Consider the following 56,541-nt stretch of genomic DNA (forward strand, 5'->3'; position numbering starts at 1 on the left):
TGCGGTGCTGGCGGCGGCGGCGCGGGAGGCTGCGGTGCTGGCGGCGGCGGCAACTGCAGTGGCGCGACCGGCGGTGGCACCGGCGGCGCGGTTGATGGAGCGGGCGGCGGCGGTGTAGGTCACAGCGGTGGCGCGGGTGATGGAGCGGACGGAGGCGGCGGTGTAGGTGGCAGCGCGGGAGGCGGCTCTCGTTTCAGCGGTTGAAAGATTCGAGGCAACCGCCGAAACGACCAAGGCCCGGGCCAATGGCAAAATTATCTCCTGACCCCAACTCTCCCCTTGAAGGCGCCTATCCGTCGCGATCAGCGGCATAACCCGCAGCGCCGCCCTTACGGCAAGGTTAGGAGCCCAATCATGTGGCGTTCCCACAAGCCAGCGCTCCAGCTCTTCCTCGCTCCGAATCGTCACCATACCCCACGCCTCCAGCCACGCCTCATCATGGCGTTGCGCCTCTCCCCTTTCAATCCCTGCGCGCAGTCTTCACAAAATAGTCGCCGAGTCTACCCAGACACTCGGCAAACCCCTCTCTCCCACTCTCCCCCCCAAGGGGGGAGAGGGCGCGTTGAGCTGCTCATCGAGAGCTTTCAAGGCTCTGGCTGGAACCGATCGGGGCTCTCTCCCCCCTTGGGGGGGAGAGTGGGAGAGAGGGGTAGCCCCGGCCCCTCTTCTCAACGCAAGATCGCAGGCAGCAAAGAGAGCCGCACCGCAGCGGAAGCCCCCTCACCTCCGCCCCTTCTTTTTCATCGGCCAGGTCACCACGCGCTCTTCCCAGCGCTCCAGCGGCCAGTCCTTTTCGTCCACCACCTTGCCGCGCACCGAGATCCCGGCCGTGTGCACGCTGTCAGGGTCGCCGGATTTCAGCGGGTGCCAGTCGTAGAGGTCCTTGCGTTCTTCCACGAGGCGATAGGCGCAGGTCGGCGGCAGCCAGGACAAGGTGCGCACTTCGTCGGGCGTCAGGCGGATGCAGTCGGGCACGGTGGCGGCGCGGTTGGGGTAGTCGCGGCAGCGGCAGGTGTGGCCGTCGAGCAGTTCGCAGCCGATGTCGGTGTAGACGACGATGCCGGTCTCCTCGTCCTCCAGCTTGTTGAGGCAGCAGCGGGCGCAGCCGTCGCAGAGGCTTTCCCATTCGGCATCGGTCATCTCGTCGAGAGTCTTGGCCAGCCAGAAGGGAATGCCGACAGTTTTATCCTTTGCTTTAACCATTACTTCACATGCGCCTATGCCGGGGTGTATAAAAGCCGTATTGTTTTTGGCCGAGCAGGAGTCGCGTTAAGCGGGCGTTCTACTCGGGTTTCGAGGTCCAATTTCTTTCCAAACGCTTGGTCGCAAACGTGCCGGAGTTCAAGCAAAATCCGCGCTGGCGCCTCTGGCTGCTGGCTCTTGACGCGTGGATCGACAGTTCGGTCTGGGGCGCGGGGCGGCGCTTTGGCCTCGCCTGGACGGCACTCACCGACCATATGTCGGTGCTGCGGGTGCGTGGCTTCAAGCGGGCGATGTTCGAACTCCTGTCGGAAGGTGCGACGCTCGGCACCTTCGGCACCATCGTGCTCCTGGTGCTGGCCCAGCCGGCCTTCAAGTCGACGCAGGGCGACTGGAAGGCGCGCGGCGATTATGCGGTCACCTTCGAGGATCGCAACGGCAAGATCATCGGCCGGCGGGGCATGTTCCTCGATGATTCCGTGCCGCTCGAGGACATGCCGCCCTATCTGATCCAGGCGACGCTGGCCACCGAGGACCGGCGCTTCTTCGAGCATTTCGGCATCGATCCGCTCGGCCTCATGCGCGCCTTCGTCACCAATGCCAAGGCCGGCGGCGTGGTTCAGGGCGGTTCGACGCTGACCCAGCAGCTGGCCAAGAACCTGTTCCTCTCCAACGAGCGCACCCTGCAGCGCAAGGTCAACGAAGCCTTCCTGTCGCTGTGGCTGGAGGCCAATCTCACAAAGCGCGAGATCCTCAAGCTCTATCTCGACCGCGCCTACATGGGCGGCGGCACCCATGGCGTGACGGCGGCGGCGGAGTTCTATTTCGGCAAGTCGGTCAAGGACTTGACGCTGTCCGAGGCGGCCATGCTGTCGGGCCTCTACAAGGCGCCGACCAAATATTCGCCCAACGTCAATCTGGCCGCCGCGCGGGCGCGCGCCAACGAAGTGCTGTCCAACATGGTCGAGGCCGGCTTCATGACCGAAGCGCAGGTGGCGCCGGCCCGGCGCAACCCGGCGACGCCGGTCCCGACCGCCACGGCCACGGCGCCCGACTGGTATCTCGACTGGGCCTTCGAGGAGATCAAGCGCATCGCCCCGCCGGGCGACCGCACCATCACCGCCCGCACGACGCTCGACCCGGCGATCCAGACCTCGGCCGAGACGGCCATCGAGGAAAGCCTCCGGCAATATGGCCAGCAGTATCGCGTCAAGCAGGCGTCCACCGTGGTCGTCGGCCTCGACGGCGGCGTGCGGGCTATGGTCGGCGGTCGCGATTATGACGAGAGCCTGTTCAATCGGGCGGTGTCGGCGCTGAGGCAGCCCGGATCATCCTTCAAGCCCTTCGTCTACGCCACCGCCTTCATGAATGGCTGGCAGCCGGACAGCGTCATCACCGACGCGCCCATCACCATCGGCAACTGGACGCCGCGCAACTACGGCCGTTCCTACTCGGGCCGGGTGACGCTGCGGTCGGCCATCGCCCATTCGATCAACACCGTGCCGGTGCGCCTCGCCGAAGGCTTCGGGCGCGGCAAGATCGTCGAGACGGCGCATAATCTCGGCATCCGCTCCGAGCTCAAGATCACGCGCGCCCTGCCGCTCGGCGTTGCCGAGGTGACGGCGCTCGACATGGCCGGCGCCTATGCCGGCTTTGCCAATGCCGGCACAAAGGTCACGCCCTATGCCATCGAGACCGTGCGCACCCGCAAGGGCGAGGTCACCTATGACCATGCGCGCGACGAGCCCAAGCCGCCACGGGTGCTACCGGAGAGTGTCGCTTATGAAATGAACGACGTGCTGTCGTCGGTGGTCAACGCCGGCACCGGCGGCAAGGCGAAATTCCCCGGCCAGATGCAGGCCGGCAAGACGGGCACCACCCAGTCCTATCGCGACGCCTGGTTCGTCGGCTTCACCGGCTGGTATTCGGCGGCCGTCTGGTTCGGCAACGACGACTATACTTCCACCGCCAACATGACCGGCGGCAGCCTGCCGGCCCTGACTTGGCACAACATCATGGAGCCGATCCACGCCGGGCTGCCCTTCCGGCCGATCCCCGGAGCCCCGGTGCCGGCTGACCTCGTCAAGGAACCGATCGCGCCGATGGCAAGCGCCGAGCCGGCGCGTCCGGCGCCCGGTTCGACGCTGACGCCCGAGGCGCTGTCCAAGATCGCCGACATCGGCGCCCGCATGCGCGCGCGCCTCGACGTGACGGCTTCGACCACGCTTCATTCCAACCCGCTCACCGCCCTGCCCTCGCCGCTGCACCCGCTGGCATCGACCTCCGCTGCGGCGGCGTCCCTGCCCTCCGACGGTTCCTCGATCACGCTCAATGGTGTAACCATGATCGGCCCCGAGAGCACGGCGGAGATCCGCTGACACCCCGCGCAAGACGAGATAGGCCGCTCCGTGCTGTCCACGCTCCGCTTCATCATCGTGGTTATCGCCGGCAGTCTGCTGGGCCTTGCGTCTGCCTGGTGGGTGCTCAACGATCCCAGGCTCGACATTTCGCCGCGCCTTGGCGTGTGGTCGGTCGCCGGCAGCGAAGCCAACCCCTATGCCGCCGCGCGCCTCGCCCGCAGCACAGCCGGCCGTCTCACGCCGTCGCAGGGCATTGCCCTGATTGCCGAACGCGATGGCGACGGCGCCCGGCTCAATCCTGCCTGCACCTATCTGATCGAAGGCCCGATGCCCGTCGACGCCGTGTGGACGCTGACGATCGGCAATGAACGCGGCCGCCTCACGGTCAATCCGGCCGGCCGGGTTGCCTTCACGTCGGCGGATTCCTTTCGCTATGACCCCGGCAATCGGGTGCAGATCGGCGTCGGGCCGGAGATGGGCACCGGCGACTTCATCGTCACCGGCGGGCTCGACTCGCTGCGCGTCACGCTCAGGCTCTACAGTCCCACCTTTGCCAGCCACCCGCCCGATCCGGCGGAGTTGCCGACGATCACCCGGCGCACCTGCCCGGCGGGAGCGCCCGCATGATCGATCGCTTCATTCGCAGCCTCGTGGCGCTGCTGCTCCTGGCCGGCGTCGTGCACATCGTCGCCATCCTGCTGGTGCCGTTCAACGTGCCCTTCAACGCCTATGCGCAGCTGATCGCCGACAGCCCGAGCGCGCGCCTGACACTTCTGAACCGCACCTCGCTCGCCCTGCCCGATCTTGATCCGAGCTTCGTCACCGCCGTCTGTCCGGTGACGCCGGAAACGGGGCCGCAACTGATCACCGGCATGCTGCCGGACAGGCTCTGGTTCGTCTCGCTGATCGGTCCCAACGGCGATGTGGTCACCGCCCTCCGGTCCGATGCCGCCGAGAATGGCAAGCTCTCCGCCCTCGCCGGCACCCCCGCCGACGTCGACACCTATCTGTCAGCGCACAAGCTCGATGCGCCCTTGCCGGTGCCGCTCTCGCTCATGGGCGATCGCGGTCTCGTCGAGATCAAGATCTTCGCGCCGAATGAAGGCGACCGCCTGGCCGCGACGGCAGCCATCGAGGCCATGACCTGCCTCTCCGCCATGGCTCCACCGCCGGCCAAGTGACGGCGCCCTATCCTGCTATTTCTGCGGCACCGGCCCGTCGAAGGGGTCGGGCTCCTGCATCAGGCGCGAGCGCAGCGGATGATGCGTGTCCACGCTCTTGAGTGGCGCGGCGTCGTGGCATTCGGAGAATACCAGCGCGTTATAGGCCTGATTGGCGGCGAACAGATTGGCCGAGGGGATCTCGATCTCGAAGCGGTCGATGGCATAGCGGTAGGAGGCGGCCCGATAGCCGAGCGCGCGCCAGACCCAGGAGATCGTCGACTCGTTCTCGAGCACGCGCGCCTCGGCGTTGGCGCGGAAGGCGGCATCCGTCTCGCCCTGGCGGTAGAACACCTGCAGGCGTTCGATATCCGCCTTGCGGACCCGCGCCGCCACGGCGCAGAAGGGCGGGATCAGATCGGTATCGGCCGACGCGTCGGCGATCACCTTGTTCCAGCGCGTGTCCGAGCCGGCGTAGGCGTCCGACAGCAGGAAGTCGTGATAGCGGCGCGCGTCATAGGCGGGATTGAGCAGCGGCAGCGCGAATTTCGGGAACATGGCGGCCACCGACGCGTCCATCTGCCCGTTGCCGGTCAGCATCGGCAGGATGCGCGTGCGTTCGCCTTCCACCAGCGTGTCGAGCCACCAGTCGCGCACATGGGGCGCGCGCACGAAGTTCCAGGCGCGGTTGCGCAGTTCGACTTCGTCATCGGTATAGGGAAAGCTGGACACCGGCTCCCTGCGAGCCTGATGCGCCATGTAGTTGCCGGCGGCCGGCATCAGATCGTCATGCATGTAAGACGGCGCGGCGCGGCCAAAATCACCGGTGGGACGCCCACAAGCGGACAGGGACGCAACTGCGATGACAGCGGCGCCTGCGCCGACATGTCGCCAGAACCTGAAGCTGCGCAATTCCATATCGTCCGCTCCCTGAGCGGGACCATCACAGGATTCGCGCCGTGAACGCAAGCCGGGCCGATCCTGTCCCGGCGTCTCGATCCTACTTCGACGTCCTCTTCCTGGGCGGCGGCGTCTTCATGTCCGAAGACCGTGAGTCATCCGGGTCAGTCTTGTCGTCAGACTCTTCTTCACGGCGACTCACTTGCGCACCGGGAAAAATCGTCACCTCACAAAATCCGCCCATATTCCTGCGACGGGCTCGAACCATCGGCACGCCGAACTCAATCACAAGCCCCATGATCGCCTCCTGAGCCAGGGGTGAATGGTGGGTACAAAGCATGTCGACGCCAATTCTTGGGAAAACATGCTTCTCGTTCAGCAATTTCGATCCTCTGCCCCGTCGGTTAACAAACAGTTTACGAATTGCGAGGCATTCTATCGATGTGGGAGTTTTCAGCTAGAATTCAAACGTTCGCGTGAGCGAATCATTCAATCCGTCGGGCCGCTTCATGACGTCACATCCCTTTTCCAACGGGATTTTAGGCCTGGTCCGCAACACGGACGCAGAACGCGCTCGCACGGTCCTCAAGGACGCGACGGCGCTCTTCGTTTCCGAGCCTTTCCACTCCCGCCAGGAAATCGCGATGTACGAGGAACTGGCGCTGCAGTTGATGCGCGTCACCGCGTTGCGCGAACGCATCGAGATTGCCACCCTCCTCGCCGCCTATGAGAACGTGCCGCCGGCCGTGCTGCGGGTGTTGCTACAGGACATCTATCCGGTGGCCTCCGTCATTCTGGAAAAGGCCCCCTACCTGCCGGACGTCGAGCTGCTTTCGCTGGTGGCGACCGCGCCCTCCAGCCATGTGGAGCTGGTCGCCGCGCGCAAGCAGCTGTCGCGCCCCGTCGTCGAGGCGCTCCTGAACAAGCTGGCACCGGACGTGCTGCACGTGCTGCTGCTCAACCAGTCGATCACGCTGCCCGAGACGGCGATCCCCGCGCTGGTCGATCTCGGCTGCGACTATCCCGCCATTGCGCGAGCGCTCGCTGCCAGGTTTGACGACGTGCAGGATACCGATCTGATCGAGTTGTTCCTGCATCTTGATGGCCGTGGCCGCCGCCGTGTCATCCAGGCGCTGGAAATCGCCGCCCTGCGCGAGTTTGCCGCCCGGCGCCCCTTGCCCAAGGTGCCGATGCCGGACCCGGAGAAGGTCGCAGATCTTGCCGCTGCCTGCCTCACGCGCGACAGCAACGTCATGGCCGCCACGCTGGCCAATCTCATCGGTGTCGAGCAGATCTTTGCGCGCAGCCTGCTGGACGATCAGGGCGGTGAGCCGCTGGCGATCGCTCTCCGCGCCGCCGGCCTCGATGCGCCGCTTGCCACACGCGTGATCCTGTTCTCCGGTCAGGCCGACGTGCGCAATTACCAGGAAGTCAAGCGACTGGTCGAACTCTTCGAAATGGTGTCGCTGCGCTCCTCGCTGCTGCTGGCCGACCGCTGGCGCGGCATCCGCCGCGAAATCCCGGCCCGCCGCGGCTATGTCCCGCAGACCCAGACCGGAACCCCCATCCGCACCGGCACCGACCAGCGGACCGCGACCCCGCAGGCCGCCACGGAAACGCTGCGCCGCGACCGGGCCTGAGGCCGACGCCGGATCTCCACCCAACACGTCAGGAATGAGTTGAAGACACGAGCAGAATCCTCGTAGTCTTGTCATGCGTTCATCGGAGGATGGTGGCTGCGCATGTCCTGTTGAGTGGCCGTCGTGACGCCACATTGATCTCATCATCATTCCCAATGTCTTTGGAAAGGACGAGGTGTGACTGTCGGAGACTGGCCCCTGCTTGCGGTTGCCCTGCCTTTTGTTGCCGCAGCATTGACGCCCTTTGTCCTGCGTTATGCCGAAGCGGCCGCGCCCTACCTGCTTTGTCTGTTCCCTGCCGCCATCTTCGCGGCTTTTGCCGCTGCCATACCCGGGATAGCAGCCGGTCAGTCACTGAACTGCGGCATCGATTGGCTGCCGGCAGTGGGCATTCGCCTGTCGGTGCGGGTCGATGGCCTCTCCAGCCTGTTCGCGCTGCTGATCTCGGGCATCGGCACCTTCATCGTCCTCTATGCCGGCGCCTACATGAAGGGCCATCCCGGGATCGGGCGCTTCTTCTCAAGTCTCTTCCTGTTCATGGGTGCGATGCTCGGTCTGGTGCTGGCCGATGACCTGATCAGCCTGTTCGTCTTCTGGGAAGGCACCTCCATCGCCTCCTTCCTGCTGATCGGCTTCGACCACACACGGCAAGCGGCCCGTCGCGCCGCCTTCCAGGCGCTGGTGATCACGGGCCTTGGTGGCCTGTCGCTGCTCGCAGGCGTGCTGTTGGCCGGGCAGATCGCCGGCGTGCATTCGCTCACCGAACTCCTCGCCAGCGGCGAGGCCTTGCGTGGCTCGCCCCTCTATCCGCTGGTGCTGGCGCTGTTTCTCGGGGCCGCCTTCACCAAGTCTGCGCAGATGCCGCTGCATGTGTGGCTGCCCAATGCCATGGAAGCGCCGACGCCGGTGTCCGCCTATCTGCATTCGGCCACCATGGTGAAGGCCGGCGTCTATCTGTTGATGCGCCTCAACCCGGTGCTCGGCGGCACCCCCGCCTGGGAGAGCATCCTGCCCTTCGTCGGTGGCGTCACGCTGATCGGCGGCGCCCTTCTCGCCCTGCGCCAGACCGACCTCAAGCTGATGCTGGCGCAGACCACCGTCGCCTCGCTCGGTTTGCTGGTGATGCTGATCGGTCTCGACACCGACGCGGCGATCGCCGGCGCTGTCGCCTATCTGCTGGCGCATGCGCTGTTCAAGGGGGCGCTGTTCATGGTGGCGGGCGCCATCGATCATGAGAGCGGCACGCGCGACATTCGCCGTCTCGGCGGTCTGCGCCGCGCCATGCCGGTCACCTGTGCGGCGGCAGCGCTTGCGGGGCTTTCCATGGCCGGCATTCCCGGCTTCTTCGGTTTCGTCGCCAAGGAAACCCTCTATGGCGCGCTGGCCGATCTGCGGGTCTGGGCGGCGATCGCGCTGGCGGTCTGCGGCAACGCCCTGATGTTCGCCATCGCCGGCCAGGTGGCGCTGCGCCCCTTCCTCGGCGCGCCACGCGCCACGCCGCGTCACGCCCACGAGGGGCCGATCGGCCTCTGGGCCGGGCCGCTGGTCTTCGGCGCCAAGGGGCTGGCGATCGTGCTGGCGCTGCCGCTCGCCGTCAGCCTCACCCTTGGTCCCGCCGTCAATGCCGTCGCCGGGCACCCGGTCGATCTCACCCTGCATGCCCTGCCCGAGCACGTGGAACTGCCGCTACTGCTCTCGCTGCTTACCATGGCACTGGGCGTCGCCGCCTATCTGTCGGCCGACAGACTTCGCTCCTTGCTCGATACGCTGGCAGCGGTGCTGAAATGGGGGCCGGACCGTGGCTTCGATCAGGCGATTGCCGCGCTGTTGCGCCTTGCCACCCTCGTCACCCGCTCCCTGCAATCGGGGCGGCTCGAAGCCTATATCACCGCCACGATGGTGCTGACCGCGCTGGCCCTTCTGGTGCCGATGACCGTCCATGGGGAATGGCCGGCGCTGCCGGTCTGGCCGCATCTCCTGCTGCATGAATGGGCGATTGTTGCGATTGCCTTCGTCGGCCTCGTGGCGGTGCTGCGTGCCCGTACGCGGCTCACCGCCATCGTGTCGCTGGGCGCCCAGGGCTTTGCCGTCGCCACGCTGTTCATGCTGTTCGGCGCGCCGGATCTGGCCTTCACCCAGTTCATGGTGGAAACGCTGTCGGTGGTGATCCTCGCCCTGGTGATGACGCGCCTGAAACTTGCCGAGCGCGACCACCGTCCGCTCGGCCAGAAGGTCATCGACGGCTCAATCGCCGGTGCGGCCGGGCTCGGCTTCGGCGCGCTGCTCTTGCGCGTCACCCAGACGCCTTTCGACAGTCGCCTCAGCGATTTCTACGAGGCCAACAGCCGCCTGGTGGCGCATGGGCGCAACGTGGTCAACGTCATCATCGTCGACTTCCGCGGTCTCGACACCATGGGCGAAATCGCCGTGGTGATGATCACCGGCCTTGCCATCCTGGCGCTGGTGCGCGTGCGCGCCCGCATCGTCATTCACAAGGAGGACGACCGGTCATGATGGGAACCGTCATCTTCCGCACGCTTTCGCCCCTCATCTCGGCGCTGACGCTGATGCTGGCCGTCTTCGTCACGCTGCGCGGCCACAATGATCCGGGTGGCGGCTTCATCGGCGGCCTGATCGCCGCGTCGGCCTTCGCCCTGCTCGGCCTGTCGCATGGCGTGCCGGCGGTCCGGCAGGCGCTGCGTTTCCATCCCATGTCCTACGCCGGCTTCGGTCTATTGCTGGCCGTTTGCGCGGGGCTGCTGCCGATCTTCACCGGCCGCTCCTTCTTCACCGCGCTCTGGACCTTTCCTCAGGTGCTCGGCGTGGAGATCGCCTTGTCCACACCGATGTTCTTCGACATCGGCGTGTTCTTCGTGGTTTCCGGCGCCATGACGTCGATTGCCCTCAGCCTCGAGCAACGGGGAGGCGGCGTCTGATGGAAAGTGTGTTCGCCCTGCTGGTCACCGCCTTCATGGCCGTCAGCGTCTACCTGATGCTGTCGCGGCACATCATCCGCGTTCTCATCGGCCTTGCCTTGCTCGGCAATGGCGTCAATCTCCTGATCTTCACCGCTGGCCGCCTGACGCGCGAGACGCCGCCGCTGATCGCGCCCGACGCCGAAGCGATCACCGGCATCGTCGCCAATCCCCTGCCGCAGGCGCTGATCCTGACGGCCATCGTCATTTCCTTCTCCTTCTTCGCCCTGTTGCTGGTGCTTGGCTTCCGCGCCTATCAGGACCTCGGGACCGACGACACCGACGGCATGCGCGCCGCCGAACCGGTCGACGACCCCGGCCCGCCGGAGGGTTACTGATGGCCGCCGCCGACGTTTCCGCCGCCCTGATCACAGCGCCTGTCCCGCTGTCCGACTGGCTGGTCGCCCTGCCGCTGGCCATCCCCGTCCTTGCCGGCGCCGTTCTGGTGCTTCTGCGCCAGCAACTCAAGCAACCAATCATCGTCGCCGTGGCGGCGCTCCTCGCCATGCTGGTGACCGATATCGCCCTGCTCGCGCGCGTCCTGCAGCAAGGGCCTGTGGTCATGTACATGGGCGCCTGGAAGCCGCCCTTCGGCATCGTCTTTGCCGCTGATGTGTTCGGCACCTCGCTGGCAACACTCGCAACCTTTATCGCCCTCCTGGCCACGATCTATTCGGCCGCCGACGTCACCTGGGCGGAGCGGCGCTTCGGCTTCTATCCTTTCCTGATGCTGCTGATGGCCGGAGTCACCGGCGCCTTCCTCACCGGCGACATCTTCAATCTCTACGTCTGGTTCGAGGTGCTGCTGATCTCCTCGACCGGATTGCTGCTGGTCGGCTCCAAGAAGCCGCAGATCGATGGGGCGCTGAAATACGGGCTGCTCAATCTCCTCGCCACGACGCTGTTCCTGGTGGCGACCGCCTATCTCTACGGCGTGCTGGGCACGCTCAACATGGCCGACATCGCCCTCAAGGTGCGCGCCGCGCCGGCGGATACGCCGCTCGTCACCATTGCCGTGCTCTACCTTGTCGCCTTCGGCATGAAGGCTGCGGCCTTTCCGCTGAATTTCTGGCTGCCCGCCAGCTATCATGCGCCGGGCGCCGGTGTGTCGGCGCTGTTTGCGGCCATCCTGACCAAGGTCGGCATCTACGCGCTGATCAAGACGGAGGTGCTTCTGCTGGGTCCGGTGTCGGCGCATTTCGCGCCGGTGATCGCCGCTGTCGCCGGCGCCACCATGCTCACCGGCGCGCTGGGTGCGCTGGCGCAATCGGAGCTGCGGCGCCTGTTCGGCTGGCTGGTGATCAACGGCATCGGCAGCATGCTGATGGGCCTTGCCATCGGCGGCGAGGCCGGGTTGACGGCCGGCATCTTCTACGCCCTGCATTCCATGGTCACCATGGCGGCACTCTATTTCTGCGGCGGCCTGGTCGAGGCTCTGGCAGGTACAGATCGCCTGACCCAGCTGGGTGGGGTGCAGAAGCGCGCGCCTCTCCTTGGAGCGGTCCTGCTGATCCTGTCGCTGGCGGTCGCCGGCCTGCCGCCATTTTCCGGCTTCTGGCCGAAAGTGCTGCTGGTCAAGGCGGGCATCAGCGCCGGCAGCGGCGGCCTGGTCCTCGTGTTGCTCGCCAGCAGCCTCGTCACCACGATCGCCATGGGGCGGGTCTATCTGTTCGCCGTCTGGCGCGATGCCCCGGATGCAGCCGCCCAGACGGGTGCCAACGGGCCCCGGTCGCCCGGCGCATCCGTGCTGCTTCCGACCCTGGTGCTGACCGTGCTCGTGGTGGCCATCGGCCTCTATCCCATGCCCGTGCATGAGCTGGCGGCCCGATCGGCCGCGGGCCTGCTCAATGCCGATGCCTACAGCCACGCCGTTCTGGGAGGCGCGCCATGACCGCCCGTTTCCTCATTCCCGTGCTCATGGCGCTGACCTGGGCGGCGATCTCCGGCTCGTTCACTGTCGCCAATCTGTTGTTCGGCCTGCTTCTGGGCGCCGCAGCGCTCTGGCTCTTGCGCGGCGCCCGCAACGTCACGCCGATCCGGGTGCGCCCGCTGCCGCTCGTCCGCCTCATCGGGGTGTTTCTGGTCGAGCTGATCAAGTCTGGCCTCAAGGTGATGGCGCTCGTCCTCAAGCGCGACATGCAGCTTCAGCCCGGCATCGTCGCCGTACCGCTGCGGCTCACCGGCGACTTTCAGATCACCCTGCTCGCCAACCTGATCACATTGACGCCGGGGACGCTGACGGTGGACGTCGCTGCCAACCGCAGCTGTCTTTACGTCCACTGCGTCGACGCTTCCGACCCGCAAGCCGTCATCGCCGACATTCGCAACGGATTTGAGCGCCTTGTCGAGGAGGCCTTCGCATGAGCGCCGAAGCCATTTTGCTCCTGGCCGCCAATGTCACGCTCGGCGTGCTGTCGCTGGCGCTGATCATGACCGTGATCCGGCTGGTCCTCGGCCCGACGCTGCCGGACCGCATCGTGGCGCTGGATCTGCTGGTCGGCATCGTCATGGGCTTCATCGCTGCATTTTCGATTCGCACCGGGGTGCGCAGCTATCTCGACATCGCCATCGCACTCGGCCTCGTCGGCTTCCTGGCCACGGTCGCCTTTGCCCGTTACGTGCTCTGGCGCGGACAGGCAGGGGATGCGCCGGCCACCTTGCCGGATGGCGACGAATCACCCCTGACACAGGACAAGGACGCCGGCTCGCCCTGACGAAGGCCGACGCGGTGCCAAGCATCGTATCGGAACTTTTCACCTGGGCATTTCTAACAGGGGCTGTAGTGTCCGCAAGACAGACAGGATGAAGCCATGCAATTGCTACTCGCCATTGCCACCGCATCTCTACTTCTCGTCGGGTCCATCTTCGCCCTGACGGGCGCGCTCGGCCTCATCCGTTTTCCCGACGTGTATACACGCATGCACGCTGCATCAAAGGCGGGAACTCTCGGCTCCGGCTTCTGCCTTGCCGCTCTCGCCGTTCATGCGCCAACACTGGATGTTATGCCTCGTGCACTCGTTGCCATTGCCTTTTTCATGCTGACAGCGCCAATTTCCGCCCATCTTCTGGCTCGTGCCGCACTGCTGGCAGGTTACATGCCTCTCGGTGCAAACGATGCAATCAGTAAACAGTCTGTCAACCAAGACGACGTTCCGTAAAGGCCCTTATATCGGCAAGCCGGAAGGTCGTATTTTCACCTTCCTCAAAAATCGTCAGTTCATGATGGAATCATCCCAGACAGATTTTGCCTTGAGCACCGTGCGGTCATCTATTTTCATAGCGCACCGACCTAGCATTCATGGCCGTTTGAGTTTACCCGCACCGTATAAAACGTAATAATTTGTGGGATGCACTTGTTTTCCTTTTCTAGGCGCTGTAATGGATTTTGGAAGCTTGAATATCCAGTGTTTCCTGCGTCTGTCTGATGTAAACTCATGACGTCCGATTGTTTGCGCAGGGGTGAATGTACGGGACACAAGATGATCCCGCCTGAGATAGGAATGATGGAAAGATGAGTGACATGGACGACGATCTGACGATAATCGACCTCGCCGCGCACATTGTTGCTGCCTACGTGGGTAATAACACTGTTCCGGTCTCTGAACTGCCGAACCTGATCTATGACGTCGTCGGCGCGCTGAACCGTATTCAGGGCGGTGCTCCCGCCGAGGTCGAGGCCGAACCGGTGAAGCCGGCGGTTCCGGTCAAGAAGTCGGTTACCAACGACTACATCGTCTGCCTTGAAGACGGCAAGAAGTTCAAGTCGCTGAAGCGCCACCTGCGCACCCACTACAACATGTCGCCCGAGGAATACCGCGAGAAGTGGAACCTGCCGGCCGACTATCCGATGGTCGCCCCCAACTATGCCCAGGCCCGTTCGGACCTGGCCAAGAAGATGGGCCTCGGCCAGCAGCGCCGTCGCGGCCGCTGATCCAGTCCTTGAAGGTTATCCTTCCTGCAAGCCCGGCGGTTCATCCCGCCGGGTTTTTTGTTGTCTGCAGTTCCATGTCCGCCGGCCCGGTCGGCGATGCCGCATGGTCGGCCGAGACTTGACCGCCTCGCAGGGCCGCCAGGTTTCGCCTTTCCGCCTTGTAGGCCTGCACCAGACCCAGGTGCCGGTTGAGGTCATAGGTCCAGTGCCCGGAGCGCCCGCGCATGCGCTCCTGGCGGAGCGCTCGCGCCAGCAGCTTGCACAACCTATTGGTGTTTTCTAAAGTAGAAGACCGAAACTCGGTCGGGTCGACCGGCAGCAGTCTGGCAAGTCCGCGCTGCCGGTCATAGGCCTCGGCTCCCTGCTTGAGCATCACGGCCCGGCTTTGGGCAAAGCGTGCCCTCATCCGAAAATCGGTCAAAGTTTCAGTCATGTCGTGCCCCAGATGCGTCTGAGGCAAGCATCTCACACTTGTTCGGCGCGGGGATAAGTCTGCGACGACGACCGCTGCGGGGCGATTTTGCGGTCTCGGGGACTGCCCGATTTTGAAACAACCAAAAGTTATCCCCGCTGGGTATAAGTCATGCTTTCCTAGAAGGGCAACCAGCAAAACCGACGATAGCGTCGGCCCATCTTGGAGTGTGCTTCCGTGTATGTCTCAATCAAAGACACAAGTTCCGAAGCTCATCGCTATGAAGACCTTTCCTCCAGCGCAGCTTCCGAGTTGCCGGACGAGGCTGCAGTGATCGAACAGGCGGTCCTGAAGGCGTTCGACCTGCCGCTGCGGTCGCTGCGCAGCCGCCAGCGGGGACAGGCGCATGTCGCCTTCGCCCGACAGGTCGCCATCTATGTGGCGCATGTCTACATGGGCATGACGCTGACCAAGGCGGCGCGCCTGTTCGGTCGCGACCGGACGACCGCCGCATATGCCTGCCGCATCGTCGAGGACAAGCGCGATGATCGTCGGGTCGACCTCAAGGTCGAAGCCGTCGAGCGCGCCCTCGAGAACTGGATCTTCCCTGTCGAACCGCGCGCCCTGCGCAGCTCGCCGCGCCTCATGGAGAGCCTGCAATGACGGCCGCGTCCCGATCAACCTGCCGGAAGGCGCCGTCCGCACGGCCCGCGGAGACACCGCAGATCAACGCCGCCGAAAGCCCTCTCGCCTGGCTGTTCAGCCGTCGGGACAAGGACGGCGCGCCACTGATTGCGGCCCATGAGTTCGCCGCCGGTGAACGGTTTCGCAGCGACTATACTTTCGCCGCCCTGATGCCGCGCACCACCATGAACTGGTCCACCATCGGCGGCCGGGCCGAACGCCGTTCTGGTGCCGGAGGCGGTGCCGTGCTGTCGGATGCGGTGCTGGACGCACGCGCCCGCGTCGACGCGGCATTGACCGCTCTTGGACCGGACTTCGGCAATCTCCTGATCGACGTCTGCTGCCATCTGCGCGGACTTGTTGAGGTCGAACGCGACAAGGCCTGGCCACAGCGGTCCGGAAAGGTGGTGCTGCGCCTCGCTCTCGCGGCGCTCGCGCGGCATTACGGCCTCGATCCGGAGGCACGCGGTGGCGCCCGCAGCCTATCGCGCCAGTGGGGCAGCCCGGACTTCAGGCCGACGCTGACGCCGCCACCGCCGCTTCCTTCCTGATGCGCTCCACCATGGATCTCAGGCCGTTCGACCGCTGCGGCGTCAGGTGTTCCTTGAGATTGAGTTCCTCGAAGACCGCTTCGGGATTGATGCGGAGAACCTCCGAAACACGCTTTCCCGAGTAGGTGGCGTGCAGCACGGCGACCAGCCCCTTGACGATATGGGCATCGGAGTCGCCGTCGAATTCCAGAACGGGGTCGGCGCCCTGCCCCATGTGGATTGCCAGCCAGACCTGACTGGTGCAGCCCCGTACCTTGTTGGCGTCGGTCCGTTCGCTTTCGTCCAGCGGCGCCAACATCTTGCCGAGCTCGATGACATAGCGATAGCGGTCTTCCCAGTCGTCGAGGAATGAGAAATTTTCGCGAATCTCGTCAAGCGTGACAGTCACGGGGCAGATCTCCTGAGGCGCGCCCGCCGGCGGGCGCAGAGCGTGATTGCACTCTCCTACAACATCACGGCCCCGAATGTATGCGGTTTTTCTCCTACCGTTGCCGGGGCGCCCAAAAGAAAAGAGACCGCCGACGCACGGGGCGAAGGCGGTCTTTGAGTTCCCGGAACCATCGAGGTTCCAGGCAGGGAAACAGAGAGGAGTAACCCGGTTGGACGTCCGAGCCCGGGGGTCAGATGTCCTGCGGGGCCTTGGCCGGGCCATGCCATTCGGTGGCAAGGTCCGACGAATTGAGTGTGCCGTGGTTGACGCTGGCCGTGCCCGAAGCGTCACCGAGCTGCTTGTCGATGAAGTCGGAGACGATGCGGGCGCCGGTGCGGGCTTTCAGCATAAAGGTGGTGCCGACCCGTTCGCCGATGGAGCAGGCGGCCGGATTGCGACCGCAGAAACCGCTCACGTCATTGAGCGCTTCCTGGGCGGCGCTTGCAGCTTCGAGAGCACCGATGGGTTGTTCGTTGCCGGCGCGGGACTGTCGCGCGGCATCCTGATCAACCGGTATCAGCATGATCACCACCGACAGCCAGAAGGCTGTCCGGATCAGAAACATCATGGCATCTATCCCTGTCGATATCACCCTCTTTGAGGGCGTCTTGTTGGACTTTCCGCCTCACCCGCACCGGTTATGACCGGCTGGGGCAAAGGTCGTCGTCGTGATGACAACAGGTGTAGCAATGAGGTTTTAGGATCACATTAGGTGCTTCATTCAAATCGCAACGAGTTTTGAGGCAAATTTGATTCAAATTTTAGCAAAGATCTACGCAAATTACCGGAAATGGCGGAACTCCGCGCGAATGCAAGCTGTTGCACGAGCCCAAAACCAGCATTCACCCTCGCTTAACCCTGAAATCGATCTGTTGTCCGAGACACCCTTCCACCGGCTTTTCCGTTGCCCGCCGGACCATTTCGTCAAGACTCCATAAAGGCGTCCATGGCACCGTTCATGTCAGATAAGAGAAGCGGACCCGCCGCTCCGAGGTGTCCCGGCAACAGCCGGATCGCAAGCAGGTAAAGCAGGTCAGCCCCATTTTCCCGCCCAGGATCCCAAGTCCTGAAAACGGGAAATTGTAATGCGTAGACATGGGGATGCGTTTTGCGTAGCCGAGAAATCAGAGGCGCTCTGCAGCGATCGCTCGACCAGTTCGTGCATGCATCGGCTGCAGACGACAGCGCCGAAGCGCACAAGCATCGTGGCTTCATCGCCGCCCATCTCGCCAGTGGCTTTGCCGCCCTGGCGCTGGTGCCGCTGAGCCTTGTCTCCAATCTCGGCGTCGCAGGCTTTGCGCCCTCGGCGCTTGCCATTCTCGGTCTTGAAAGTCTCGCCGCTCTCTATGTGTCCCGCACCGGTCGCCTCGGTGAAGGCTATCTGCTCTCGTCCATCATCCTGACGGCCCTGGTCTGCTGGGTGGCGCTGCACACCGGCGGCCTCTCCTCCTTTGCCGTGGTCTGGTTTGCCATCGCGCCGATCGAAGCGGCCATGTCCGGTCGCCGTCGGGTGATCGGCTTTGCCTCGCTCGCCGGGGTGATCGGCTTTGCCATCGTGGCACTGCTGTCGCTGGCCGGCGTCGGCGCCGGACCGCTCGCCTTCCCCGGCAGCTCGGCCTTCCTCAACACGCTCGCCAGCATGCTCGGCCTTAGCTACGCCCTCGGCGTTGCCGTCAGCATCGAAAAGCGCGAACGCATGGCAGCCCGCATGGTCAGCCTGCAGGAGCGCCGCTATCGCCTGCTCGCCGACAGCATGAGCGATGTCGTCACCTGCCATGGCGTCGATGGCGACGTCACCTTTGTCTCGCCCGCCGCCAAGCGGATGATCGGCGTTCGTCCGTCCGACCTGCAGGGCGACGGCCTGTTCCGCCGCGTCAACGTGGCCGACCGGCCCGCCTATCTGACGGCCCTGTCCAATGCCCTGCACGAAGGTGAAGGCCTCGTGCGCTATCGCGTGCGCCGCGGCGATGATCCGGAAGCCGACGGCTGGCTCTGGGTCGAGTCCTCCATGCGTCGCGCCGACGACAAGAGCGTCGATGGCGCCGCCGTGATCACCGTGACGCGCGATATCTCCGATCGCAAGGCGCATGAAGACGCGCTTGAGGATCTGGGCCGCCAGGCGGAAGCCGCCTCCTTTGCCAAGACCCGCTTCCTTGCCAACATGAGCCATGAGCTGCGCACGCCGCTCAACGCCATCATCGGCTTCTCCGACATCCTGGCGCAGGAGCTGTTCGGCAAGTTCGAGTTTGATCGCCAGCGCGAATACTCCCGTCTGATCAAGGAGTCGGGTGAGCACCTGCTGCAGGTGGTCAACGACATTCTCGACATGTCCAAGATCGAGGCCGGCTCCTTCGACGTGACGCCCGAACCCTTCGATCTGAAGCCCGTCGTCGAACGCTGCACGCAGTTCGTCGCTCCCCAGGCCGAGAAGGCGCAGATCACCATCGGCGTCGACGTCGAGCCCAGTCTGCCCGAACTCACCGCCGATCCGCGCGCCTGCCGCCAGATCCTGCTGAACCTGTTGTCCAACGCCATCAAGTTCTCCAATGCCGGCGGTCAGGTCACCTGCGGCGCTCGCAAGGACGGCCGTCGCATCGTGATCTTCGTCCGCGACCAGGGCATCGGCATTTCCTCGACGGACCTTCCCAAGCTCGGCAATCCCTTCGTCCAGGCCGAGTCCGGTTATGACCGGCGGCACGAGGGCTCGGGCCTCGGCCTGTCGGTCGTCAAGGGCCTCGCCGCCCTGCACGGCGGGCAGATGTCCATCGCTTCCGAACTTGGCAAGGGCACCGAAGTCACCGTGTCCCTGCCGATCACCCCGTCCCGCGAACAGGTCACCCACCTGCCCAAGGTGCAGAAGCTCGATGAAGGTGTCCGTTTGACGAGGAGGGCCTGAGATCATGGCACGCTCCGCAGCCGTTCAGAAGCCCAGCGTCCTCCAGGGCGTCATGCGCCTGGCTCTCGGGAACCCGATGGCCACGGTCGGCGGCCTGGTCATGGCGACCATGGCCACGGCCATCATCACCAATGCCCTCGCGCTGCAGCGGGGCATGCACCCGGCGCCGCTCTTCTATGGCACCAGCCCCTTCGCCACGTCGTCCACGCCGCATCCTGCGGCCGCAGACTCGCAGCAGCAGACCCAGACGTCGATCGTGATCGGCATCCAGCAGGGGCTGGCCGAGTTCGGCTATTACAAGGGCAGCGTCGACGGCTTGCCCGGTCCGCAGACGTCGCAGGCCATTCTGGCCTTCGAGCGCGCCTTTGGTCTGGCACCAACGGGCGAAGCCAGCGACCGCGTGCTGTCGGCGATCCGCACGGTCCAGAGCAAGACCTCCGGGGCGACGCAGACACCCGTGGTCGCCGACCCGATCACCGTCGGTACCGTCTCCAACGTGGCGCCGGTCACCCTCTCCGTCCCGATCCCCTTGCCCAAGCCCGGTTCGGGCGCAGCCCAGCCATCCGCCCAGACGGCCGCAGCGCCGCAGGTAGCGACACCGACCGACAACGGTGACAGTGGTTCGATCGCCAACCTGATCGCCGCCACATTGCCTGGTGCCGATCCGGTTGTCGCCAAGCCGGTGCCGCATGTGAATGCCGTGGCGCCCGTCGCCCTGGCGGACACCGGCGCACCGGCCGCCGACGCCGGGATCACCCGCATCCAGCAGTCGCTGGCAGCGCAGGGCTTCGGTCCCCTGGCCGTCACCGGCCAGCTTACCGACGAGACGCGCGACGCAATCCGCCGCTTCCAGACCTATTACGGCCTGCCCGCCACCGGCGAAATCAACGAACAGTTCCTGTCGCAGATGGTGAAGGTCGGCGGTCTGCAGGTGCATTGACCCCCGTCCGGTTTGCCTCATGGCCTGCATGCCGCTATGGATGGCGGCATGCAGCGCATCACCTCCGATTTCTTCGTCTCCGCCTATGTTCGCCGTCGCAATGACGGCGGGCGCTTCACGGCCGTGGTCAAGCGCGGCGCAGCGGAGGCCGGGGCGATCTTCGTCAAGCTTGCAAGGCTCGATCGGACCGCCGATCTCTATGGCCCGGTGCCGCAGATGTTCCTCGATGAAACCGACCCCGCCGTGCGCGGTGGCCGCGTGTTCGAGCGCCTGATGACGGCCGCCGCGGAGTTCGAGGTGGACGAGCGCCTCTCCCGCGAGCGGGGCTTCGATCCGGACTGCTGGATCGTTGAGACCGAGGATCCCAGCGGCGACGTACAGCTCGATGTCATCCTGCTGTGAGTGCGCAAACGAGGTCTCGCGGCCCATGATCCCCTGACGGCTTTTCGCAAAGCGGTTGCTACTGGCGGCACATGAGACTATGTGTCCGCCCGTTTGCAGCATTTGCGGAGTCCCTCGATGACGACCTCCCAGTCTCCCCGCGCCGAAAAGCGCCCGCTCAGTGTGAGCCACCACGGTGTCGAACTCACCGACAATTACGGCTGGCTGCGCGCCGACAACTGGCAGGACGTGATCCGCGAGCCCTCCCTGCTGGCCGCCGACATCCGGGCCTATCTGGAGTCCGAGAACGCCTGGTGCGACGCCTATATGGCCGACACCGCCGATCTCAGGGACAAGCTGGTCGCCGAGATGCGCGGCCGCATCGTCGAGGATGACAGTTCCGTTCCCCTGCCCGACGGTCCCTATGCCTATGCCTCGCGCTATCTTGTCGGCGCGCAGTATCCGCGCATCATCCGCACGCTGCGCGACGGTGGGCCGGAGGAAGTCCTGCTGGACGCCGACGCGCTCGCCAAGGGCAAGCCCTATTTCAGCCTGGGCGGCGCCAACCACAGCCCCGATCACAAGCTGCTGGCCTGGAGCGTCGACGACAAGGGCTCGGAATTTCACACCATCCGCATCCGCGACCTCGAGACCGACAAGGAACTCGTCGACGAGATCCCCAACACGTCGGGAGAAGTGGCCTGGGCGGCGGATTCCAGGTCCTTCCTCTACACCTGGCTCAACGACAATCACCGCACCGAGAAGGTGTTCCGCCATGTGATTGGTACCCCGGTGTCCGAGGACACGCTGGTCTACCAGGAAGACGACGCCGGCTTCTTCAATGGCGTCGGCAAGACCCAGTCGGGCCGCTTCCTGGTCATCGACAGCCATGACCACGAAACCTCGGAAGTGCGCCTCATCGATGCCGCGACGCCCGACGCCGCCCCGCGCCTCGTCGCCCGCCGTGAAGCGCTCACCGAATACTCGGTGGAAGACGATGGCAACGGTCGCCTGTTCATCCTCACCAATGCCGACGGCGCCGAGGACTTCAAGATCGTCAGTGCACCGCTGGCCTCGCCCGGTCGCGACAACTGGGTCGACGTGGTGGCACACGAGCCGGGCCGGCTCATCCTGTCCATGTCGGTGTTCAAGGGCCGCATGGTACGCCTCGAACGCGTCGGCGGCCTGCCGCGCATCGTGATCCGCGAGCTGGTCAGCGGCCTTGAGCACGCGATCTCCTTCCCGGAGGAGGCCTATTCGCTCGGCCTCAGCGGCTCCTATGAGTTCGACACGTCTTTGATCCGCTTCACCTATTCCTCGCCGACGACGCCGGCGCAGATCTACGACTATGACATGGGCAGCCATGAGCGCTTCCTGCGCAAGACGCAGGAGGTCCCCTCGGGCCACGAGCCGTCCGACTATGTCACCCGCCGCATCCAGGCGCCGGCCGAAGATGGGCAGACCGTACCGGTCACCCTGCTCTATCGCGCCGACACGCCGCTCGACGGCTCGGCGCCCTGCTTCCTCTACGGCTATGGCGCCTATGGCATTGCCATTCCCGCGTCCTTTTCCACCAAGGTGCTGTCGCTGGTCGATCGCGGCTTCGTCTATGCCATCGCCCATATCCGCGGCGGCAACGACAAGGGCTATCGCTGGTACCTCGACGGCAAGCGCGAAAAGAAGACGAACACCTTCAAGGACTTCATCGCTGCCGGTCGGCATCTTGTCGCCGAAGGATATACGTCCGAAGGCCGCATCGTCGCCAACGGCGGTTCGGCCGGCGGCATGCTGATGGGCGCCATCGCCAACATGGCGCCGAGCCTGTGGGGCGCGGTGATCGCTGTCGTCCCCTTCGTCGACGTGCTCAACACCATGCTGGACGACAGCCTGCCGCTCACCCCGCCCGAATGGCCCGAATGGGGCAATCCGATCGACAGCGTCGAGGACTTCAAGCGCATCCGCGCTTACAGCCCCTACGACTGCGTCGAGGCCAAGGTCTATCCGCCCATCATGGCGATCGCCGGCCTCACCGACCCGCGCGTCACCTACTGGGAACCGGCCAAGTGGGTCGCGCGCCTGCGCGAACTCAAGACTGACGACAATCCGCTGGTCATGCACGTGAACATGGAAGCCGGTCACGGCGGCGCCTCGGGCCGCTTCGACGGCCTCAAGGACTTCGCCCTTGAATATGCCTTCGCCATCAAGGTGATGGGGAAGATGTAAGCAGGCCTCGCCGGAGGTCGTCTTGCGAAATGACCGACGGGCGAACGAGGTCTCCCACGTTCGCCCATTCGTCCGAGAGCAAGATGCTGCTGTTTGCAGATGGCTGGGACTGCCCGGCCCGGCGCATGCCGTCATTGCGACGGAAACGCGCCGATCACTGGATATCGACCGTCACAGTCCCCGTGCAACTGCTTGCGTCGCTGGTGGATCCCACCTCCTGGGCGCTCAACACCACCGTATAGGTCTTGCCTTGGGTGACACTGAACTCCTTCAGCGCGGTCCAGCTTCGGTTTGTCCAGTAATTGCCACCGGTGTCGTCCTTGGCATCACCCGTGGCAACTCCCCAATAGCGTGCATCGCTGGCAAATGGCGTATCGGCACTCTTGCGGAGCTCAAGATCAATTTCCTTGCGCTCGCTCGTCTTCCACATCAACTGGCTGCAGAAGCCTCGACCGTTGACCACCGCAAGTCCCGTCTTTTTGGGAAGGAACTTGAAGCTGTATATGGTCTTTGTACTGGCGTCGATCGGAAGCGCCACCTGAGTGAAACCGCCGAGGTGATGCAAAATGGTGGGGGTCGCCTGCGGTGCGGCACCCTCGCTGTTTGCTCCCGGCTGAGCCGAGGCATACAGCGGCCACATGATAGAAGAAACGGCAACGACTGTGGGGATCAACTTCATTTCAAACTCCTTCAAAATCTCAAGCTACAACTAAATTGCAGACCAAATTTTCGTACTGCCTCACGGCGGAAGAATGCATCTTCGGAAACAACGCTCAATCGGTCGTCCATCGATCACACACGCTCCGCTGAGCTACAGTAGCAAAAATATATTCATAAAGCCACATTCTTCCTCAAAAAAGCAGTTTTCGACACATCGCTGAGGGGTCGGGGATGAGAGGGGCAACTCGACTTGAAGCAAAAACTGCTTACGGTCTGAAAATCCTGGTGAGTGCCAGCGTTGTGGGGGGCCAATCAAGGCAAGATGTCGTCCGTCTGTCGGTGACGCCTCGGTTCCGAAGGCAATTGCAGTTCAAACCGCGAATGGCCGAAGTCCACAATATCCCACACGGAAACCCCACATACCCTGGTCCGCCGCGAGATGGCGATCGTCCGTCCGGCAACAGCACATCTCCCGGATAACAGATCCTTGCAAATTTGCAGTCATCTGCCTATATTCCGCATAAACGCAGGAACACCCGATGTCTGCTCTTGTCCAAACCCAGCCCTTACCCTCCTTCGACGGCGTCAGTCCGCGCGATGCCTTGCGTGGCGCCTTCCTGATCTTCGACGCGTGGAAGCTCTCCGGCGAAGATGCGCGCCTTCTGCTCGGCGCGCCGCCGGAACGAACCTTCTACGCCTGGAAGAAGGGTGAAGCGGCGCGACTGTCGCATGATACGCTGAGGCGCATCGGCTACATCGCCGGCATCTTCAAGGCCTTGCAGATCCTCTACACCAATCAGGCGCTCGCCGACGGCTGGCTTACGCGCCCCAACCGCGCCTTTGGCGACCGACCACCGCTCGACCGTCTGCGCGGTGGCGACGTCACCGACCTGGCCGCCGTCCGCGCCTATCTCGACGCCGCCCGCGCACCCTGGAGCTGACGGTGCCTGAAACCTTCGTCGACTGGCCGCGCGCCTATCGCATCATTGCGTCGCGCTATCCCCCCATCGATCTGTTCGAGCGCCTGACGCCCGACCCGGCCGTCTGGGACGCGCTGATCGCGCTGGAAATGCTCACCAACCCGCGGGTTCGCGACGAAGCCGGCCAGATCACCCTGGTGCCGGCCGACGAAAGGGTCAGCGGGCCCGGTGCCAGCTATGTCATGGCCTCCTTCACCCACCTCAACCCGAAGGGCTCGCGTTTCAGCGACGGCAGCTATGGCGTCTACTATGCCGCCGCCGACTTCGAGACGGCGCTGCGGGAGACCGTGTTTCACTTCGAAGCCTTTGCCCGCGACAGCGGCGATCCCATCCGCGACGAGGACATGCGCGTGCTGGTCGGCACCGTCGCCAACGCCTTCGAGGACGCGACCAGCCTCACCGATGCCGAGCAGGCGGCCATCCTTGCGCCGGACAGCTATGGCGCCTCGCAAGCCTATGCCCGAAAGCTTCGTGAGGCCGGCAGCAATGGCATCCTCTACCCGTCGGTCCGCAATGCCGGCGGCCTTTGCGTCGCCGCCTTCAAGCCGATTGCCGTGGGCATTCCCACGCAGGAGCGGCATATCCAGTATCATTGGGACGGCCAGCGGGTGACGCGCTATTTCGACTATGCCACCCAAGCTTCGGTGCCCGTTGCCACGCTCTGACGGCGCACAGCCTCAGCGGAAAACCTGACAAAAAATCAAGGTATTACACAAATCGGAAGAAGTTCCGATGACAGGTGGCTTCGGGAACGAATTTCTTTAGGATCCTTGTCGGAACACCAATATTTTCCCCGCGCCCTCATTGCCGATGTCCGGGTTAATGACTATGTTCCGCCATGCAGCGACGGGATGCCGTTTTGGCGTCCCGCGCGATCCCGATGTGTTGAAACGCACGGCGACGGCTCTCGGTGCCGTGTCTTTCAGCACATCAGGTCCTTTCATTCTCTTTCCTTGACGAGGAGAACACCATGGCTTTCGAACTTCCCGAACTCCCCTATTCCCACGACGCGCTCGGCCCCTACATGAGCCGCGAGACGCTGGAATACCACCACGACAAGCATCACCTTGCCTATGTCAACAACGGCAACAACCTCCTCAAGGGCACCGAGTGGGAAGCCGCTTCGCTCGAGGACGTGGTGAAGGGCTCGTTCGGCAAGAACGCCGGTCTGTTCAACAACGCCGCCCAGCATTACAACCACCTCCTGTTCTGGAAGTGGATGAAGCCCAATGGCGGCGGTGCCATCCCCGGTGAACTCCTCAAGAAGATCAACGAGGATCTCGGCGGTCTCGACAAGTTCCGCGCCGACTTCATCCAGGCCGGCCTCACCCAGTTCGGTTCGGGCTGGGCCTGGCTGTCGCTGAAGGACGGCAAGCTCGTCATCCAGAAGACCCCGAACGGCGAGAATCCGCTGGTGCTCGGCGCCACGCCGCTGCTCGGCGTCGACGTGTGGGAGCATTCCTACTACATCGACTACCGCAACCTGCGTCAGAAGTATCTCGAAGCCTTCTTCGACAATCTGGTGAACTGGGACTTCGTGGCTGAGCTCTACGCCAAGGCCGGCTAATCAATAGAAATATTTCAATAACAAACCTCCGCACCAACTGTGCGGAGGTTTTCTTTATCACTATGCATCAATTCCCAATTGTCATACTTTCTTTCTGCGGGTACCAAACCGCGCGAAGCATGGAATCATCGGATTCTGCGCATCAATCGTGAAAAATTTTTCTCGGAGCTATTTTCATCGTGTCGCAGCTGAGCGATCATCTGGACAAGGTTATTGTCATTGTCGACGATAACATCAAGTTCATCCAGTTGATCCGCGGGATGCTTCGTGATTTCGGCTTCACGCTCCTGCATGACTTCAGTGACGCGCGCGAAGCATTTCTCTTTGCCACACGAACGCATGTTGATCTGATCATCACCGATCTGATGATGACCCCGATGAACGGTTTCCAGCTTGCCGAGCGCTTGCGACATGCAGATGTGGTCGTCAACCGGGTGGTCCCGATCCTCTTGCTGACCGGTCACGCCGGGCGCAACAATATTCAGAGGGCCATATCCTCCGGCATTGATGAAGTGCTGGTGAAGCCGATCTCGGCCCGTCACCTGCATGATCGCCTGCTCAGCGTCTTCGACCGGCCGCGCGTCTACATCAAGACGCCCTCCGGCTATTTCGGCCCTGACCGGCGTCGGCGCAACGATCCCAACTACAAGGGCCCGGAGCGGCGCAAGGCCGACAGTGCCGACGTCATCACCACCAAGACCCTGGTGGAGATGCGAAATGACGCCCGGCGCAAATACGGCAACCTCGCACCGAGTCCGCTTGATCCGTCGGACGAGAAGCCACTCCTCGTCGGCCCGATCGTCACCATCCCGATCACCACGATCACGCCGAGGCGGGACGCGGAGAACCCGCCGCATCCGCGCAAAGCCGTCAGGGTCGATCTTGACGACATGGCGCCGCTCGATCTCGGACGCGTTGCTCTGCCCGGCGAGGGCGAACAGCCCTCAAGCCCACCGGCGACAAAGACCTCGCCGCCACGCGGGCGCTGAGGTCGCGTCATCGCCGGTTCGCATGGGCGATCGCCAGCAACTGCGGAACCAGCCGTGGAATTTCGCTGGCGACGGCGTGATCGAGCATCTTCAGCCAGCGTTGCGGAATGGCCTGCAGGCCGTAGGTGGCGCCCGCCAGCATGCCGGCAATGGCGCCGGTGGTATCGGCATCGCCCCCCTGATTGACGGTCCTGATCAGGCAGGCTTCGAAACTGTCCGTTGTGAACAGCCCGTGGAAGGCGGTTTGCAGGGTGTCGACCACATAGGCCGAGGACATGCCCTTGTAGGGATCGAAGGCGAAATTCGGGAAAGCTCCAACCAGCGCGTCGGCGCTCTTGCGGGCCAAGCCGATTCCGCCGCCTGATATCAGGCCCGACGCCATCTCCACCAGCGTGCGGCAGGCGGCATCCGAGAGCGGGTGATTGTGGGTGATATGCGCCTGTGATTCCACCCAGGCCGCGCCTTTTGCCGGATCTCCCAGCGTTGCCAGAACCACCGGCAGTACGCGCATGGCCGCACCGTTGCCGGCATCGCCCTCATTGAACGGCGTTTGCACGGTGCCCTGCGCCATGAAGCGGCGGATGCCACGCCGGCAGGTGTTGCCCACGTCCTTCGGCCCGGTGCGCAGCCAGGCGGCGAACTCTTCTGCCACGTCCTGCAAGTCGAGCGTGCCCTTGCGGGCCAGGGATCGGGCGAGCGCCAGCGACATGTCGGTGTCGTCGGTCACCTGCCCTGCCTTGAGATGCAGCCAGCCGCCGCCCTTGATATCCCTGAGCTCGCCGTGCTCGGCGGCAATCTCGCCGCGCGTCATGAACTCGACGCTGGCGCCCATGGCATCGCCGATGGCAAACCCGAGGAAGGCAGCCAATGCCCTGTCGGCCGTGTCGTCAGACGACTGCATGCGCACCTCCCTTATCTCGCCGTCACCACGCGATAGTCGCCGCCGATCACCAGATATTCGCCTTCGCCCTTCAGCGGGTGCGATGTCATCAGCGTGTTGAAGAACAGGATCTTTTCCCGCGGCACCTCGGCCGTCAGCACGATGTCGCCGAAGCAGTCGGCGATCTCTCGATCGGCAGTGAAGGAACTCAGACTGTTCATGCGCATCACCACCTGGCGGCGGTCGATGCGCTCGGAGATCGGATGTTCGTCGAAGCCGTTGATGCCGCGATAGAGCGTCAGATGCGTTTGGCCGACGGCGGCAAAGCGCGCCAGCGCCCATTGGCAGAACTCGTAGAGCAGGTCGAGCTGGGTATAGATCGAATTGTTGTGGAAGCGGCTCGACATCTTCTCCTGTACATAGACGAGCCAGTCTTCCGAATAGACCTTGTCCAGCACCGCCTTGTGATAGGTCGGAAAGATGCCGAAGCGGCTTTCGACCCAGCCCTTCAGCACCGCGCCTTCCGGACTGTTGCTGTCATAGCCCCAGCCCTTGATGAGGCGCAGGTAGGACGAGCGATAGCGCCGCCGCCCCGCCTCGCGCGGGCCTTCGCGCTGTTCGAGGTCGATGCCGAACATGGCCATCATGTATTTGGCGAAGGCTTCGCCCGCCTCGTCGAGATCGCCGGCAAGATCCAGCATCTCGAACAGCGGCCCATTCATCTCGCGGACGCCGGAGATATGCACCGGCTCGGGGCGTTCATTGAAGGCGCGATCGGCGAGATAGGCTGTCGACATCCCGACAAGGTTTGTCGAATGGCCGATCATCTGGTGTGGCTTCAGCGGAAGCGGCGCAAGCGCCCCTCCGCCCCCCGCATCAGGGTTGGCGCCCGTCATTGTCGATTTCGCCCCGTTTTGCCGGCTCATGCCTCGGGGCGATCACTGTGCCGCGCCGGATCCCCTGTGATCAGGTGATCCTGACAAGCCCGCACCGATCAACGCCCCAAACCTCTATTGCAAGAGGCGGACCAGACCATGTCCTTATACTCGCTCTGCATGTTGTAGAGCCAGTTGCGGCAGGACTTCTCGGTCTTGAAGCAGGGGTGCTCATTGGCGGTCTTGTAGCGGATGAAGCCGAGATCCACCTCCTTGCGCCCCCAGAAGGATCCCTGCCACAGCTTTTCCGGCCCCACCGCCGCCGCCAGCGAGCTGCATTCATAGGGTTCCGTCGGCCGGACGATGAAGTCGGCCGCATGGGCCGACGTCACCGCCGTCAGGCATCCCGTCACCAACACCAGTGCAAACGCGCGCATGTCCGCCTCCCTGAAGCTCTCACAGAGTGCCATTATCCTGTGCAAATGCGGCATTTATAGCGTCGTCGGCTCACAGCCGGCCGTGGGCAAAGTCCCAGTAGAGCTTGCGCGCCCTCTGCGCCACCGGGCCGATCGGCTTGTCGATGCCGTCGAAGCGGGTCACCGGCATCACCTTGGAATAGTTGCCCACGGCGAAGACCTCGTCGGCGGTCTCGATGTCTTTCAGCTTCAGCACCGCCTCGCGCGCCGCAATGCCGTCCTTGCCGAGCAGCCCCAGCACGCGGGCGCGGGTGATGCCGGCGAGGAACGTCCCGTTGGCCACCGGCGTCAGCGCCACACCATCCTTGACGATGAAGATGTTGGCCGTCGCAAACTCGGCCACATTGCCGAGCATGTCGCAGATCACCGCGTTGTCATAGCCCTTGGCCTTGGCTTCCAGGATGGCGCGGCCGTTGTTGGGATAGAGGCACCCGGCCTTGGCCTCCAGCACTGCCGTCTCCGGCAGCGGTCGACGGAAGCCGGTCGACGCGGCGGTGAAGCCCGTGGGTTCCGGCATGGCGGATTCATAGATCGTCAGGCAGAAGCGGGTGCTGTCGGCCATCGGCGGCACGCCCATGAAACCGCCCTCCTCGGCCCAATAGGTGGGGCGGATGTAGAGGGCCACGTCGCCCTTGAACTTGCCGCACCCTTCCCTGGCCAGCGCCTCGATCTCCTTGGCCGCCAGGGTCGGCTTCAGCCCCATGGCCGTGGCGCTGCGGTTGACCCGTTCGCAATGCTTGTCGAGGTCGGGCGTCACGCCTTCGAAGAAGCGCGCCCCGTCGAACACGGACGATCCCAGCCAGAAGGAGTGGGTGCGCGGCCCCCAGATCGGGGCATTGCCCTCGAACCACTTGCCGTCCATCCATGTCCAGGTTTGCGACCAGTCGACCATGTTGAATTTCCTTAAATGTTTGAATGTCCTGCTCGGAGTGATTATCCGAATGGGAGGTTGCGCCTGCCGTCCGATTCCCTATCATCGACCCGCCACGACGGGACTTCAACATGAACCACGCCATTTATCTGTTCGACGCCTACGGCACCCTGTTCGACGTTCATGCCGCCGTGCGCAAGCATGCCGCCGGCCTCGGACCGGACGCGCAACGCCTGTCGGATCTGTGGCGTGCCAAACAGCTCGAATATTCCTGGATCCGGTCGATGACCGGCACCTATCGCGACTTCTGGCAGTTGACCGAGGACGCGCTGGACACCGCCTTCGCCGCCTTCCCGAGTGCCGACAAGAGCTTTCGTGCCGAGCTTCTGGAGTCCTACCGCTCCTGCGATTGCTATACGGAAGTGCCCGAGGTGCTGCGCGAGTTGAAGCACGAGGGCGCCCGCATCGCCATTCTCTCCAACGGCAGCCCGCGCATGCTGAACCGGGTGGTGCGCGCCAACAAGCTCGATGAGCTGATCGACGAGATCCTCTCCGTCGACGCCGTCAAGATCTACAAGCCCGACGCCCGGGTCTACGATCTGGCTGCCACGCATTTCCGCGTCTATCCCAGCGCCATTTCCTTCCAGTCGTCCAACCGCTGGGACATCGCCGGCGCCTCCAAGTTCGGCTTCCGCACCGTCTGGCTCAACCGCTCCGGCGCCATCGACGAATACCCCGACATGCCACCGGCCGCCGAGCTCAAGGATCTCAAGGGGCTGATGAGTTTGCGGTGAGACGCAAAGCAGCTCAGGAAAACCCATTGATGCAGCGATCTTGTTATGATCTGTCCTGATGTGTATATTTCTTCTCATCCATACACATTTGGAAGCCCGTCATGCGCACCAATATCGAGATCGATGATGACCTTATTGCGGAAGCCATGACCGCAACCGGCCTCAAGACCAAGAAGGCCGCGATTGACTTTGCTCTCCGCGAGTTGGTGCTGGCCAATCGGCGGCGTGAAGCCATTCGGGCGCTGGACGGCCTGGGCTGGGACGGCGATCTTGACGAAATGCGAGCTGACATTCCAGAGGACGTAAGCGCCTAGCCATGATCGTGGTCGATAGTTCGGTCTGGATCGGGCTGCTACGTCAATCCAAAAGTCCGGCCACTGATCGCATTCGTCATTGCAAGGATCCTAACGAAATTCTTGTCGGGGACATCATCCTTCATGAAGTGCTCCGAGGCGCGCGAGACGAGGCGCATGCGCAAAGTATTTTGCGCTGGTTGCAAACCTTCCCCGTCGTCGAAATGATGGACAAACAGCGCGCCATCAACGCCGCCGCAAACTACCGCCGCCTGCGCGAAGTCGGCGTGACCGTCCGCAAGACCGCCGACATGATCATCGGCACCTATTGCCTCGACGAAGGCCACCTGCTGTTGCATGAAGACCGCGATTTCGAGCCCATGGCCGTCCATCTCGGTCTTCGCTTCGCATAGCCTCCACGAGCATGCCTCTGGCCCAGGCAGATATTTCGAAGCAAGGATTGCCAACGACCGGGGATTGGTTACTCTCGGTTCTAGCGGCCATTTGTCTCGATTAGCTGGCGCGCTCGATGCTGTTTTTCGACATCCATTTCAATGTTACCAAGGGGCAATCATGTCTTTCTTCGCACCGCTGGCCACGGCCTTTGCCGTCTCCTTGCTCGCGCTCCAGCCGGCTTCCGCCGGCGGCTTGGACGCCTTGACCCTCAAGAAGCTGGAAATGCTTGCCAAGGCCTCAAATGAGCAGGCGGCAAGCACCGGATCGCCCCAGGCGACCATCAACGGCAGTGGCTTCATTCAGGTTACCGCCACGGTCACCTTGAAGTCCCCCTCGCTCGCCACGTCCAAGGTCACCTGCACGCTCGAGACGTCGGTGATGGACAACTTCACATCGTCCTATCTGGACACCGCGACAGCAAATGCGACGGTCAAGAGTGGCAAAGCCACTTGCACCATCAAGATGGCCGTCAACTGGCCCGGCCTGACGTCCGGCTCCGCGCTGGCCGTCTCTCTCAGCGTCCTGACGCCGGACGTCTCGGCGACCACGATCGCCCGGACGCACACGCGGACTCTGTCGAGCAGCGCGACCATTCCGACCAACGGCAGCACGACTTCCTTCACCGCCGCCGTTACCCTCTGACGCTGCGGCAAGATCCGGGAAGGGGTTGCCGCCGTTGCTACTGCGGCAACCCCCATCGCATTCAGCCGATCACTTCAGCAGGCTGCCCAGCACGCCGCGAATGAGCGCGCGACCGATCTGGCTGCCCACCTGGCTCGACACCGAGCGAACCACCGATTTCACCGCAGCTTCCGCCACGCCCTGCCGTCCGCCCCAGGGCGAGCGGCTGGACTCGCGTTCCTCGCGCGCTTCGCGACGGGCGCGCTCGGCGGGGCTTTCATACTCGTCGAGGCGCGGGCTGTGCGCCGGTTGGTCGGTCTGCTCCGGCTGCGGCGCCGGCTGACGGCTCGCGCCGCCCCATCCGAAGTCGGGGATGTGAAAGCCGGTGTTGGTGCGCGTGGTGGGCGGCACGGCCGTCTCGCGAGCGGGACTGCGGCCGTTGGCACGGGCAGCCAGAACCTCGAAGGCGGACTCGCGGTCGACAGCCGCCTCGTAGACGCCGGCGAGCGGACTTGCCGCGATCACCTGGGCGCGTTCGTCATCGGTCAGCGGCCCGAGGCGCGAGGACGGCGGACGGATCAGCGTGCGGCCGACCATGGACGGCACCGCCTTGCCTTCCAGCATGGACACCAGCGCCTCGCCCTGGCCGAGCTGGGTGATCGCCTCGTAGGTGTCGAAGTCCGGGTTGGCGCGGAAGGTCTCCGCCGCCACCTTCACCGCCTTCTGCTCGCGCGGCGTATAGGCGCGCAGCGCGTGCTGCACGCGATTGCCGAGCTGGGCGAGCACGCTTTCGGGCACGTCGAGCGGGTTCTGCGTCACGAAATAGATGCCGACGCCCTTGGAGCGGATCAGCTTGACCACCTGGTCCACCTTGTCGAGCAGCGCCTTGGGCGCCTCATCGAACAGCAGATGCGCCTCGTCGAAGAAGAACACCATCTTCGGCTTGTCGGGGTCGCCCACTTCCGGCATCTGCTCGAAGAGTTCCGACAGCAGCCACAGAAGGAACGTGGCGTAGAGGCGCGGCGTCTGCATCAGCCGGTCGGCGGCGAGCACGTTGACGGCGCCCATGCCGTTGGCCGTCACCTTCATCATGTCGGAGAGTTCAAGCGCCGGCTCGCCGAAGAAATTCTCGCCGCCCTGCTGCTCCAGCACGAGAAGCTGGCGCTGGATGGCACCGACCGTCGCCTTGGCCACATTGCCGTAGCGGGAAGCCACCGCGTCGGCATTGTCGGCGAGATAGGTGAGCATGGACCGCAGATCCTTGAGGTCGAGCAGCAGCAGGCCTTCCTCGTCGGCGATCTTGAAGGCGATGTTCAGCACGCCTTCCTGCACGTCGTTGAGTTCCAGCATGCGCGACAGCAGGAGCGGCCCCATCTCCGACACCGTCGTGCGGATCGGATGGCCCTTCTGGCCGAACAGGTCCCAGAACACCGTCGGGGCGCCATTGAGCTGGTACTCATCGGAGAAGCCGATGTCATGGGCGCGCTTTTCCAGGAAGTCCTTCACCTCGCCCGGCGCGGCGATTCCGGAGAGGTCGCCCTTCACGTCGGCGCAGAACACCGGCACGCCGGCTTCGGACAGTCCTTGCGCCAGCACCTGCAGCGTCACGGTCTTGCCGGTGCCGGTGGCGCCGGTGATCAGTCCATGGCGATTGGCGAGCTTCAGCGTCAGATATTCGGGCCGTGTGCTCGACCCGATGTAAACCTTGCCTTCCTCCAGCATCTTCTCTCCTCTGCCGACCTTCAGCGGCTCTACCCTGTCTTTACCAAGGTTTAGCACAGGTCAGACGAAGCAGCCAACGCACCGGAGGGCCTATCGCTTGCCCGTCGGCATCAACTCGGGTAAGCCCGAAGCCGACACGCCACCCGCCCTACCAAACCCAGGAAGCGCCGCCATGCAGGATACCATCGACACCATCGCCTCGACTGTCGGCATCAGCCCTGAGCAGACCGACGGCGCCATCCGCATCGTTCTCAACTTCCTGCACAAGGCCGGCCCGACCGAGACGATCGAAAGCCTGGCGTCCGAACTCGGCGCCGCCGACTATCTCAGCGCCGCGCCCAAGGCCGGCTTGCTCGGCTCCATCGGTGGCATGTTCGGCGGCATGGGCGGGGCCATGGCGGCCTTCAGCGCCCTGCAGGGGCTCGGGCTCGACATGGATCAGATTCAGGGTGTGGTGAAGAACCTCATCGACATCGCCCGTCAGAAGATCGGCGACGAGAAGGTGGAAAACATTCTCGACTCCATCCCGGGCCTTGCCCAGCTCATCTGACGACCAGGATCGTCCTGAAGACAAACGGCCCGCCGCGGATGAACCGGGCGGGCCGTTTTCATGTCGTCACAGCGGATCGTCTCAGCTGTCGGTCAGGGTGATCTGGCCGTAGCGAAGGGCTTCCACAACCGCCTGCGTCTTGTTGCTGGCGTCCAGCTTTTCGCCGGCGTTCTGCAGGTGCGCGTGGACGGTGCGCTGGGAAATGTTCAGGTTCTCGGCGATTTCCTGCGCGGTCATGCCGTTGGCCGTCAGTTCCAGCACCCGGCGCTCGCGGGCCGACAGATCGCCCGGACGGGAGTCGATCAGATAGCCGAGGGCGCGCAGGCGGCGGAAGGCCTGATTGCACAGGAAATCGAAGGCCACGAGGTCGAGCTCGGTCAGCGACAGCGCCTCGCCAAGACCGATCACGGCCGCCTGATAGGGCGGGATCGAGGTTATGGGAACCGCGACGATGCGCGCCGACGCCTCGGGACCGGCCGCCGCCACCAGATCGGAATGGCCGGAAATGCTCACACCGTCGATCAGGCACGGCCGATGGGCAATGCGGCAGCGCTCCAGGACCGGATCACCACGATTGATTGTAATCAGCTGCCCGCGTTCCGAACGGATATCAGGCCACTTGATATGCAACACCAACGGCTCAACCGGCCGCCCCGGCATCGGGAGCCCAGAAATGAGGATATGGCTGGCGCCATGCCCAAGCAATCGCTTTTCAATGACATCGAAAATGCGGTTAGCGCTGGAACACGTCCGCAATCCGACTGCATCAGCAAGGATATCATCAGGTGTATTCATGTTTTTCTACCCGACTTTCTGAAACTGACAAGACGTCGCTTTCCATAACAGGCAGCGCCATCTGCGACCGACTTCCACCACACCGAACGCAACTATAAAACAACACAATGAGCCATATATATTACAAAAAAGAGATCATTCAAACCCCAAATGTCAAAGGACCTGTTCTTTATCCCGATTGAACTCGTTTCTTAGTTGCACATCTACCTCTATGAATCGACTGCCATTTCGCAGCGCCTTGCGCATCCTGCATACAAATCATACAAAATATCGCGGTTATAGGCACAAATACGAATGGCTGAAACATTGCTGCAATTTTCACCGCAGATAGCGTGCCGTCCTCCACTACCACCCCACACGCGGATTTCGAGCTCGTGCGTCACAGCCTCGCCTTTTGACTAGCTGGCGCTTGAATCCAAATCCAATATAACCACCACGCATATCTAGACTCTCAGCAACGCAGGACTTGTACGGCCATGAACATCGATCTTCGAGGCCTTCCGGACTTTGAAACCGGGGATCACAGTGCATGGCTCGCGGTTGCCCAAAAGGCACTTGGCGAGGGCAGCCTTGATCGATTGTCGCGCAAAACCATAGACGGCATTGCGTTTCCGACCCTCGCTCAGCCTTCGCCGAACAAGCACCCGCTAAGTCTTCGTCCTGTTGCTACGCCTTGGACAATTGCCCAGTCCGTAACGCTCGGCGATACCGCCGCAGCTAACCGGATCATCCTAGACCACCTTGCGCATGGTGTCGGAGCAATTGAACTCAGGTTGCCCGATTACGGTTGCGACGCCAATACTGGCAACCGGTTGCTGGCAAACCTCAAACACGCCTTCGAAGGTGTGTACACAGATCTTATACACACACATCTGACACTGTTTCCAGCCACCCACGATTTATTTTTGGGAATTACACCCTTATTAAGCGCATTGCGAGCATTTTCACCGAATGCAACTTTTCATTTCGGTATTGATCCAATCACCTTCAATCTGGCGCAAGGCCGGCCTGTTTCGGAAATGCAAGTTTCCGCAAGCACTTTTGCAAATTTGATCGGCGACCTTGACGAATTGGGCGCAGCGTCGACCGCTTTCAGCTCCCGTGGCCAATATTGGCATGCGGCCGGCGCGACCGAGGTTCAGCAGATTGCACTGGCGATCAGCACCGCCGTGGCCATCCTCGACATGGCGCCGGACGCTGATTCGCGTCGGGCGGCCGCATCGAGACTTGAGTTTCGACTGGTCGCAGACCCAAATCAGTTTGCTACCATCGCGAAATTCCGCGCATTCCGGCAACTCTGGGCCCTTGTGCTTGAAAGCTGGTCGTTGCCGCAGAGCCCCGCGTTTGTGCATGCCGAACCCGCCTGGCGTTCGATGACCCGCCGCGACCCTTGGGTCAACATTCTCCGCTCTACCATTTCGACCGCTGCCGCTGCACTGGGCGGCGCCAACACGATCACCACGGTCCCCCATACCGCCCTGCTCGGCACGGCCGATGATGATGCACGCCGCCTGTCGCGCAACATCCAGTCGGTCCTGCTCGAGGAGTCCAACCTGCATGTGGTCGGCGACGCCGCGGCAGGCTCAGGTGGCCTCGAAACGCTGACCGACCGCTTCGCCGAAGCGGCCTGGGCCGAAGTCCAGCTGATCGAGCGCGAGGGTGGCCTCATCCGCAGCCTGGCCGACGGCCGCATTCAGGCCCGCATTGCCGAGGCGGACGCCAAGGAGCGCAAGCTCATCGCCGCGCGCCGCCTGCCGATCACCGGCACCAGCACCTGGCCGCTGCTCGATGAAGCCGTGCCGGCGCTGTCGGGTGAACCGGACCTCGCCGCGCCCGGGCCGAACCTCACCCGTCTTGCCGAGCCGTGGGAAGCGCTGCGCGATCGTTCGGACGCCGCGCTCGCGTCAACCGGCAGCCGGCCCACCGTGTTCCTCGCCAACCTCGGACCGGTCGCCGCCTTCATCGCCCGCAACAACTGGACCAAGAACCTCTTGGAAGCCGGCGGCATTGAAGTGCGCCAACCCGATGGTGTCGTCGCGTCGGCCGAGGCCGCCGTCGCCGCCTTCCGCGCCTCCGGGGCTTCGGTCGTCTGCCTCTGTTCGAGCGACGCCATCTATGCCGATCTTGCCACCGCCGTCGCCACCGCCCTCAAGGCGGCCGGGGTGCGCCATGTGGCGATTGCCGGCAAGGGCGGCGAGCTCGAGGCTGCCTTGCGAGAAGCCGGCGCCGATCGCTTCATCCACGACGGTCTTGATATGGTCGCCCTGCTCGGCGACCTGCAAGCCGTCATCACCGCGCGCTGAAGGAGACTGATCCGATGGTTACCCGCCCCTCCTTCGCCGACATCGCCTATCGCCGCGTCGACCTTCCCACCGACGCCGGCGCCGCCTCCGCCTGGACCACGCCGGAAGGCATCGACGTCCAGCCGGTCTACACCGCCGCCGACACCGCCGGACTGCGCCACACCGAGACCTGGCCGGGCTTGGCGCCCTTCGTGCGCGGCCCCTATCCCACCATGTATGTGCAGCAGCCCTGGACGATCCGGCAATATGCCGGCTTCTCCACGGCGGAAGACTCCAACGCCTTCTATCGCCGCAATCTCGAACAAGGCCAGAAGGGCCTGTCGGTCGCCTTCGATCTGGCCACCCACCGCGGCTATGACTCCGACCATCCGCGTGTCGCCGGCGACGTCGGCATGGCGGGTGTCGCCATCGACTCCATCTACGACATGCGCACGCTGTTTTCCGGCATCCCGCTGGATCAGATGAGCGTTTCCATGACGATGAACGGCGCGGTGCTGCCGATCCTGTCGCTGTTCGTGGTTGCCGCCGAAGAACAGGGCGTGCCGCAGGACAAGCTCTCCGGGACCATCCAGAACGACATCCTCAAGGAGTTCATGGTCCGCAACACCTATATCTACCCGCCGGCGCCGTCGATGCGGATCATCTCCGACATCTTCTCGCACACCTCGGCACATATGCCGAAGTTCAACTCCATCTCGATTTCCGGCTATCACATGCAGGAAGCCGGGGCGACGGCCGATCTCGAACTCGCCTATACCATCGCCGACGGCATCGAATATGTGCGCGCCGGCATCAAGGCCGGCATGCCGGTCGATCGCTTCGCGCCGCGCCTCTCCTTCTTCTGGGCGATCGGCATGAACTATTTCATGGAGATCGCCAAGCTGCGCGCCGCGCGCCTGCTCTGGGCGATCCTGATGAAGCGCGAGTTCGATCCCAAGGACAGCCGCTCGCTGTCGCTGCGCACCCACAGCCAGACCTCCGGCTGGTCGCTCACCGCGCAGGACCCGTTCAACAACGTGGTCCGCACCATGATCGAGGCCATGGCGGCGACGCAGGGCCACACCCAGTCGCTGCACACCAACGCGCTCGACGAGGCGCTGGCACTGCCCACCGACTTCTCCGCCCGCATCGCCCGCAACACCCAGATCGTGCTGCAGGAGGAAAGCGCCACCACCAAGATCATCGATCCCTGGGGCGGCTCCTTCTATGTGGAGAAGCTCACCTATGATCTCGCCAGCCGCGCGCTCGAGCATATCAAGGAGGTCGAGGCGCTCGGCGGCATGGCCAAGGCCATCGAGGCGGGCATCCCCAAGCTGCGCATCGAGGAAGCCGCCGCCCGCACGCAGGCCCGCATCGACAGCGGTGCCCAGGCCGTGATCGGCGTCAACAAGTATCGCGTCGAGGGCGAGAAGCCGATCGACGTGCGGCAGGTGGACAATTCCGCCGTGCGTGCCGCCCAGATCGCCAAGCTCACCGCGCTGCGCGCCGAGCGCGATCCCAAGGCGGTCGAGGCCGCACTTGACGCGCTGACCCGCGCCGCCTCGGAAGGCTCGGGCAATCTCCTCGCCCTCTCCATCGACGCCGCCCGCGCAAAGGCCACCGTCGGCGAAATCTCGCTCGCCATGGAAAAGGTCTTCGGCCGGCACAAGGCGGAAATCCGTGCTATCTCCGGGGTCTACAAGCGCGAGGTTGCCGCCATGTCCGATGCCCTCAACACCATCGCCACCAAGGTCGCCGCCTTCGAGGAAGCCGACGGCCGCCGGCCGCGCATTCTCGTCGCCAAGATGGGCCAGGACGGTCACGACCGCGGCCAGAAGGTGATCGCCTCGGCCTTCGCCGATCTCGGCTTCGACGTGGACATCGGGCCGCTGTTCGCCACGCCGGAGGAAGCCGCCCGCCAGGCCGTCGAGAATGACGTGCACGTGGTCGGCGTCTCCTCGCTCGCCGCCGGTCACCTGACGCTGGTGCCGGCGCTGAAGGCGGCGCTGGCCGCCGAGGGCCGCCCCGACATCATGATCGTGGTGGGCGGCGTGGTGCCGCCGCAGGACTATGACGCGCTGACCGCCGCCGGCGCCGCCGCCATCTTCCCGCCCGGCACCGTCATCGCGGAGGCCGCCAGCGCCCTGCTGGACAAGCTGTCGGCCCAGCTCGGGCACTGACAGCGGACGTTTGGGCCTGAAAGGCAAAACCGGCGGCTCCCTTCCAGGAACCGCCGGTTTGTTGTCTTCAGGCTGGCAGTCCGTCAGTCGAGTTCGACAGCGATGCCACCAAAGCCCGGACTGCCGGTCCGCAACTTGTCCCAGCCGGGGAAGGTCTCCGGCTTGGGCGCGGCCTTGCTGTTCATCAGATCGGCGCTCTTGAAGGCCAGCACGCGGCCGACCCCGGACAGCTGGAACGGCTCCGACGCGCCGCAGTCGGTGCCCTTGACACCATATCCCTCGTCATTGACCCAGAGCTGCGGCGTCGCGCCGGTCTTGCTGGCGGTAAACAGACCGCCCGGGCAAGCGAAGGGCTTGCCGAAAGCGCCGCCATAGGTGCCGGTGGTGAAGCTGCCGCCAGCCCCCGGAACGGCACGGACCAGGGTCTTGGCCGGCTTGTTGCCGCCGTTGTTGGAAACCCAGATGGCGCCGCCGAAGCTTGCCACGCCTTCCGGCGCATTGAACAGCCCGTCGACCGGGTTGCAGCCGTCGATGTTGTTGGAGAGGCAATAGCTGGGGTTCGGATTGAGCGGATTCTTGTAGTCGAAGGTGCCGGCCACATTCAGCGTGGCATCGTCGAACTTCAGCAGAATGCCGCCGGAATACTGGCCGACGACCCAGAAGCCGCCGTCGGACGCCACAGTGAGACCAGCCGGCTGATCGGGCGAGTTCACCACCACCCGGTCGACCTTGTAGCTGGCTGCCGTCACCTCGGCCGCGGGAATGCGGTAGAGCGAGTTGGCGGCATAGCCGCTCAGCCACATGTTCTTGTGCTTGTCGAAGGCGATCCCCACGAGGCCGCTTCCGGCGAAATAAGCGTGACCGTCACTGGCGAGACCTGCAATCGTCTTCACATAGGCGCGGTTGGACGTCTTGTAGACCAGCACCTTGTCGGCGCCACCGAAGCCGCTGTTGCAAGCCACATAGAGCTTGCCGGAAGAGACGGCGACGCTGTTGGGATTGCAGTTCTTGCTCGCCAGATTGATGACGGTGCTGGTCATCTTCACAGGGTTGACGGTCTGGTCGATGTAATAGCGATAGATCTTCTTGCCGACATAGTCGGGCACCCAAAGCGTCTGGTGGTGCACGCCGGAAGGGACTCCCGCCAGCGCCTGTCCCGCCAAGAGGGCACCGGCAAGCGCGCCTGCCGCCGACAGCAACATCCTGAAACCACGCATTCCTGATACTCCATGATCAATAGCCGGCCCGGAGCGCTTTCCGGTCAGGTGCAATCACCTGATCGACAAGAAATCGCTCCGTAGTCATCAGGCCGGGCGTCCGCCGACGCGCCTTGCCCGAAACAAGGGTGGCGTCGGTTGCGCTTACTTGCAGGTGGGACCGGTGGTGATCTGAACACCAACGAGATTGAGGTTGGTCGTGATGGCCTTGGCTTCGACGTAATAGAAGCCCTTGGCTTCGTCGATCAGCGGCTTGCTGATCGCCGTGGTCGTCACCTTGCGCATGTTGGTGGTGACGCCCGACTGGCTGGTGAGGGTCGCCAGAACGGACGGCGCGGTCTCCGCCGAGGTGCTGACGATCGCCTTGCGCTTCAGCGTGACCTTCAAGCTGTCGTTGGCGTTGAGATCCTCATAATACATGCTGACGGAACAGATCTTCTCGCCGTCCACGGGGAAATCCACGTTGGCATAGAAGGTCTGCTCATCAGTCGGCACCAGCATGCCATTCTCGACATTTTCCACCGTCGAGCTGGTGCAGGGGCAATGGCGCACGAAGCTCGGGCCGGACAGCGAGATGATCTTGGTGGCAGCGCTCGCCGGCATCGATGCGCCAGCTGCAAGTGCAAGGGCGAAAGTCCCCAGAAGGGCGGAATACTTCAACATTTGAAAACCTCATTGTAAAATCAAAGACCTGCTCATCGGCAGGGCTATACGTCTTGCAGAAATGCAACTTCTGGCGCAGCGAAACAATGCAACATGAAATCGATAATCAAACCGCCGCCGATCTTGTCTCACGCAAGACTGGGGGATATTGTCAGCATTATTCCTGATCCGCAAGGGGACACGGTCGATCTCCCCTCATGCCTGGAAGTCATTTTGTCGGGGTTGCCCAAGTCGGCTCAACCAGACCGTAGATAGATTATTGCTACTCATTTTCGGAGCCACGTTCATGACCGCCAGTTTCCGCACTGCCCTTGCGGCCTTGCTTCTTTCGTCCGCCCCCGTTCTCGCCAATGATCAGGCGATCGTCGTCTTCGATGCGTCGGGCTCCATGTGGGGGCAGATCGGCGGCAAGGCGAAGATCGAGATCGCCCGCGACACGCTGAAGTCCGTACTCTCCGGACTGCCCGCCGATCTCGACCTCGGTCTGATGGTCTACGGTCACCGTGAAAAAGGCAGCTGCCAGGATATCCAGCTGATGGTACCGCCCGGTACTGGCAATGCGGACGCCATCAACAAGGCCGTCGCCGGCATCCGCCCCAAGGGCATGACGCCGATCACCGCCTCGGTCCGCCAGGCTGCCGAAGCGCTGAAGTATTCCGAGCAGAAGGCCACCGTCATCCTGGTCACCGACGGCCTCGAGACCTGTGACGCCGACCCTTGCGCCTTGGCCGACGAGCTTGAAAAGTCCGGCGTCGACTTCACCGCCCATGTGGTCGGCTTCGGCCTGACCAAGGACGAGGGCAAGAAGATTGCCTGCCTCGCCGACCGCACCGGTGGCAAGTATTTCTCCGCCGACGATGCCAGGACGCTTGGCGAAGCGCTCAAGGAAACCGTGAAGGCCGCCGCCGAGCCGGCGCCCGCACCAGCGCCGGCGCCGCAGGAAGTGGCGGTCGACCACCTGTTCGAAGGCACCGCCACGCTCGCCGAAGGCGGCCAGCCCTTCACTGCCGACGATCTCTTTTGGGAGATCCGCAAGCCCGATCAGGCCGACGGATCTGTCGGCGCGACGGTCGAGTCCACCTACGGTGGCGTCTTCAAGCCCGAGGTCAAGGAGCCCGGCGATTATGTGGTCAGCGCCCGCCTCGGCAAGGTGAAGATCGATATCCCCGTCACGCTCAAGGCGGGCGAGGATCTCAAGCAGGACTTCGTGCTCAACGCCGGCATCGTCAAGATGGACGCCACCCGCACCGAGGGCGGCAAGAGCGAGCCCGACGCCTCGATCACGCTGACCACCGGCCTCGGCGACGAAACCAGCTATGGCCCGTCGAAGTTCTTCGTGCCGGCCGGCAGCGTCACCTTTGCGGTGAAGATCGGCGACGCCACCGTCTCCAGTCACTTCGACATCAAGGCCGGCGAGACGGTGGAGAAGACCGTCGTGGTCGGTGCAGGCGTCGTCGTTGCCAAGGCGCTCTACGCGCCCGGCGGTCCCGCCGTCGAGGGCGGCGAGATCTTCTTCGAGGTTGACGAGCCCAAGGCCAACATCGACGGCACGCGCAACTCCGTTTCCAACGGCTACGGCGACGGCGAGAAGTTCGACCTTGGCGCCGGTGATTATGTGCTGTTCGCCCGTCTCGGCGCCGCCACCGCCGAGGTACCCGTCTCCGTGAAGGCCGGCGAGCGCACCGAGGCCACGGTGATCCTGAATGCGGGCGTCGTTGGCATCAAGGCCGACGGTCTCTACCGCACCGACATCGTCGGTGCCGCCAAGTCGATCGACGGCAAGCAGAAGGAGTTCAACACCTCCTATGACGCCGACTACAACTTCACCCTGCCGGCCGGCGACTATGTCCTGCGCGCCTGGCTCTCCTCCGACAGCGAGGAGCGCAAGGAGTTCCCCTTCACGGTGAAGGCCGGCGAACGCACCGAGGTGACAGCCACCAAGTGAGGGTGGCCTCCCCCGCCCTTCCGCGCTAACCTCGTCACCCAAGCGCCCGCCGCGAGTCGTCTCAGCGTCTCGCGGCGATTGTATTTTGATACGAGAGTGCCGTCCGGAGTTCCCATGTCCCTTTCCGCCGTTCTCACCCGCATCGACGCCGATCTGCAGTCGAGCCTCGATCGCCTGTTCGATCTGTTGCGCATTCCCTCGATTTCCGCCGATCCGGCCTACAAGGCCGATTGCGCCCGCGCCGCCGACTGGCTGGCCGCCGAGCTCACCGGCATCGGTTTCGACACCACCGTCCGGCCGACGCCGGGCCATCCCATGGTGGTCGGCCATTACACCAAGGCCGGTCCGGACAAGCCGCATGTGCTGTTCTACGGCCATTATGACGTGCAGCCGGTCGACCCGCTGGAACTGTGGGACACCCCGCCCTTCGAGCCGTCCATCGCCACCATGCCGAACGGAACCAAGCGGATTCTCGCCCGTGGCGCCGAGGACGACAAGGGCCAGATGATGACCTTCGTCGAGGCCTGCCGCGCCTATGTCGCCGTCACCGGCGCCCTGCCGCTCAACGTGACCATCCTGGCCGAAGGCGAAGAAGAGTCCGGTTCGCCCTCGCTGGTGCCCTTCCTCGAGGCCAACAAGGCGGAGCTGTCCAAGCAGGTCGCCATGATCTGCGACACCGACATGTGGAACCGCGACACGCCGGCCATCGCCTGCATGCTGCGCGGTCTTGTCGGTGAGGAGTTCACCATCTCCTGCGCCGATCGCGACCTGCATTCGGGCATGTTCGGCGGTGCCGCCCTCAACCCGATCCATGTGCTGACGAAGATCCTCGCCGGCCTGCATGACGAGACCGGCAAGGTCACCCTGCCCGGCTTCTATGACGGCGTCATCGACATTCCCGCCGATCTGCGCGCCAACTGGGACAATCTCGGCTTTGACGGCGCCGCCTTCCTGAAGGACGTCGGCCTCACCGCCCCGGCGGGCGAGGTGGATCGCACCGTGCTCGAAAAGATCTGGGCGCGCCCCACCTGCGAGGTCAACGGCATCGTCGGCGGTTATGCCGGCGACGGCTTCAAGACCGTGCTGCCGGCGAAAGCCACCGCAAAGGTGTCCTTCCGCCTCGTCGGCAAGCAGGACCCGGTGAAGCTGCGCGCCGCCCTGCGCAAATATGTCAAGGACTCTCTGCCGCCGTCGGCCTCCGTCACCTTCCACGAGCATGGCGGCAGCCCGGCCGTGCAGCTTCCCTTCGACAGCCGCGAACTCGCCGCCGCCCGCGCCGCGCTCACGGAAGAATGGGGCAAGCCCGCTGCCATCACCGGCTCGGGCGGCTCGATCCCGATCGCCGGCTATTTCCGCCACATCCTCGGCATGGACGCCTTGATGATCGGCTTCGGCCTGCCCGACGACCGCATCCACAGCCCCAACGAAAAGTATGAGCTTCAGTCCTTCCACAAGGGCATGCGCTCCTGGGCTCGCATCCTCACCGCGCTGGCGGGCTGAGGTCGACACGGGCCGTCGCGTGGCACCACGCAGCGCGACGGCCCTTTCCCGTGTCCACCTGACCGGCGCCGCCCGCGCCTTTTGGTCCTGCGGTCGGGCGTTCACCGCACCGTTCGTCCCCACGCGAGGCGTCAAAATTTACCCTTATCGGACGCCGCGGCCCCACCTCCGGGCGGGGCCCGATCTCACTCCAGGCGTGCCTCCATCCGCCCAGGCACCCATATTTCCGTCTGATTTCAACAGCTTGGACAGTCAACTCCCCAAGCTTCGCGGGAAGCCCGTCGCAACTTCCGCCAAGCCTTCACGGCTACTCCCACCAAAGTTTGTCCCACCAAACGGCGTGATCACCGCTATCTGCAAGGCATCGATTTCCTGACTCACGATCCCTCGGGTCCGTGCAGCCTTCCGGGTGTTTCATGCGCACATCATTCATTTTCGCCGCGGGCGTGTTTTCCTCAGCCCTCTTGATTGCCCCGCTGGCCCAGGCCGGCGTCACCATCACCAAATCGGCCATCAGCGCCGGCAAGCTCGTCGTCGAGGGCACGTCTTCGACCGGCAGCTCCATCACGCTGGATGGCAAGGTCACGACCGCCATCAACGCTTCCACGCGCAAGTTTGCCTTTTCGGCCGTCTACCTTCCCAAGGATTGCATGGTCTCGCTGACGCTCGGCTCTTCCAAGACCGTCGTGTCTGAAGCCGTGGTGGCCGATTGCGGCCCCAAGGGTCTCGACGCACGCGGTGCCTGGTCGTCGGCGGTGACCTATAGCGCAGACGATGTCGTCACCTTCGGCGGCTCCACCTGGCGCGCCAAGCCCAACAGCAGTCCCAATCTCAACAAGAACCCATCCAGCCAGACCGCCTTCTGGGAACAGCTCGCCGCCAAGGGCGATACCGGAGCGACCGGCCCCAGGGGCAACACGGGCGCGACGGGGCCGCAGGGTCCGGCAGGTCCGACTGGTCCCGCCGGTGCCGACGGTGCGATCGGCCCCGCCGGCCCCAAGGGCGATACAGGGGCCGCCGGCCCGCAAGGTCCGACGGGTCCGCAAGGTCTCACTGCGCGCGGCGCCTGGTCGCCGGCCACGACTTATGTTGAGAACGACGTGGTCACCAGCGCAGGCTCTGCCTATCGGGCGCTCGCCAACGCCGGCGCCAACCTCGACAGGGACCCGGCAACCCAGACCGCCTTCTGGGAGATCCTTGTCGCCAAGGGCGCGACGGGCGACACGGGGGCTACGGGCCCGCAAGGCCTGAAGGGTGATACGGGTGCGACAGGCGCGACAGGCCCGCAAGGGCCGGCTGGTCCCACCGGCCCAACGGGCGCGACCGGTCCGCAAGGGCCTGCCGGTCCCACCGGCGCGACAGGTACGACGGGCCCAGCCGGTCCCGCCGGAGCGACAGGTACAACAGGCCCGGCCGGTCCCGCCGGCGCGACCGGCATTGTGACGGTCAGTCGGCTTGGCGGCGCTGTAGTGGCAATTCCGGGAAACACCTACGGTTTTAAATTTGCAGGAGGGACGACCACCGTCTCTGCCGCTGTCGGGCAAAAGATTGCTGTGCAGGCAAGTGCTGTGGTCGGCCTCAGCACAGCCAATGCTTCCCAGGAAATAAACGTGAATGTGTGCTACCAAACCCCTGTCGGCAGCGGCGGAGTCACTCCATTCAATCCGAGTTCGTTTTTGGCGACACCCGTTACATCCGTGCGGTCCATCGTCTCGGCAAGCGACATGATGAGCGTCGACTCTGCGGGCGACTACAGGGTCGGGCTCTGCATCTCCAATCCCAACGCCGCCACGCTTGGCAACAACGACTATTCGATCGGCTATGCCATGGTGTTCAATTGATCCGGCCATCCGGTTTGTGCGGCCCTCACAGCTTGCCGACGGGATAGGCCCTTCGGCTGGCCACATAGCTGATTTGACACCTTCCCCACCCTCGCCTTACTTTCAACCCAACGTCGGACCGGTCAAGATACTCCCGTCATCGCGTGCGATGGGGGAGAGCTGCGGGGTTACCCCGCGGCAGCCTTGTTACCTGGACACTTCCGCCGCATGAACAGCACTGGGCTCTGCCCAGGACCGCTCATGCAGGACATGTAGGGTTGATCGGTCCGACGCCTGTCTGGGGGAGTTGATGCAAGAGGAGCGCACCCCGCCCATTGGCCGCACGGCGCTGGCCTCGGCACTGGTCCACGCCCTGTCGACGACGGCGGCCTGGACGGAGACGGCGCTCGTCGACACGTTCACTCACGTGCTGCAAGGTGCCGCTCCCGGCTCGGTTGCCTCTCTTGCGCGTCTGCTGGCCGCCGATGCGTCTGTCGCCTGTGGGCCGGAGCGTCGCCTCGGCCAGATCATCGAAGACGCTCCCTCCTTCGTCCGCATCCTGCAAACGGTCCAGCGCCGCCGCCTTGTCCTGGCGCCGCCTCTCACGCCGCCGCTGTTCCGGCCAGCATCGCGATTTGCCGGTCTTCCCCTGCCCTGCCTTGCCACCAGCGGCGAGCTTGCCGCCTGGCTCGGCCTGACGCCGACCGAGCTCGACTGGTTCGCCGCCACTCTGCCGCAACGGGGCGAGACCCAGCCACCGCTCCAGCATTATTCGCTCCGCGCCGTCGCCAAGGCGAGCGGCCGGCTGCGCCTCATCGAAGCGCCGAAGACGCGACTGAAAGCCATCCAGCGGCAGATCCTGGCCGGCATCCTCGCCCATGTGCCGGCGCATCCGGCGGCACATGGGTTCATCGCCGGCCGCAGCGTCCTCACCGCCGTCAACCCGCATGCGGGCGAAGGCCTCGTTGTGGCCGTCGATCTTGCGGATTTCTTTCCCTCCACGCCGATCGGCCGCGTCTGGCGCCTGTTCCGGCACCTCGGCTATCCCGACGCCGTTGCTCATCTTCTCACCGGTCTCGTGACGACGCGTACGCCCTCGCCGGCGCTCGATGGCCTGCTGCTGCCGCCGGAGACACGCCGCCGGCTGCGCGTGCGGCATCTGCCGCAGGGCGCGCCCACCTCGCCGGCACTCGCCAATCTCGCCGCCTATGGTCTGGACGTGCGCCTGTCCAGCCTCGCCTCCCGGCTCGACGCCAGTTACAGCCGCTATGCCGACGACCTCGTCTTCTCCGGCAGCGGGCCGCAGTTGCGCCAGTCGCAGCGCTTCCTCCGCCTGGTCTCCGAGATCGCCGCCGCCGAGGGCTACGCCCTCCACCCCGACAAGACGCGCATCATGCCGTCGAGCGGCCGACAGCAGGTGCTCGGCGTTACCGTCAACGCGCACCTGAACCTGCCGCGTCCAAGCTACGACCTCCTCAAGGCCATCCTCACCAACGCCTGCCGCCACGGCCTTGCCAGCCAGAACCGCGAGGGATTGCCGCATTTTCGCGACCACCTCAACGGCCGCATCGCCTGGTTCGAACAGGTCAATCCGGCTCGCGGGCTGAAGCTGCGGGCACTGTTCGACCGGATTGCGGAATGAGCCCGAGACGGGCGCCGGCCCAATTATGTATTTTCCCTTAAATTTGTTGCACCAATCACGAACCCGTGAAAACAATTGACGTGCCGCAGGCCCGCCGCAACGTTTCGCGGCGGGCCTGCGGTTGCTGTTTCCCCGGGAACAGCAGGATGGGCGATCTCCGTCTAGTTTCGTTTCATAGTTTTGGCCCAGCAAGCAGGATCATTCCCATGCCCTTTTCCCGCATTTTCCGGTCACCTCTCCTCGCCGGCCTGGCGTTGCTTTCCGCCGCTCCGGCCTTTGCCGGCGTCACCATCACCAAGTCCGAGATCGCCGCGGGCAAACTGGTGGTCGAGGGCACCAGCTCGTCGGGAACCACCATCAAGCTCGACGGCAGGTTCACCGCCAATATCGACGGATCGACCCACAAGTTCCGCTTTTCCGAAATCTATCTGCCCGTGAGCTGCATCGTGAAGCTGACGCTTGGCAACACCGCGAACACGGCCGCCCGTGCCGTCGTGGCCAATTGCGGCCCGCGCGGGCTCAATCCTCGCGGATCCTGGTCCTCCACCAACACCTATGTGGAAAATGACGTCGTCACCCAGGCCGGCGCCACCTGGCGCGCCAAGGCCACCGACGCCGTCAACAAGAACAAGACGCCCACTTCCAGCGGCGACTTCTGGGAAAAGCTCGCCGCCAAAGGCAACACCGGTGCCACGGGGCCTGCCGGTCCCAAGGGGGACAAAGGCAACACCGGTGCCACAGGCCCTGCCGGTCCGAAGGGCGACACCGGAGCCACCGGGCCGATCGGTCCGCAGGGACTGCCCGGCACTGATGGCACCCCCGGAACGCCTGGTGAGCAAGGACCGCGCGGGGCAACAGGCGCAACCGGGCTGACGGGGCCTGCTGGTCCACGGGGTGAGACGGGCGCGACAGGGCCGCGTGGTGCCACTGGATCGCAGGGCGCGACGGGACCGCGCGGCCCGGCTGGCCCACAAGGCCCGACCGGCAGCTTCAGCGGTCGCATCATGTATGCAGCCGTCCGGTTCGATGGCAGCATTTCCCATGCCAGCGGCGTACTCTCCGCCAGCCGTGTCGCCAACAAGGATGGCGTCTATGCCGTCAAATTCGCACAAAATGTCGATAACTGCGCGCTGCAGGCCACGTTGATCAGCGATTTCTCCGGCTCGTCGCGCATATACATTGGTCCGGAAGCCGAAGTTGCCGGCACAAGCCGCCGGCCGAACTTCGCGCGCGTCATAACTGCCGGACTTGTCCCACAAGATGACTCGTTCAACGTACTCGCCATCTGCAATTGAGCGTCGGCCGCGATCAGATCAGGTCACTTTCGCCAGCCAGGGGAGATATGGAGACGGCCATTGGAGAGTTGGGTCCTGTCTTTGCCTCGGGGCACAGGACCAAGTCCAAGTAGATGTTGACGGCTGGGTGCTGATCACCAACTGACCCCCGCCAAATAAACTGCGGGCGCACGAGGTTTTCACCCCGTACGCCCGCCGCTCTCCCCCTAAACTCCTGAGCCCGCGCCCTCAGCTGTCGCGGAACAGCATGCCCTGCGCCCGCTCGATCTCCTCGGCGTCGTGGCCGATCTCGGTCGCCACAAAAAAGTTTTGGCAGAGGCGTACCGCACAACCCGATCTTGGATTGGAAATGGCATCTTTCGCATCGCACGAAAACCGCGCTGCAAATCGGGTCAAGGAGGCAAAAGCCAAATCGCCCGGCGATCCGTTGAAAAAGCAGGTAATTATTGGCATTTTGCCACACTTTACCCACAATAACCACAAAATACCTACGCATATTGACCTATCGCGGCAACTTATGTATGCGTCAAGGGGAAAGTTCGGCCCGGAACCGAACATCAACATGCATCGATAGCACTTGTTACGAATTTGTTTCATTTGAAAATATTTGAATGCACGCCGCATATTTGGGTCAAATTGTTCTCTCGATCAGCCCGTAACTCAGGGCCATAGCCACGCCAGAACCTCTCGATGGGTATATTTGGAGGATCAAATTTTGAAGCTCGCTCTTTCAACGACCGCAGGGCTCGCTCTGCTCGCCGCCAGTGGTACTGCTTTTGCCGGCGTTACTGTTACCAAGTCCGAAATTTCTGCCGGTAAACTGGTGGTTCAGGGTACTGCGTCCAGCGGCACGTCCATCAAGCTCGACGGGCAGTTCACGGCGCCCGTCGATCCGGCGACCCATAAGTTCTCCTTCTCGCAGGTATATCTGCCCAAGGATTGCATCGTCGACCTCACCGTCGGCTCCTCCGCCACCGTCGCCGCGCAGGCCGTCGTCGCCGATTGCGGTCCGCAGGGCCTCAACGCCCTTGGTGCCTGGTCGTCGACCACCACCTACGAAGAAAACGACGTGGTCAGCTACAAGGGGTCCGCCTGGCGCGCCAAGGCGATCGGCAGCGCCAATCTCGACAAGGATCCTTCGACGCAAACCGCTTACTGGGACCAGCTGGTCTCCAAGGGCAGCACCGGCGCCAAGGGCGCCACCGGCGATACCGGACCGCAGGGCCCCAAGGGTGATATCGGCGACACCGGGCCGCAAGGACCGCAGGGACCCAAGGGAAATACGGGCGCGACCGGACCGCAGGGACCGAAGGGAAATACGGGCGCGGCTGGGGCTGACGGTGTTGTCCTTGGCAGCACATTTGGGAGCGACCTGCCCTATGTGGACTGGAACACCATGTACGGAAAATGGCGGTTCATAGGCCAGACCACCTCCATCACACTCCCCCAAGGCAAAACCCTTATCGCCCACGCCACAGTCCCGCTCTACAGCGTGTCAGATGTCTTGGTCGCAATTGCGGTTTGCTATCAGGCCCCAAACACCCCATCCGCACCGGTGGCAGCCTTCAATCAGACTACTCCAGTATATGTATCTGACACCAAGGTATATGCTCAAACTGACTCAGCCAAGTACTTAACTAAGGGTACTTGGACGATTGGCGCCTGCATCAGCTCTACACAGACAACCAGCCTCAACCTGACCGGAACATTCGGTTTCGGCTGGGTCATGGCGATCAATTGATATTTATCCGGGAGTTCATGTTATGACCAATTTCTTCGCCAAGGCGCTTGTCTATTCTACGGCCATACTTGCCCCCGTCACCGCCCAGGCCGGCGTCACCGTCACAAAGTCGGAGATCGCCGCAGGCAAGCTGGTCGTCGAGGGCACCGCATCCAGCGGTTCTTCGATCAAACTCGACGGACAGTTCACGGCCACCGTCGATCCGGCGAGCCGCAAGTTTGCCTTCTCGGTGCTCTACCTTCCCAAGGATTGCATGGTCGACCTGACCGTCGGTACCTCCGCAACCATTGCCGCCCAGGCCATCGTTGCCGATTGCGGACCGCAGGGCCTCAACGCCATGGGCGCCTGGTCGTCGACCGCGACCTATGAGGAAAACGACGTCGTCAGCTACAAGGGGTCCGCCTGGCGCGCCAAGGCGACCGGCAGCGCCAACACCGGCAAGGACCCCACGACGCAAACCGCTTACTGGGACCAGCTCGTCTCCAAGGGCAGCACCGGCGCCAAGGGCGCCACCGGCGATACCGGCCCGCAGGGGCCGAAGGGTGACACCGGAGATACGGGGCCGCAGGGTGAAACCGGTGCTCAAGGCCCGAAGGGTGATACTGGCGATATCGGCCCGATGGGCCCGCAGGGGCCGGCTGGCGCCACCGGCCCACAGGGACCGAAGGGGGCAACAGGTCTGCCCGGGCTTGCCGGTGCCACAGGCCCGCAAGGCCCCAAGGGCAACACGGGTGCGACCGGACCGCAGGGTCCAACCGGCGTGATCTCGACGATCTCGCTTGCCTCGACCGGAGGCGACACAATCCGTGGCGTTCAAGATTTCAACAAGACTGTCTTTATCAACTCAACGCACCTTGCCACTATCAAGACCACAGCCAACCAGCGGGTCATGGCGTCCGAATCCTTCCAGTTGCGGTCGTCGGACACGGACGACGAAAACGGTATTGTGATCTCAATGTGCTACAGAGATGCATCGAAACCGTCTTCGGCGCCCATACTTTTCAACCCCAATCTCTACATTAAAGATTCGCTGCCTCCTGATCAGTCGACCTCGTCAGTATACTCTGGCTACCGCACGTTGACCTATTCGGCCACGAAGGTCATGGCAGCCGGCACATGGCAGATCGGCGCATGCATCTACTTGTTGCAACCGCATGATGTTTGGGTCGGCAGCACCGATGGCTATATCATGGTCACCAACTGACCATCCCAAAAACACCGCGGGCGCACGAGGTTTTCACCCCGTACGCCCGCCGCTCTCCCCCTAAACTCCTGAGCCCGCGCCCTCAGCTCGCGCGCAGCTCCGACAGCGTTGCCGCGTTCGGGCAATAGTCGGTGAAGTGACGCTGGGCCGTGTGATGCTCCAGGTCATAATGGCAGGCGCCCTTGTGCTCGCAGGCGGCACAGGTCATCTGCAGGTCGCGGAACAGCATGCCCTGCGCCCGCTCGATCTCCTCGGCGTCGAGGCCGAGTTCGGTCATCATGCGGTAGAGTTCGTCGGCGGCGTGCTGGTCGTGCTCCACGGCCGACAGCAGCTGACCGACGCTGAGGCCCAGGTCCGTCGCAAGTTCCGTGAGGCCGACGTCGCCGAGCGACTGCAGTTCGGCCATTGCCCGCCGCTGAGCGGCCCGCTCCTGCCACCAGCGCACAAAGCGGGCGAGAACGGATTCATGATGGGCAGTATCGAGATATGCCATGGCTTTGCTCCTGTCCGTGAGCGTCGTGATGGCGGCATTGACGTCGTTGGACGGCTGCGCCTCGCGCTCCGGCGGTGGTCCGACTCTTCGTTCGGAACCGATCATGACTAGCTTTTTACACCAAACCAGTGAATCAGACGTTGATCGGAATCAATAAATCCACCGCTCTTTAAGGTCAAACCCATGGAATTACAGACTAGGTTATTCTGAAATTTCAATAGATTGAGACAAAAGTTCATCAGTACACCTACGTAACTTACCCCTTGCATGCAGTATTGATAGAAATGTGACTTTCACCATATAAATTCACGAAAGCAGTGTCTTTCACAGTTCCAGGGCACGCTAACCCGGCAACCTCGGTGTCATCAGCGGATTATTGCCCCGGACATGGTGATGTTGCGCTGCCGGTTCCTGCGACCGGACGACCGTTGATGAACACGCCGGAGGCGCCGCCCACCACCACGCCGCCGCATTCGGTGGGGCTGCCGACGGTCACCACCGGTCGGCCATTGATGAAGACATTGGACGACCCGCCGGTCACGACGCCACCCGCTGATGTCGGGTCGCCGACGGTGGCGGCGGGCATGCCGTCGATGAGGACATTGACCTCGCCGCCGGTGATCACGCCCGGCCCACCGTTGCCATCCACGGCACCGCCGTCGGCAAGGGCGCTCGTGCCGGTCATGACAGCCAAGACCAACCCGAGCCCTACTCGTCCACAGGTTCCGATCATCGTCACGCACTCCCCTTCTACCGACCGCCGACGCCCTTCCGGCCGTATCGCTCCGCAGGATTGGCTGGACCGCAGCAACTTCGTCGATGTGATCCCATCATTTCCCAGTCTTTGAGGCGACGCAAGCCATCTCTGACCTCCGATACCGGCTTTTACGATTGTTGACGATGTGATTTGAACAGAGTAGTGAGTGAAACAACTCAGAACCGGAGGCGGGTCCCCTCAATGAAAGTCACGCTCAAAACCGTTGCGGAAGCGGCGGGCGTCAGCATTGCCACGGTCGACCGCGTGCTCAACCGGCGTGAGGGCGTGCGGGGGGCGACTGTCGAAAAGGTGGAAAGTGCCATCCGGCAGTTGGGTTACGCGCCGTCGTCGCTGGCGGCCCGCGTTCAGCCGTCTTCCAGCAAGTTCATGTTTTTGCTGCCGAAAGGCAAAAACCCCTTCTTCATGGCGCTGGAAAGCTCGATCCGCCAGCTCGGCGAGTGGCTGCCCTTCAAGGGCGCGACCTTCGATATCCGCCATGTCGACATCTTCGATGGCGAAGTGCTCGCTGCCGCCTTGAGGGATGTCCATCATGCCAATTACGGCGGCGTCGCCGTCACGGCGCTGGATCACCCCTCGGTGCGCGAAGCGATCAATGCGCTGAAGGCCGAGGGAATCGCCGTGGTGACGCTGGTGTCGGACGTGCCGTCGTCGCGGCGCGACCGCTTCATCGGCATCGACAACACCGCCGCCGGTCGCACGGCCGGCTCCATCGTCGGCCGCTTCCTGCCGGGGCGCACCGGCAAGGTGGCGCTGATCGCCGGCTCGCTGGCGCTGCGGGACCACGCCGAACGTCGCTTCGGCTTCGAACAGGTGATCGCGCAGGACTTTCCCGACGTGCAGGTCATCGCCGTGCGCGAGGGGCGCGACGATCCGGCCCGCGTGCGCACTGCGCTTGACGAGATCCTGCGCGAGCATCCCGATCTCTCCGGCATCTACAACGCCGGCGCCGGCACCTCGGGCATCATCGCCGCCCTTGAAGCCAGCGGCCGCTCGCGCAGCATCATCTGCGTCGCCCACGAACTGACCGACGAGAACCGGGCCGCGCTGATCCGCGGCACCATCGACGCCATCATCAATCAGGATGCCGGCCACGAGGCCCGTTCGGCGGCGCGCGTCATGCAGGCGCTGACCTCGGAATGGTCGATCCTCGACGACCAGGAACGCATTCGCATCGACATTTTCCTGCGCGACAATCTCTGGTGAGACCGAAAATCAGCAAGCGGAGCAGCTGAACCTGCAACCGCTCGGGAGGAGTTCATGAGCATTTATCTCGGCCTGGACATCGGTACGTCCTCGGTCAAGGCGGTTCTGGTTGGCGATGGTGAGGCCATCCTCGCCTCGGCCACCGTGTTGCTTGAGGTCACCCGTCCCCATCCCGGCTGGTCCGAACAGGACGGCGACAGCTGGATCGCGGCGACGCAAGGCGCCATCGACAAGCTGAAGGCGAGCCATCCCAAGGAGCTCGCCGCCGTCACCGGCATCGGCCTCTCCGGCCAGATGCACGGCGCGACCCTGCTCGACGCGGCTGACAAGCCGCTCCGCCCGGCTATCCTCTGGAACGACGGCCGCTCGGCGGCCGAATGCGCCGAGATCGAGGCGCGCTGCACGGCTTCGCGCGCCATCGCCGGCAATATCGCCATGCCCGGCTTCACCGCGCCCAAGCTCGCCTGGGTCAAGAAGCACGAGCCGGAGCTCTTCGCCAAGGTCGCCAAGGTGCTGCTGCCCAAGGATTATGTGCGCCTCTGGCTCACCGGCGAATATGCGTCCGACATGTCGGACGCTGCCGGCACGCTCTGGCTCGACGTGGGCAAGCGCCAGTGGTCGCCGGAGCTTCTGGCCGCCACCGATCTCAATCTCTCGCACATGCCGCGCCTCGTTGAAGGCACCGATGTCTCCGGCTCGCTGCGCGACAGCCTGGTCAGCCGCTGGGGCATGTCCAGGACGCCCGTGGTCGCGGGTGGCGGCGGCGACAATGCCGCGAGCGCCGTCGGCATGGGCGCCGTCAAGCCCGGCGTTGCCTTTGCCTCGCTCGGCACGTCCGGCGTGCTGTTCGTCTCCAACGCCTCCTTCTCGCCCAACACCGACGGCGCCGTGCACGCCTTCTGCCATGCCGTGCCCAACACCTGGCACCAGATGGGCGTGATCCTCTCGGCCACCGACAGCCTGCAGTGGCTGTCGCACCTCCTCGATACGCCGGCACCCGACCTTACCAAGGGCCTCGATCCCAAGCCGGCCGCGCCGTCGCCGCTCCTGTTCCTGCCCTATCTGTCGGGTGAACGGACCCCGCATAACGACGCCGGCGCGCGCGGCGCCTTCGTCGGCCTCAGCCACACCTCCGATCGCGCCGCGATGACGCAGGCCGTGCTTGAGGGCGTCGCCTTCGCCTTCCGCGACTGCCTGCGCGTGCTCAATGACGCCGGCACCGATATCACGCGCGCCTTCGCCGTCGGCGGCGGTTCCCGCTCGGAAGCCTGGCTGCAGATCATGGCGGCCGTGCTTGACCGGCCGCTCGACATCACCGCCGAGGGCGACTACGGCGGGGCCTTCGGCGCTGCCCGTCTCGGCCGCA

General features: G+C 63.9%; 56 protein-coding genes (1 of these 56 only partly in view). 38 read left to right on the forward strand and 18 right to left on the reverse strand.

The genetic code is table 11. The annotated features are described in order from the left end of the window. Both L2I41_RS17355 and L2I41_RS17360 read right to left on the reverse strand, forming a co-directional pair. A partial coding sequence (locus L2I41_RS17355; protein WP_255720298.1) for a hypothetical protein occupies positions 1-246 on the reverse strand: 246 nt, incomplete at its 3' end. A 474-nt stretch (positions 247-720) separates the two neighbouring features. Then, positions 721-1,203 (reverse strand): YcgN family cysteine cluster protein, encoded by a 483-nt coding sequence (locus L2I41_RS17360; protein WP_237154844.1) that lies wholly within the window; start codon positions 1,201-1,203, stop codon positions 721-723. Between the two features lie 128 nt (positions 1,204-1,331). Between L2I41_RS17360 and L2I41_RS17365 the strand changes: the two genes are divergently transcribed. From L2I41_RS17365 to L2I41_RS17375, 3 genes are read left to right on the forward strand one after another with little or no spacing between them, the layout of a single operon-like run. Further along, entirely contained in the window at positions 1,332-3,578 is a 2,247-nt protein-coding gene (locus L2I41_RS17365) for a transglycosylase domain-containing protein (RefSeq protein ID WP_237154845.1), read from the forward strand. Positions 3,579-3,608: 30 nt separating this feature from the next. After that, positions 3,609-4,187, forward strand: coding sequence for a DUF1214 domain-containing protein (locus L2I41_RS17370; RefSeq protein ID WP_237154846.1), 579 nt, complete (start codon positions 3,609-3,611; stop codon positions 4,185-4,187). Further along, entirely contained in the window at positions 4,184-4,741 is a 558-nt protein-coding gene (locus tag L2I41_RS17375; RefSeq protein WP_237154847.1) for a hypothetical protein, read from the forward strand. The genes L2I41_RS17370 and L2I41_RS17375 overlap by 4 nt, the downstream gene beginning before the upstream one ends. A 15-nt stretch (positions 4,742-4,756) precedes the next feature. On the opposite strand, the gene L2I41_RS17380 is transcribed toward L2I41_RS17375, so the two are convergent. Beyond that, entirely contained in the window at positions 4,757-5,515 is a 759-nt protein-coding gene (locus L2I41_RS17380; protein WP_237154848.1) for a hypothetical protein, read from the reverse strand. A 614-nt stretch (positions 5,516-6,129) separates the two neighbouring features. On the opposite strand from L2I41_RS17380, the gene L2I41_RS17385 reads away from it, so the two are divergent. The 9 genes from L2I41_RS17385 to L2I41_RS17425 all read left to right on the forward strand — a co-directional run bounded on the left by L2I41_RS17385 (position 6,130) and on the right by L2I41_RS17425 (position 14,166). Continuing rightward, positions 6,130-7,260, forward strand: coding sequence for a DUF2336 domain-containing protein (locus L2I41_RS17385; RefSeq protein ID WP_237154849.1), 1,131 nt, complete (start codon positions 6,130-6,132; stop codon positions 7,258-7,260). A gap of 177 nt (positions 7,261-7,437) precedes the next feature. After that, positions 7,438-9,774, forward strand: a complete 2,337-nt coding sequence (locus tag L2I41_RS17390; protein ID WP_237154850.1) for a putative monovalent cation/H+ antiporter subunit A — start codon at positions 7,438-7,440, stop codon at positions 9,772-9,774. Then, a complete protein-coding gene (locus L2I41_RS17395) occupies positions 9,774-10,196 on the forward strand; it encodes an MnhB domain-containing protein (RefSeq protein WP_237154904.1) in 423 nt (140 codons plus the stop codon). Before L2I41_RS17390 ends, L2I41_RS17395 begins: the two co-directional genes overlap by 1 nt. Beyond that, a complete protein-coding gene (locus L2I41_RS17400; protein WP_237154851.1) occupies positions 10,196-10,573 on the forward strand; it encodes a Na+/H+ antiporter subunit C in 378 nt (125 codons plus the stop codon). Before L2I41_RS17395 ends, L2I41_RS17400 begins: the two co-directional genes overlap by 1 nt. Beyond that, a complete protein-coding gene (locus tag L2I41_RS17405) occupies positions 10,573-12,126 on the forward strand; it encodes a Na+/H+ antiporter subunit D (RefSeq protein ID WP_237154852.1) in 1,554 nt (517 codons plus the stop codon). Before L2I41_RS17400 ends, L2I41_RS17405 begins: the two co-directional genes overlap by 1 nt. Next, positions 12,123-12,599, forward strand: a complete 477-nt coding sequence (locus L2I41_RS17410; protein WP_237154853.1) for a Na+/H+ antiporter subunit E — start codon at positions 12,123-12,125, stop codon at positions 12,597-12,599. Before L2I41_RS17405 ends, L2I41_RS17410 begins: the two co-directional genes overlap by 4 nt. Beyond that, a complete protein-coding gene (locus L2I41_RS17415) occupies positions 12,596-12,949 on the forward strand; it encodes a cation:proton antiporter (protein WP_237154854.1) in 354 nt (117 codons plus the stop codon). The genes L2I41_RS17410 and L2I41_RS17415 overlap by 4 nt, the downstream gene beginning before the upstream one ends. Before the next feature lie 96 nt (positions 12,950-13,045). Beyond that, positions 13,046-13,393, forward strand: coding sequence for a monovalent cation/H(+) antiporter subunit G (gene mnhG, locus L2I41_RS17420; RefSeq protein ID WP_237154855.1), 348 nt, complete (start codon positions 13,046-13,048; stop codon positions 13,391-13,393). A 353-nt stretch (positions 13,394-13,746) separates the two neighbouring features. Next, a complete protein-coding gene (locus tag L2I41_RS17425; protein ID WP_237154856.1) occupies positions 13,747-14,166 on the forward strand; it encodes a Ros/MucR family transcriptional regulator in 420 nt (139 codons plus the stop codon). A 40-nt stretch (positions 14,167-14,206) separates the two neighbouring features. Here L2I41_RS17425 and L2I41_RS17430 read toward each other — a convergent pair whose 3' ends face one another. Further along, positions 14,207-14,599, reverse strand: a complete 393-nt coding sequence (locus L2I41_RS17430) for a DUF6477 family protein (RefSeq protein WP_237154857.1) — start codon at positions 14,597-14,599, stop codon at positions 14,207-14,209. Between the two features lie 216 nt (positions 14,600-14,815). Between L2I41_RS17430 and L2I41_RS17435 the strand changes: the two genes are divergently transcribed. Both L2I41_RS17435 and L2I41_RS17440 read left to right on the forward strand, forming a co-directional pair. Further along, on the forward strand, positions 14,816-15,241 hold the full coding sequence (locus L2I41_RS17435; RefSeq protein WP_237154858.1) for a helix-turn-helix domain-containing protein: 426 nt from the start codon (positions 14,816-14,818) through the stop codon (positions 15,239-15,241). Beyond that, complete coding sequence (locus tag L2I41_RS17440) at positions 15,238-15,813, forward strand: DUF6456 domain-containing protein (protein ID WP_237154859.1); 576 nt, start codon at positions 15,238-15,240, stop codon at positions 15,811-15,813. Before L2I41_RS17435 ends, L2I41_RS17440 begins: the two co-directional genes overlap by 4 nt. Here L2I41_RS17440 and L2I41_RS17445 read toward each other — a convergent pair. Beyond that, positions 15,773-16,201: a SufE family protein gene (locus L2I41_RS17445; RefSeq protein WP_237154860.1), complete on the reverse strand. Its 429-nt coding sequence runs from the start codon at positions 16,199-16,201 to the stop codon at positions 15,773-15,775. The genes L2I41_RS17440 and L2I41_RS17445 overlap by 41 nt on opposite strands. Positions 16,202-16,433: 232 nt before the next feature. Then, positions 16,434-16,811: a DUF5330 domain-containing protein gene (locus L2I41_RS17450; RefSeq protein ID WP_237154861.1), complete on the reverse strand. Its 378-nt coding sequence runs from the start codon at positions 16,809-16,811 to the stop codon at positions 16,434-16,436. A 540-nt stretch (positions 16,812-17,351) separates the two neighbouring features. Between L2I41_RS17450 and L2I41_RS17455 the strand changes: the two genes are divergently transcribed. The 4 genes from L2I41_RS17455 to L2I41_RS17470 all read left to right on the forward strand — a co-directional run bounded on the left by L2I41_RS17455 (position 17,352) and on the right by L2I41_RS17470 (position 22,683). Further along, entirely contained in the window at positions 17,352-19,139 is a 1,788-nt protein-coding gene (locus L2I41_RS17455) for a PAS domain-containing sensor histidine kinase (RefSeq protein WP_237154862.1), read from the forward strand. A gap of 4 nt (positions 19,140-19,143) precedes the next feature. After that, on the forward strand, positions 19,144-20,079 hold the full coding sequence (locus tag L2I41_RS17460) for a peptidoglycan-binding domain-containing protein (RefSeq protein WP_237154863.1): 936 nt from the start codon (positions 19,144-19,146) through the stop codon (positions 20,077-20,079). A gap of 48 nt (positions 20,080-20,127) precedes the next feature. Continuing rightward, positions 20,128-20,481, forward strand: coding sequence for a DUF1491 family protein (locus L2I41_RS17465; RefSeq protein ID WP_237154864.1), 354 nt, complete (start codon positions 20,128-20,130; stop codon positions 20,479-20,481). A 117-nt stretch (positions 20,482-20,598) separates the two neighbouring features. Beyond that, positions 20,599-22,683, forward strand: coding sequence for a S9 family peptidase (locus L2I41_RS17470; RefSeq protein WP_237154865.1), 2,085 nt, complete (start codon positions 20,599-20,601; stop codon positions 22,681-22,683). 154 nt (positions 22,684-22,837) lie between these two features. On the opposite strand, the gene L2I41_RS17475 is transcribed toward L2I41_RS17470, so the two are convergent. Then, the gene (locus L2I41_RS17475; RefSeq protein WP_237154866.1) at positions 22,838-23,362 is read right to left on the reverse strand and encodes a hypothetical protein; all 525 of its coding nucleotides are present in this window, start codon (positions 23,360-23,362) and stop codon (positions 22,838-22,840) included. A 520-nt stretch (positions 23,363-23,882) separates the two neighbouring features. Here L2I41_RS17475 and L2I41_RS17480 point away from each other — a divergent pair. The 4 genes from L2I41_RS17480 (at position 23,883) to L2I41_RS17495 (ending at position 26,879) form a co-directional block, all read left to right on the forward strand. Further along, positions 23,883-24,284 (forward strand): MbcA/ParS/Xre antitoxin family protein, encoded by a 402-nt coding sequence (locus tag L2I41_RS17480; protein WP_237154867.1) that lies wholly within the window; start codon positions 23,883-23,885, stop codon positions 24,282-24,284. Positions 24,285-24,286: 2 nt separating this feature from the next. Beyond that, positions 24,287-24,988, forward strand: coding sequence for an RES family NAD+ phosphorylase (locus L2I41_RS17485; RefSeq protein WP_237154868.1), 702 nt, complete (start codon positions 24,287-24,289; stop codon positions 24,986-24,988). A gap of 305 nt (positions 24,989-25,293) precedes the next feature. After that, a complete protein-coding gene (locus L2I41_RS17490) occupies positions 25,294-25,890 on the forward strand; it encodes a superoxide dismutase (RefSeq protein ID WP_237154869.1) in 597 nt (198 codons plus the stop codon). A gap of 179 nt (positions 25,891-26,069) precedes the next feature. Beyond that, the gene (locus L2I41_RS17495; protein ID WP_237154870.1) at positions 26,070-26,879 is read left to right on the forward strand and encodes a response regulator; all 810 of its coding nucleotides are present in this window, start codon (positions 26,070-26,072) and stop codon (positions 26,877-26,879) included. Positions 26,880-26,886: 7 nt separating this feature from the next. On the opposite strand, the gene draG is transcribed toward L2I41_RS17495, so the two are convergent. The 4 genes from draG to L2I41_RS17515 form a co-directional block, all read right to left on the reverse strand. Next, the gene (draG, locus tag L2I41_RS17500; protein WP_237154871.1) at positions 26,887-27,780 is read right to left on the reverse strand and encodes an ADP-ribosyl-[dinitrogen reductase] hydrolase; all 894 of its coding nucleotides are present in this window, start codon (positions 27,778-27,780) and stop codon (positions 26,887-26,889) included. Between the two features lie 11 nt (positions 27,781-27,791). After that, positions 27,792-28,655 (reverse strand): NAD(+)--dinitrogen-reductase ADP-D-ribosyltransferase, encoded by an 864-nt coding sequence (locus tag L2I41_RS17505; protein ID WP_390634414.1) that lies wholly within the window; start codon positions 28,653-28,655, stop codon positions 27,792-27,794. A 98-nt stretch (positions 28,656-28,753) separates the two neighbouring features. Beyond that, positions 28,754-29,071 (reverse strand): hypothetical protein, encoded by a 318-nt coding sequence (locus L2I41_RS17510; protein WP_237154872.1) that lies wholly within the window; start codon positions 29,069-29,071, stop codon positions 28,754-28,756. 70 nt (positions 29,072-29,141) lie between these two features. Beyond that, complete coding sequence (locus L2I41_RS17515; RefSeq protein ID WP_237154873.1) at positions 29,142-30,002, reverse strand: branched-chain amino acid aminotransferase; 861 nt, start codon at positions 30,000-30,002, stop codon at positions 29,142-29,144. 110 nt (positions 30,003-30,112) lie between these two features. On the opposite strand from L2I41_RS17515, the gene L2I41_RS17520 reads away from it, so the two are divergent. From L2I41_RS17520 to L2I41_RS17535, 4 genes are all read left to right on the forward strand, one after another. Next, on the forward strand, positions 30,113-30,775 hold the full coding sequence (locus L2I41_RS17520) for a haloacid dehalogenase type II (RefSeq protein ID WP_237154874.1): 663 nt from the start codon (positions 30,113-30,115) through the stop codon (positions 30,773-30,775). 101 nt (positions 30,776-30,876) lie between these two features. Then, entirely contained in the window at positions 30,877-31,089 is a 213-nt protein-coding gene (locus L2I41_RS17525) for a type II toxin-antitoxin system VapB family antitoxin (RefSeq protein WP_237154875.1), read from the forward strand. Positions 31,090-31,091: 2 nt separating this feature from the next. Then, a complete protein-coding gene (gene vapC / locus L2I41_RS17530) occupies positions 31,092-31,481 on the forward strand; it encodes a type II toxin-antitoxin system VapC family toxin (protein WP_237154876.1) in 390 nt (129 codons plus the stop codon). A 160-nt stretch (positions 31,482-31,641) separates the two neighbouring features. Beyond that, positions 31,642-32,166, forward strand: a complete 525-nt coding sequence (locus L2I41_RS17535) for a hypothetical protein (protein ID WP_237154877.1) — start codon at positions 31,642-31,644, stop codon at positions 32,164-32,166. 69 nt (positions 32,167-32,235) lie between these two features. Here L2I41_RS17535 and L2I41_RS17540 read toward each other — a convergent pair whose 3' ends face one another. Next, positions 32,236-33,867: a helicase HerA-like domain-containing protein gene (locus L2I41_RS17540; protein ID WP_237154878.1), complete on the reverse strand. Its 1,632-nt coding sequence runs from the start codon at positions 33,865-33,867 to the stop codon at positions 32,236-32,238. Between the two features lie 172 nt (positions 33,868-34,039). Here L2I41_RS17540 and L2I41_RS17545 point away from each other — a divergent pair, with 172 nt between their 5' ends. Next, on the forward strand, positions 34,040-34,417 hold the full coding sequence (locus L2I41_RS17545; protein ID WP_237154879.1) for a DUF2267 domain-containing protein: 378 nt from the start codon (positions 34,040-34,042) through the stop codon (positions 34,415-34,417). Positions 34,418-34,498: 81 nt separating this feature from the next. On the opposite strand, the gene L2I41_RS17550 is transcribed toward L2I41_RS17545, so the two are convergent. After that, positions 34,499-35,050, reverse strand: coding sequence for a helix-turn-helix transcriptional regulator (locus L2I41_RS17550; protein ID WP_237154880.1), 552 nt, complete (start codon positions 35,048-35,050; stop codon positions 34,499-34,501). Positions 35,051-35,688: 638 nt separating this feature from the next. On the opposite strand from L2I41_RS17550, the gene L2I41_RS17555 reads away from it, so the two are divergent. Then, complete coding sequence (locus L2I41_RS17555) at positions 35,689-37,515, forward strand: methylmalonyl-CoA mutase family protein (protein ID WP_237154881.1); 1,827 nt, start codon at positions 35,689-35,691, stop codon at positions 37,513-37,515. Between the two features lie 14 nt (positions 37,516-37,529). Further along, the gene (gene scpA, locus L2I41_RS17560; protein ID WP_237154882.1) at positions 37,530-39,674 is read left to right on the forward strand and encodes a methylmalonyl-CoA mutase; all 2,145 of its coding nucleotides are present in this window, start codon (positions 37,530-37,532) and stop codon (positions 39,672-39,674) included. An 83-nt stretch (positions 39,675-39,757) separates the two neighbouring features. Here the strand turns inward: scpA and L2I41_RS17565 are convergent, their stop codons facing one another. Next, a complete protein-coding gene (locus L2I41_RS17565; protein WP_237154883.1) occupies positions 39,758-40,891 on the reverse strand; it encodes an NHL repeat-containing protein in 1,134 nt (377 codons plus the stop codon). Positions 40,892-41,035: 144 nt separating this feature from the next. Continuing rightward, positions 41,036-41,554 carry a hypothetical protein gene (locus L2I41_RS17570; RefSeq protein WP_237154884.1) on the reverse strand — a complete coding sequence of 173 codons (519 nt, stop codon included), beginning with the start codon at positions 41,552-41,554 and terminating at the stop codon, positions 41,036-41,038. 286 nt (positions 41,555-41,840) lie between these two features. Here L2I41_RS17570 and L2I41_RS17575 point away from each other — a divergent pair, with 286 nt between their 5' ends. The 5 genes from L2I41_RS17575 to L2I41_RS21560 all read left to right on the forward strand — a co-directional run bounded on the left by L2I41_RS17575 (position 41,841) and on the right by L2I41_RS21560 (position 49,756). Then, positions 41,841-43,499, forward strand: coding sequence for a vWA domain-containing protein (locus tag L2I41_RS17575; RefSeq protein ID WP_237154885.1), 1,659 nt, complete (start codon positions 41,841-41,843; stop codon positions 43,497-43,499). 114 nt (positions 43,500-43,613) lie between these two features. After that, a complete protein-coding gene (locus tag L2I41_RS17580) occupies positions 43,614-44,999 on the forward strand; it encodes a dipeptidase (protein WP_237154886.1) in 1,386 nt (461 codons plus the stop codon). Between the two features lie 416 nt (positions 45,000-45,415). After that, positions 45,416-46,840, forward strand: coding sequence for a hypothetical protein (locus L2I41_RS17585; protein WP_237154887.1), 1,425 nt, complete (start codon positions 45,416-45,418; stop codon positions 46,838-46,840). 289 nt (positions 46,841-47,129) lie between these two features. Next, positions 47,130-48,461 carry a reverse transcriptase family protein gene (locus L2I41_RS17590; protein ID WP_237154888.1) on the forward strand — a complete coding sequence of 444 codons (1,332 nt, stop codon included), beginning with the start codon at positions 47,130-47,132 and terminating at the stop codon, positions 48,459-48,461. A gap of 206 nt (positions 48,462-48,667) precedes the next feature. Then, positions 48,668-49,756 (forward strand): hypothetical protein, encoded by a 1,089-nt coding sequence (locus L2I41_RS21560; RefSeq protein WP_304610562.1) that lies wholly within the window; start codon positions 48,668-48,670, stop codon positions 49,754-49,756. 228 nt (positions 49,757-49,984) lie between these two features. Here the strand turns inward: L2I41_RS21560 and L2I41_RS17600 are convergent, their stop codons facing one another. Then, positions 49,985-50,209: a hypothetical protein gene (locus L2I41_RS17600; protein WP_237154889.1), complete on the reverse strand. Its 225-nt coding sequence runs from the start codon at positions 50,207-50,209 to the stop codon at positions 49,985-49,987. Positions 50,210-50,471: 262 nt separating this feature from the next. Between L2I41_RS17600 and L2I41_RS21565 the strand changes: the two genes are divergently transcribed. Both L2I41_RS21565 and L2I41_RS21570 read left to right on the forward strand, forming a co-directional pair. Further along, positions 50,472-51,497, forward strand: coding sequence for a hypothetical protein (locus L2I41_RS21565; RefSeq protein WP_304610563.1), 1,026 nt, complete (start codon positions 50,472-50,474; stop codon positions 51,495-51,497). A gap of 22 nt (positions 51,498-51,519) precedes the next feature. Further along, the gene (locus L2I41_RS21570; protein ID WP_237154890.1) at positions 51,520-52,701 is read left to right on the forward strand and encodes a hypothetical protein; all 1,182 of its coding nucleotides are present in this window, start codon (positions 51,520-51,522) and stop codon (positions 52,699-52,701) included. A gap of 82 nt (positions 52,702-52,783) precedes the next feature. Here the strand turns inward: L2I41_RS21570 and L2I41_RS17615 are convergent, their stop codons facing one another. Both L2I41_RS17615 and L2I41_RS17620 read right to left on the reverse strand, forming a co-directional pair. After that, positions 52,784-53,194, reverse strand: coding sequence for a DUF6455 family protein (locus tag L2I41_RS17615; protein WP_237154891.1), 411 nt, complete (start codon positions 53,192-53,194; stop codon positions 52,784-52,786). Between the two features lie 373 nt (positions 53,195-53,567). Then, a complete protein-coding gene (locus L2I41_RS17620; RefSeq protein ID WP_237154892.1) occupies positions 53,568-53,879 on the reverse strand; it encodes a PAAR domain-containing protein in 312 nt (103 codons plus the stop codon). Between the two features lie 273 nt (positions 53,880-54,152). On the opposite strand from L2I41_RS17620, the gene L2I41_RS17625 reads away from it, so the two are divergent. Together L2I41_RS17625 and xylB are read left to right on the forward strand one after the other, a co-directional pair. Beyond that, positions 54,153-55,175 (forward strand): LacI family DNA-binding transcriptional regulator, encoded by a 1,023-nt coding sequence (locus L2I41_RS17625; RefSeq protein ID WP_237154893.1) that lies wholly within the window; start codon positions 54,153-54,155, stop codon positions 55,173-55,175. Between the two features lie 60 nt (positions 55,176-55,235). Then, on the forward strand, positions 55,236-56,541 hold the 5' portion of the coding sequence (gene xylB / locus L2I41_RS17630; protein WP_237154906.1) for a xylulokinase. The gene runs 152 nt beyond the window's last position; the window shows 1,306 of its 1,458 coding nt (coding positions 1-1,306); the start codon lies at positions 55,236-55,238; its stop codon lies beyond the right edge, outside the window.

It is taken from the genome of Oryzibacter oryziterrae (assembly GCF_021864535.1).
GTDB lineage: Bacteria > Pseudomonadota > Alphaproteobacteria > Rhizobiales > Pleomorphomonadaceae > Pleomorphomonas > Pleomorphomonas oryziterrae.

Coding starts and splice junctions, on each gene's coding strand:
- L2I41_RS17360 (WP_237154844.1), bottom strand. CDS start 1,203: ATGGTTAAAGCAAAGGATAAAACTGTCGGCATTCCCTTCTGGCTGGCC.
- L2I41_RS17475 (WP_237154866.1), bottom strand. CDS start 23,362: ATGAAGTTGATCCCCACAGTCGTTGCCGTTTCTTCTATCATGTGGCCG.
- L2I41_RS17430 (WP_237154857.1), bottom strand. CDS start 14,599: ATGACTGAAACTTTGACCGATTTTCGGATGAGGGCACGCTTTGCCCAA.
- L2I41_RS21570 (WP_237154890.1), top strand. CDS start 51,520: ATGACCAATTTCTTCGCCAAGGCGCTTGTCTATTCTACGGCCATACTT.
- draG (WP_237154871.1), bottom strand. CDS start 27,780: ATGCAGTCGTCTGACGACACGGCCGACAGGGCATTGGCTGCCTTCCTC.
- L2I41_RS17395 (WP_237154904.1), top strand. CDS start 9,774: ATGGGAACCGTCATCTTCCGCACGCTTTCGCCCCTCATCTCGGCGCTG.
- L2I41_RS17620 (WP_237154892.1), bottom strand. CDS start 53,879: ATGACCGGCACGAGCGCCCTTGCCGACGGCGGTGCCGTGGATGGCAAC.
- L2I41_RS17545 (WP_237154879.1), top strand. CDS start 34,040: ATGCAGGATACCATCGACACCATCGCCTCGACTGTCGGCATCAGCCCT.
- L2I41_RS17480 (WP_237154867.1), top strand. CDS start 23,883: ATGTCTGCTCTTGTCCAAACCCAGCCCTTACCCTCCTTCGACGGCGTC.
- L2I41_RS17450 (WP_237154861.1), bottom strand. CDS start 16,811: ATGATGTTTCTGATCCGGACAGCCTTCTGGCTGTCGGTGGTGATCATG.
- L2I41_RS17425 (WP_237154856.1), top strand. CDS start 13,747: ATGAGTGACATGGACGACGATCTGACGATAATCGACCTCGCCGCGCAC.
- L2I41_RS17585 (WP_237154887.1), top strand. CDS start 45,416: ATGCGCACATCATTCATTTTCGCCGCGGGCGTGTTTTCCTCAGCCCTC.
- L2I41_RS17470 (WP_237154865.1), top strand. CDS start 20,599: ATGACGACCTCCCAGTCTCCCCGCGCCGAAAAGCGCCCGCTCAGTGTG.
- L2I41_RS17525 (WP_237154875.1), top strand. CDS start 30,877: ATGCGCACCAATATCGAGATCGATGATGACCTTATTGCGGAAGCCATG.
- L2I41_RS17415 (WP_237154854.1), top strand. CDS start 12,596: ATGAGCGCCGAAGCCATTTTGCTCCTGGCCGCCAATGTCACGCTCGGC.
- L2I41_RS17535 (WP_237154877.1), top strand. CDS start 31,642: ATGTCTTTCTTCGCACCGCTGGCCACGGCCTTTGCCGTCTCCTTGCTC.
- mnhG (WP_237154855.1), top strand. CDS start 13,046: ATGCAATTGCTACTCGCCATTGCCACCGCATCTCTACTTCTCGTCGGG.
- L2I41_RS17615 (WP_237154891.1), bottom strand. CDS start 53,194: ATGGCATATCTCGATACTGCCCATCATGAATCCGTTCTCGCCCGCTTT.
- L2I41_RS17520 (WP_237154874.1), top strand. CDS start 30,113: ATGAACCACGCCATTTATCTGTTCGACGCCTACGGCACCCTGTTCGAC.
- L2I41_RS17460 (WP_237154863.1), top strand. CDS start 19,144: ATGGCACGCTCCGCAGCCGTTCAGAAGCCCAGCGTCCTCCAGGGCGTC.
- L2I41_RS17580 (WP_237154886.1), top strand. CDS start 43,614: ATGTCCCTTTCCGCCGTTCTCACCCGCATCGACGCCGATCTGCAGTCG.
- L2I41_RS17555 (WP_237154881.1), top strand. CDS start 35,689: ATGAACATCGATCTTCGAGGCCTTCCGGACTTTGAAACCGGGGATCAC.
- vapC (WP_237154876.1), top strand. CDS start 31,092: ATGATCGTGGTCGATAGTTCGGTCTGGATCGGGCTGCTACGTCAATCC.
- L2I41_RS17400 (WP_237154851.1), top strand. CDS start 10,196: ATGGAAAGTGTGTTCGCCCTGCTGGTCACCGCCTTCATGGCCGTCAGC.
- L2I41_RS17570 (WP_237154884.1), bottom strand. CDS start 41,554: ATGTTGAAGTATTCCGCCCTTCTGGGGACTTTCGCCCTTGCACTTGCA.
- L2I41_RS17505 (WP_390634414.1), bottom strand. CDS start 28,655: ATGACGGGCGCCAACCCTGATGCGGGGGGCGGAGGGGCGCTTGCGCCG.
- L2I41_RS21560 (WP_304610562.1), top strand. CDS start 48,668: ATGCCCTTTTCCCGCATTTTCCGGTCACCTCTCCTCGCCGGCCTGGCG.
- L2I41_RS17410 (WP_237154853.1), top strand. CDS start 12,123: ATGACCGCCCGTTTCCTCATTCCCGTGCTCATGGCGCTGACCTGGGCG.
- L2I41_RS17380 (WP_237154848.1), bottom strand. CDS start 5,515: ATGCATGACGATCTGATGCCGGCCGCCGGCAACTACATGGCGCATCAG.
- L2I41_RS17375 (WP_237154847.1), top strand. CDS start 4,184: ATGATCGATCGCTTCATTCGCAGCCTCGTGGCGCTGCTGCTCCTGGCC.
- L2I41_RS17575 (WP_237154885.1), top strand. CDS start 41,841: ATGACCGCCAGTTTCCGCACTGCCCTTGCGGCCTTGCTTCTTTCGTCC.
- L2I41_RS17405 (WP_237154852.1), top strand. CDS start 10,573: ATGGCCGCCGCCGACGTTTCCGCCGCCCTGATCACAGCGCCTGTCCCG.
- L2I41_RS17540 (WP_237154878.1), bottom strand. CDS start 33,867: ATGCTGGAGGAAGGCAAGGTTTACATCGGGTCGAGCACACGGCCCGAA.
- L2I41_RS17490 (WP_237154869.1), top strand. CDS start 25,294: ATGGCTTTCGAACTTCCCGAACTCCCCTATTCCCACGACGCGCTCGGC.
- L2I41_RS17590 (WP_237154888.1), top strand. CDS start 47,130: ATGCAAGAGGAGCGCACCCCGCCCATTGGCCGCACGGCGCTGGCCTCG.
- scpA (WP_237154882.1), top strand. CDS start 37,530: ATGGTTACCCGCCCCTCCTTCGCCGACATCGCCTATCGCCGCGTCGAC.
- L2I41_RS17600 (WP_237154889.1), bottom strand. CDS start 50,209: ATGCCAATAATTACCTGCTTTTTCAACGGATCGCCGGGCGATTTGGCT.
- L2I41_RS17440 (WP_237154859.1), top strand. CDS start 15,238: ATGACGGCCGCGTCCCGATCAACCTGCCGGAAGGCGCCGTCCGCACGG.
- L2I41_RS17565 (WP_237154883.1), bottom strand. CDS start 40,891: ATGCGTGGTTTCAGGATGTTGCTGTCGGCGGCAGGCGCGCTTGCCGGT.
- L2I41_RS17385 (WP_237154849.1), top strand. CDS start 6,130: ATGACGTCACATCCCTTTTCCAACGGGATTTTAGGCCTGGTCCGCAAC.
- L2I41_RS17465 (WP_237154864.1), top strand. CDS start 20,128: ATGCAGCGCATCACCTCCGATTTCTTCGTCTCCGCCTATGTTCGCCGT.
- L2I41_RS17515 (WP_237154873.1), bottom strand. CDS start 30,002: ATGGTCGACTGGTCGCAAACCTGGACATGGATGGACGGCAAGTGGTTC.
- L2I41_RS17625 (WP_237154893.1), top strand. CDS start 54,153: ATGAAAGTCACGCTCAAAACCGTTGCGGAAGCGGCGGGCGTCAGCATT.
- L2I41_RS17510 (WP_237154872.1), bottom strand. CDS start 29,071: ATGCGCGCGTTTGCACTGGTGTTGGTGACGGGATGCCTGACGGCGGTG.